The 56299-nt window shown below is 54.0% G+C and carries 54 protein-coding genes, 6 tRNA genes and 1 pseudogene (2 of these 61 running past the window's edge); 23 read left to right on the top strand and 38 right to left on the bottom strand.

The annotated features are described in order from the left end of the window. The 9 genes and pseudogenes from KUC_RS11675 to KUC_RS11710 all read right to left on the bottom strand — a co-directional run. Window positions 1-362, bottom strand: the beginning of a protein-coding gene (locus KUC_RS11675) for a LysR family transcriptional regulator (protein ID WP_040480755.1). 577 nt of this gene lie to the left of the window's left edge; 362 of the gene's 939 nt are visible here — the first part of the coding sequence; the start codon lies at window positions 360-362; the stop codon falls past the left edge of the window. Window positions 363-513: 151 nt separating this feature from the next. Next, the gene (locus KUC_RS11680; protein WP_007113404.1) at window positions 514-2127 is read right to left on the bottom strand and encodes an ABC-F family ATP-binding cassette domain-containing protein; all 1614 of its coding nucleotides are present in this window, start codon (window positions 2125-2127) and stop codon (window positions 514-516) included. A 174-nt stretch (window positions 2128-2301) separates the two neighbouring features. Then, window positions 2302-2520: pseudogene (locus tag KUC_RS19400) on the bottom strand (GNAT family N-acetyltransferase); the annotation flags it as partial. Window positions 2521-2749: 229 nt separating this feature from the next. Then, the gene (gene mmuM, locus KUC_RS11685) at window positions 2750-3733 is read right to left on the bottom strand and encodes a homocysteine S-methyltransferase (RefSeq protein WP_244264792.1); all 984 of its coding nucleotides are present in this window, start codon (window positions 3731-3733) and stop codon (window positions 2750-2752) included. Beyond that, on the bottom strand, window positions 3730-5208 hold the full coding sequence (locus KUC_RS11690) for an amino acid permease (RefSeq protein ID WP_007113406.1): 1479 nt from the start codon (window positions 5206-5208) through the stop codon (window positions 3730-3732). Before KUC_RS11690 ends, mmuM begins: the two co-directional genes overlap by 4 nt. Window positions 5209-5468: 260 nt before the next feature. Then, on the bottom strand, window positions 5469-7145 hold the full coding sequence (locus KUC_RS11695; protein WP_040480758.1) for a methyl-accepting chemotaxis protein: 1677 nt from the start codon (window positions 7143-7145) through the stop codon (window positions 5469-5471). 235 nt (window positions 7146-7380) lie between these two features. Beyond that, window positions 7381-7812 (bottom strand): GNAT family N-acetyltransferase, encoded by a 432-nt coding sequence (locus tag KUC_RS11700; RefSeq protein WP_007113408.1) that lies wholly within the window; start codon window positions 7810-7812, stop codon window positions 7381-7383. A 58-nt stretch (window positions 7813-7870) separates the two neighbouring features. Beyond that, window positions 7871-8230: a VOC family protein gene (locus tag KUC_RS11705; RefSeq protein ID WP_007113409.1), complete on the bottom strand. Its 360-nt coding sequence runs from the start codon at window positions 8228-8230 to the stop codon at window positions 7871-7873. Next, window positions 8217-9323 (bottom strand): DUF3541 domain-containing protein, encoded by a 1107-nt coding sequence (locus KUC_RS11710; RefSeq protein WP_007113410.1) that lies wholly within the window; start codon window positions 9321-9323, stop codon window positions 8217-8219. The genes KUC_RS11705 and KUC_RS11710 overlap by 14 nt, the downstream gene beginning before the upstream one ends. Before the next feature lie 140 nt (window positions 9324-9463). Between KUC_RS11710 and KUC_RS11715 the strand changes: the two genes are divergently transcribed. Next, a complete protein-coding gene (locus KUC_RS11715) occupies window positions 9464-10294 on the top strand; it encodes a helix-turn-helix transcriptional regulator (protein WP_040480760.1) in 831 nt (276 codons plus the stop codon). 44 nt (window positions 10295-10338) lie between these two features. After that, window positions 10339-10953: a LysE family translocator gene (locus tag KUC_RS11720; protein ID WP_007113412.1), complete on the top strand. Its 615-nt coding sequence runs from the start codon at window positions 10339-10341 to the stop codon at window positions 10951-10953. 13 nt (window positions 10954-10966) lie between these two features. Here the strand turns inward: KUC_RS11720 and KUC_RS11725 are convergent, their stop codons facing one another. The 6 genes from KUC_RS11725 to trpB all read right to left on the bottom strand — a co-directional run bounded on the left by KUC_RS11725 (window position 10967) and on the right by trpB (window position 15515). Continuing rightward, window positions 10967-11326 carry a VOC family protein gene (locus tag KUC_RS11725; protein ID WP_007113413.1) on the bottom strand — a complete coding sequence of 120 codons (360 nt, stop codon included), beginning with the start codon at window positions 11324-11326 and terminating at the stop codon, window positions 10967-10969. A gap of 44 nt (window positions 11327-11370) precedes the next feature. Continuing rightward, a complete protein-coding gene (locus KUC_RS11730) occupies window positions 11371-11691 on the bottom strand; it encodes a hypothetical protein (protein ID WP_007113414.1) in 321 nt (106 codons plus the stop codon). A gap of 90 nt (window positions 11692-11781) precedes the next feature. Beyond that, the gene (locus KUC_RS11735) at window positions 11782-12588 is read right to left on the bottom strand and encodes a carbon-nitrogen hydrolase family protein (RefSeq protein WP_007113415.1); all 807 of its coding nucleotides are present in this window, start codon (window positions 12586-12588) and stop codon (window positions 11782-11784) included. Window positions 12589-12647: 59 nt separating this feature from the next. Then, entirely contained in the window at window positions 12648-13268 is a 621-nt protein-coding gene (locus KUC_RS11740; protein ID WP_007113416.1) for a LysE family translocator, read from the bottom strand. A gap of 157 nt (window positions 13269-13425) precedes the next feature. Then, entirely contained in the window at window positions 13426-14265 is an 840-nt protein-coding gene (gene trpA / locus KUC_RS11745) for a tryptophan synthase subunit alpha (RefSeq protein ID WP_007113417.1), read from the bottom strand. A 20-nt stretch (window positions 14266-14285) separates the two neighbouring features. Next, a complete protein-coding gene (gene trpB / locus KUC_RS11750; RefSeq protein ID WP_007113418.1) occupies window positions 14286-15515 on the bottom strand; it encodes a tryptophan synthase subunit beta in 1230 nt (409 codons plus the stop codon). Between the two features lie 116 nt (window positions 15516-15631). Between trpB and KUC_RS11755 the strand changes: the two genes are divergently transcribed. Beyond that, on the top strand, window positions 15632-16537 hold the full coding sequence (locus KUC_RS11755; protein ID WP_040480762.1) for a LysR family transcriptional regulator: 906 nt from the start codon (window positions 15632-15634) through the stop codon (window positions 16535-16537). Window positions 16538-16548: 11 nt separating this feature from the next. Here KUC_RS11755 and brnA read toward each other — a convergent pair whose 3' ends face one another. The 3 genes from brnA to KUC_RS11770 all read right to left on the bottom strand — a co-directional run bounded on the left by brnA (window position 16549) and on the right by KUC_RS11770 (window position 18375). Then, window positions 16549-16809 (bottom strand): type II toxin-antitoxin system BrnA family antitoxin, encoded by a 261-nt coding sequence (gene brnA / locus KUC_RS11760; protein WP_007113420.1) that lies wholly within the window; start codon window positions 16807-16809, stop codon window positions 16549-16551. 387 nt (window positions 16810-17196) lie between these two features. Next, entirely contained in the window at window positions 17197-17328 is a 132-nt protein-coding gene (locus KUC_RS20060) for a BrnT family toxin (RefSeq protein ID WP_007113422.1), read from the bottom strand. A gap of 105 nt (window positions 17329-17433) precedes the next feature. Further along, window positions 17434-18375 carry a LysR family transcriptional regulator gene (locus KUC_RS11770; protein WP_007113423.1) on the bottom strand — a complete coding sequence of 314 codons (942 nt, stop codon included), beginning with the start codon at window positions 18373-18375 and terminating at the stop codon, window positions 17434-17436. 69 nt (window positions 18376-18444) lie between these two features. Between KUC_RS11770 and KUC_RS11775 the strand changes: the two genes are divergently transcribed. After that, a complete protein-coding gene (locus KUC_RS11775) occupies window positions 18445-19428 on the top strand; it encodes an aldo/keto reductase (RefSeq protein WP_007113424.1) in 984 nt (327 codons plus the stop codon). A gap of 15 nt (window positions 19429-19443) precedes the next feature. On the opposite strand, the gene KUC_RS11780 is transcribed toward KUC_RS11775, so the two are convergent. Both KUC_RS11780 and KUC_RS11785 read right to left on the bottom strand, forming a co-directional pair. Continuing rightward, window positions 19444-20073 (bottom strand): SDR family oxidoreductase, encoded by a 630-nt coding sequence (locus tag KUC_RS11780; protein ID WP_007113425.1) that lies wholly within the window; start codon window positions 20071-20073, stop codon window positions 19444-19446. A gap of 95 nt (window positions 20074-20168) precedes the next feature. Continuing rightward, entirely contained in the window at window positions 20169-20858 is a 690-nt protein-coding gene (locus KUC_RS11785) for a VIT1/CCC1 transporter family protein (RefSeq protein ID WP_040480764.1), read from the bottom strand. Between the two features lie 263 nt (window positions 20859-21121). Here KUC_RS11785 and KUC_RS11790 point away from each other — a divergent pair, with 263 nt between their 5' ends. Beyond that, window positions 21122-22057: a glycerophosphodiester phosphodiesterase gene (locus tag KUC_RS11790; protein WP_040481039.1), complete on the top strand. Its 936-nt coding sequence runs from the start codon at window positions 21122-21124 to the stop codon at window positions 22055-22057. Window positions 22058-22133: 76 nt separating this feature from the next. Here the strand turns inward: KUC_RS11790 and KUC_RS11795 are convergent, their stop codons facing one another. Beyond that, on the bottom strand, window positions 22134-23027 hold the full coding sequence (locus KUC_RS11795) for a dihydrodipicolinate synthase family protein (protein ID WP_007113428.1): 894 nt from the start codon (window positions 23025-23027) through the stop codon (window positions 22134-22136). Window positions 23028-23377: 350 nt separating this feature from the next. Between KUC_RS11795 and KUC_RS11800 the strand changes: the two genes are divergently transcribed. The 4 genes from KUC_RS11800 to KUC_RS11815 are packed head-to-tail and all read left to right on the top strand — an operon-like array spanning window position 23378 to window position 28752. Beyond that, entirely contained in the window at window positions 23378-23851 is a 474-nt protein-coding gene (locus tag KUC_RS11800; protein WP_208854494.1) for a hypothetical protein, read from the top strand. After that, window positions 23820-25031 carry a hypothetical protein gene (locus KUC_RS11805; protein WP_007113430.1) on the top strand — a complete coding sequence of 404 codons (1212 nt, stop codon included), beginning with the start codon at window positions 23820-23822 and terminating at the stop codon, window positions 25029-25031. Before KUC_RS11800 ends, KUC_RS11805 begins: the two co-directional genes overlap by 32 nt. 34 nt (window positions 25032-25065) lie before the next feature. After that, on the top strand, window positions 25066-27900 hold the full coding sequence (locus KUC_RS11810) for a bifunctional diguanylate cyclase/phosphodiesterase (protein WP_007113431.1): 2835 nt from the start codon (window positions 25066-25068) through the stop codon (window positions 27898-27900). 24 nt (window positions 27901-27924) lie between these two features. Beyond that, window positions 27925-28752 carry a PEP-CTERM/exosortase system-associated acyltransferase gene (locus KUC_RS11815; protein ID WP_007113432.1) on the top strand — a complete coding sequence of 276 codons (828 nt, stop codon included), beginning with the start codon at window positions 27925-27927 and terminating at the stop codon, window positions 28750-28752. Between the two features lie 29 nt (window positions 28753-28781). Here the strand turns inward: KUC_RS11815 and KUC_RS11820 are convergent, their stop codons facing one another. The 4 genes from KUC_RS11820 to KUC_RS11835 all read right to left on the bottom strand — a co-directional run bounded on the left by KUC_RS11820 (window position 28782) and on the right by KUC_RS11835 (window position 31982). Further along, on the bottom strand, window positions 28782-29411 hold the full coding sequence (locus tag KUC_RS11820) for a hypothetical protein (protein WP_007113433.1): 630 nt from the start codon (window positions 29409-29411) through the stop codon (window positions 28782-28784). Window positions 29412-29549: 138 nt separating this feature from the next. Continuing rightward, a complete protein-coding gene (locus KUC_RS11825; protein ID WP_040480769.1) occupies window positions 29550-30515 on the bottom strand; it encodes a zinc-binding metallopeptidase family protein in 966 nt (321 codons plus the stop codon). A gap of 157 nt (window positions 30516-30672) precedes the next feature. Further along, window positions 30673-31404 (bottom strand): oxygen-insensitive NADPH nitroreductase, encoded by a 732-nt coding sequence (nfsA, locus tag KUC_RS11830; protein ID WP_007113435.1) that lies wholly within the window; start codon window positions 31402-31404, stop codon window positions 30673-30675. Between the two features lie 86 nt (window positions 31405-31490). Then, window positions 31491-31982: a metallophosphoesterase family protein gene (locus tag KUC_RS11835; protein ID WP_040480770.1), complete on the bottom strand. Its 492-nt coding sequence runs from the start codon at window positions 31980-31982 to the stop codon at window positions 31491-31493. Between the two features lie 234 nt (window positions 31983-32216). Here KUC_RS11835 and KUC_RS11840 point away from each other — a divergent pair, with 234 nt between their 5' ends. After that, window positions 32217-32984: a class I SAM-dependent methyltransferase gene (locus KUC_RS11840; protein ID WP_007113438.1), complete on the top strand. Its 768-nt coding sequence runs from the start codon at window positions 32217-32219 to the stop codon at window positions 32982-32984. A 92-nt stretch (window positions 32985-33076) separates the two neighbouring features. On the opposite strand, the gene KUC_RS11845 is transcribed toward KUC_RS11840, so the two are convergent. Together KUC_RS11845 and KUC_RS11850 are read right to left on the bottom strand one after the other, a co-directional pair. Beyond that, window positions 33077-34756, bottom strand: a complete 1680-nt coding sequence (locus KUC_RS11845; protein WP_007113439.1) for a methyl-accepting chemotaxis protein — start codon at window positions 34754-34756, stop codon at window positions 33077-33079. Between the two features lie 101 nt (window positions 34757-34857). Then, on the bottom strand, window positions 34858-35445 hold the full coding sequence (locus KUC_RS11850; RefSeq protein WP_007113440.1) for a polymer-forming cytoskeletal protein: 588 nt from the start codon (window positions 35443-35445) through the stop codon (window positions 34858-34860). A gap of 195 nt (window positions 35446-35640) precedes the next feature. Here KUC_RS11850 and KUC_RS11855 point away from each other — a divergent pair, with 195 nt between their 5' ends. After that, window positions 35641-36222 carry a bactofilin family protein gene (locus KUC_RS11855; protein WP_083825774.1) on the top strand — a complete coding sequence of 194 codons (582 nt, stop codon included), beginning with the start codon at window positions 35641-35643 and terminating at the stop codon, window positions 36220-36222. A gap of 16 nt (window positions 36223-36238) precedes the next feature. Here the strand turns inward: KUC_RS11855 and KUC_RS11860 are convergent, their stop codons facing one another. The 5 genes from KUC_RS11860 to hemA are packed head-to-tail and all read right to left on the bottom strand — an operon-like array spanning window position 36239 to window position 40779. Beyond that, a complete protein-coding gene (locus KUC_RS11860) occupies window positions 36239-36994 on the bottom strand; it encodes a HesA/MoeB/ThiF family protein (protein WP_007113442.1) in 756 nt (251 codons plus the stop codon). 4 nt (window positions 36995-36998) lie between these two features. Next, the gene (locus KUC_RS11865) at window positions 36999-37499 is read right to left on the bottom strand and encodes an Lrp/AsnC ligand binding domain-containing protein (protein ID WP_007113443.1); all 501 of its coding nucleotides are present in this window, start codon (window positions 37497-37499) and stop codon (window positions 36999-37001) included. A 33-nt stretch (window positions 37500-37532) separates the two neighbouring features. Further along, window positions 37533-38381, bottom strand: a complete 849-nt coding sequence (gene prmC, locus KUC_RS11870; RefSeq protein WP_007113444.1) for a peptide chain release factor N(5)-glutamine methyltransferase — start codon at window positions 38379-38381, stop codon at window positions 37533-37535. Continuing rightward, the gene (gene prfA / locus KUC_RS11875; protein ID WP_007113445.1) at window positions 38381-39469 is read right to left on the bottom strand and encodes a peptide chain release factor 1; all 1089 of its coding nucleotides are present in this window, start codon (window positions 39467-39469) and stop codon (window positions 38381-38383) included. The genes prmC and prfA overlap by 1 nt, the downstream gene beginning before the upstream one ends. Next, window positions 39466-40779 (bottom strand): glutamyl-tRNA reductase, encoded by a 1314-nt coding sequence (gene hemA, locus KUC_RS11880; RefSeq protein WP_007113446.1) that lies wholly within the window; start codon window positions 40777-40779, stop codon window positions 39466-39468. Before hemA ends, prfA begins: the two co-directional genes overlap by 4 nt. 344 nt (window positions 40780-41123) lie before the next feature. Here hemA and KUC_RS11885 point away from each other — a divergent pair, with 344 nt between their 5' ends. From KUC_RS11885 to KUC_RS11930, 10 genes are all read left to right on the top strand, one after another. Beyond that, a complete protein-coding gene (locus KUC_RS11885) occupies window positions 41124-42875 on the top strand; it encodes a tetratricopeptide repeat protein (RefSeq protein WP_050804851.1) in 1752 nt (583 codons plus the stop codon). A gap of 111 nt (window positions 42876-42986) precedes the next feature. Then, window positions 42987-43634 carry a lipoprotein insertase outer membrane protein LolB gene (lolB, locus tag KUC_RS11890; RefSeq protein WP_040480773.1) on the top strand — a complete coding sequence of 216 codons (648 nt, stop codon included), beginning with the start codon at window positions 42987-42989 and terminating at the stop codon, window positions 43632-43634. Window positions 43635-43648: 14 nt separating this feature from the next. Beyond that, the gene (ispE, locus tag KUC_RS11895; RefSeq protein ID WP_040480774.1) at window positions 43649-44503 is read left to right on the top strand and encodes a 4-(cytidine 5'-diphospho)-2-C-methyl-D-erythritol kinase; all 855 of its coding nucleotides are present in this window, start codon (window positions 43649-43651) and stop codon (window positions 44501-44503) included. 48 nt (window positions 44504-44551) lie between these two features. Then, a tRNA-Gln gene (locus tag KUC_RS11900) sits at window positions 44552-44626 on the top strand. Between the two features lie 57 nt (window positions 44627-44683). Continuing rightward, window positions 44684-45625, top strand: coding sequence for a ribose-phosphate pyrophosphokinase (locus KUC_RS11905; protein ID WP_175540359.1), 942 nt, complete (start codon window positions 44684-44686; stop codon window positions 45623-45625). Window positions 45626-45721: 96 nt separating this feature from the next. Beyond that, a complete protein-coding gene (locus KUC_RS11910; protein ID WP_007113451.1) occupies window positions 45722-46366 on the top strand; it encodes a 50S ribosomal protein L25/general stress protein Ctc in 645 nt (214 codons plus the stop codon). A 179-nt stretch (window positions 46367-46545) separates the two neighbouring features. Beyond that, entirely contained in the window at window positions 46546-47133 is a 588-nt protein-coding gene (gene pth, locus KUC_RS11915) for an aminoacyl-tRNA hydrolase (RefSeq protein WP_007113452.1), read from the top strand. Between the two features lie 103 nt (window positions 47134-47236). Continuing rightward, on the top strand, window positions 47237-48328 hold the full coding sequence (gene ychF / locus KUC_RS11920; protein WP_007113453.1) for a redox-regulated ATPase YchF: 1092 nt from the start codon (window positions 47237-47239) through the stop codon (window positions 48326-48328). Window positions 48329-48555: 227 nt separating this feature from the next. After that, window positions 48556-49935 carry a membrane-bound lytic murein transglycosylase MltF gene (gene mltF / locus KUC_RS11925; protein ID WP_007113454.1) on the top strand — a complete coding sequence of 460 codons (1380 nt, stop codon included), beginning with the start codon at window positions 48556-48558 and terminating at the stop codon, window positions 49933-49935. 72 nt (window positions 49936-50007) lie between these two features. Continuing rightward, window positions 50008-50084, top strand: a tRNA-Met gene (locus KUC_RS11930). 90 nt (window positions 50085-50174) lie between these two features. On the opposite strand, the gene KUC_RS11935 is transcribed toward KUC_RS11930, so the two are convergent. Further along, window positions 50175-51476, bottom strand: coding sequence for a M18 family aminopeptidase (locus KUC_RS11935; RefSeq protein ID WP_007113455.1), 1302 nt, complete (start codon window positions 51474-51476; stop codon window positions 50175-50177). A gap of 138 nt (window positions 51477-51614) precedes the next feature. Here KUC_RS11935 and KUC_RS11940 point away from each other — a divergent pair, with 138 nt between their 5' ends. Beyond that, the gene (locus KUC_RS11940) at window positions 51615-53732 is read left to right on the top strand and encodes a carboxy terminal-processing peptidase (protein ID WP_007113456.1); all 2118 of its coding nucleotides are present in this window, start codon (window positions 51615-51617) and stop codon (window positions 53730-53732) included. A 153-nt stretch (window positions 53733-53885) separates the two neighbouring features. Here the strand turns inward: KUC_RS11940 and KUC_RS11945 are convergent, their stop codons facing one another. From KUC_RS11945 to KUC_RS11965, 5 genes are all read right to left on the bottom strand, one after another. Continuing rightward, on the bottom strand, window positions 53886-54251 hold the full coding sequence (locus KUC_RS11945) for a metalloregulator ArsR/SmtB family transcription factor (RefSeq protein ID WP_007113457.1): 366 nt from the start codon (window positions 54249-54251) through the stop codon (window positions 53886-53888). 236 nt (window positions 54252-54487) lie between these two features. Further along, a tRNA-Asn gene (locus KUC_RS11950) sits at window positions 54488-54563 on the bottom strand. Between the two features lie 83 nt (window positions 54564-54646). Next, window positions 54647-54722 (bottom strand) — tRNA-Asn (locus KUC_RS11955). Window positions 54723-54814: 92 nt separating this feature from the next. Then, window positions 54815-54890: transfer RNA gene (locus KUC_RS11960), tRNA-Asn, on the bottom strand. Between the two features lie 92 nt (window positions 54891-54982). Next, window positions 54983-55058 (bottom strand) — tRNA-Asn (locus tag KUC_RS11965). Between the two features lie 200 nt (window positions 55059-55258). On the opposite strand from KUC_RS11965, the gene miaB reads away from it, so the two are divergent. Continuing rightward, on the top strand, window positions 55259-56299 hold the 5' portion of the coding sequence (gene miaB / locus KUC_RS11970) for a tRNA (N6-isopentenyl adenosine(37)-C2)-methylthiotransferase MiaB (protein WP_007113459.1). The gene runs 303 nt beyond the window's last position; only the first 1041 of its 1344 coding nucleotides appear in the window; it begins with the start codon at window positions 55259-55261; the stop codon falls past the right edge of the window.

Below are 56299 nucleotides of genomic sequence, written 5' to 3' on the forward strand. Positions count from 1 at the left end.
GCCTGTGTGAACTGCTCCTGTATGCGCGGCAGCCACTGGGGAAAGAATATTGTCGCCATAATGTGTGGTGAGCAAAAACGTATCCGCTGTTTCTGCTCATTAAGATCGTCAGCCACGGAGCGCCGAAAGTGATCTAAAGAACTAAGTGATTGCGAGGCTACCGTTTGCAGACTGTGGCCTGCCTCCGTCAGTACTAACGCCCCTTTACGCCGCTCAAATAGCGCTGTGCCTGCCCACTCCTCAAGCCCTTGAATACGGCGACTCAACCCAGACACCGATACATGTCGGTGCTCCGCAGTACGACTGAAACTTTTGGTCTCGCAAAGAACCAGAAAATCTCTCAAGATTATTAAATCAGTCATTGGCGGCCTTTCAGCAGGTAAGTGTTCATCATATAGCTGAGATAGCTGATGCAATGGGGGTAAAATAACCCAATATCGCCGGACTTGATAAGTTGAGTTTTCAACTACACCACCAGCGCTTATTGGAGATCAAAAAAGTCAGAGTTATTCATCAAACCGACTCCAAGTGCCAGCCTTGCTCGGTTGCCAGTAGGCGGTCTGTTAGCGCCAGGTTTTCCAGAAAGGCATCGTCATGGGATACCACCAGTAAAGCGCCTTGGTAACTGCGCAATAAGGTTTCCAGTGCCTGTGCCGACGGCAGGTCGAGGTGGTTGTTTGGCTCATCGAGCAGCAGCAATTGTGGGGGCGAATCGGCGTAGAGGATGCAAGCCAGTGCTCCTTTCAGGCGTTCACCGCCGCTAAGTAGTCCGCTGGGCGTGGTGATCTTCTGCGCGTTCAGGCCTAGTTGGGCCAGTAGCATGCGCAGCGCACCCTCCGTCGTTGAGCGGTTAGCCAGCTGCAGCTGTTCGAGCACGCTCTGTTCCGGGTCAAGATTCGCTAGTCGCTGGTCGAGATAGACCCTTTCTGGGGTCACCTTGCAGGTTCCGGATAGTGGCTCAATCTGGCCCGCAAGTACTCGTAGCAGCGTGGATTTACCACAGCCGTTGGGACCAACGATACCGATGCGCTGCAGCCCTCTCAGCATTAGTCTAATGCGACGAGTAGCTCCCATGACGAATGGAAGCTCTACCTTTTCTAGTTCAACCAAACAGCGCTTGGCTACCTGATTAATCGGTATCTCATGCAGGGTGATGTGCGCTTCGTCTTCAACTTGCATTGCGGCTTCCCGCACGCGCTGGTTAAGTTGATCACGGCTGGCCGCCTGCTTTTGGTGCAATGCGCCGGTGGAGTTTTCGCTGCGCTCTTTCTGGCCATCCAGTATTACCTTGGCCTGATTGGCTTCCTTGCCCTGCCGGTTACCGCGGGCCTGCCGTTTCTCCTGACGTTCACGCTGCTTACGCGTCGTCCGTTCCTGACGTTGGCGCTCCAGCTTACGCTGATTGAGTTGGTTAATCGCAGTTTGCTGTTCGTGGGCTTTCGCTTCGGCATAGAAGGTGTAGTTGCCACCGTAGCTATGCAGCCCCAAGGGGGAAAGCTCCACAATGCGCACCATGGTTTCCAATAATTGCCGGTCATGACTGACCACGATCAGCCCACGCGGCCAGCGCTGCAGCTGTTCGATAAGAGCTTGCCGGTTGGATCGGTCGAGATGGTTACTTGGCTCATCAAGAATCAGGAAATCGGCATCAGAGAGCATGGCGCCCATTAAGGCAACCCGCATCGCTTCCCCTCCGCTCAGGGTGCTAGCCGGGGTAGTGGCTTCAAGATAGCCCAAGCCATTGCGATCAAGCTCATTGCGAAATCGCTGGGGCATATCCCAGCGGTCATCGACTGCTTCAAAATCCTCTGGTGCCGTGCTGCCAGTTTCAATTCGCGCCAGCGCATCCAATGTTGCTCGCACATTCGCGAGATCAGCAACAGACGCCTCCTTCAGTTGGGCCACTTGCTGGGCAAGGTAATGCACGTTGTCGGGGCGCTGACAGTGGCCGCGGGTGGGTTGCAACAAGCCCGCGAGAATTTGGGCTAAGATTGTTTTGCCGACCCCATTGCGGCCCACCAGCCCCGTGGGGCGTGTGTCGAACTGTTCATAAAGATCGGTAAAGAGCGTCCTGCCATCCGGTAAAACGTAGGAGACACCCTTTAAGGTGAGATGGGTAGTGGTCATGATTGATTCCAGAGATGCCGAGTACTCCCCCTGAGTCAGGGGCTAATGGAGACTGGCCGTTATTACAACGGCGGGCATCAATGGCTCATTGGACAACTACCTCTGCTTAGCGTGGAAAGGACTTCAATAGTACAAATAACGATAGGGAGTCGGCAAGAACATGACAGTCCTGGTCTAGATATTTAAATTATCCCCACTAACAAACGAGTAGAACAAAACGTCAGATCGGTACGCCCAACCCTGGCTTGCCCAGAACTTCTGGGCGGCTTTGTTCTGGGGAAGAATTATCAGGTGCGTTTTTAGTATTCCTTCGTTTTTAAGCGCTTCTAGGCAAAGGTTTACCAGCTCTGTTGCTATGCCCCTCCGACGATGCGAGTCCGCCATCGATAAGTGCTGAACATAACCGCGCTAGCCATCGTGGCCCGCCATAATTGTTCCCACTAGCTTGCCTTCTACTTCTGCCACAAAGCTCGGGCCGGCGCTAGTGTTGAGTAAATCCCTAGTGCCGACCGTTACTGGGCAGGATCACTTTGATGTTTTGAATGGGGCGCCCCACCTTGGCAAGTAGGCAACGAATACGGCGATCACTTTCGCGTCTCATGGAGGTTCTTGCTGCCCTCGGCTAGCGCGAGCGCCGCCACTGGGCCAGCGCCTGAATATCCTCCGGTGAAGTACGGCAGCAGCCGCCAAAGCCTGACGCGCCAGCCGCCAACCAATGTTCAACCCCTTGTGCCAGCCCGGAAAGATCGGCAGCGGTATGGTCGCAGGTGGCGGAGTGCCAGGTTTTGGTCACCGGGTCGTAGACTTCCCCTGAGTTGGGATACACCACTATTGGTAGATCACACTCACGGCGGATTTCTTTAATCAGCGATTCGATATGGGCCAGCGCCGTGCAGTTCACACCAATCGCCGCTACGCCTGGGCAGTTGGCCAGGGCGGCGGCACATTTTGCGATAGGTGTTCCGTCGCTGATGTGTTGGCCATCCTTTGCTGAGAAAGTGATCCAGGCTTGAGCACCGGGGTGCTCGGCCAGCAAATCGGTGATTGCCAGCGCCTCTTCAAGGGAAGGTAACGTTTCGGCGGCCAATAGGTCAGCGCCTGCGGCTAGCAGCAGCTCAAAACGCTCGCGGTGAAACGCCACCAGCCCGGCGCGATCCAGGTCATAGCCGCCGCGGTATTCACTGCCGTCGGCTAGGTAGGCGCCATACGGGCCAACGGATGCGGCTATTAATGGCTTAGGCCGGTCGGTTTGACCGGGCTGCCACACCGCATCCCGCGCCTGCTGCGCCAGCGTGACCGAGAGCTGAATCAGCGCCCGCGCCTCTTCTGCCGTCAGCCCTGCCTGCATAAACCCTGGCACCGTGGCTTGATAGCTGGCGGTAATCGCACAGTCGGCCCCGGCTTCAAAGTAGGCCTGATGCACTTGGCGAATCTTCTCCGGTGCTTGGGCCAGCAGGCGCGCCGACCAGAGCGCATCATTAAGATCACAGCCTAACGCTTCAAGCTCCGTGGCCAAGGCACCGTCGATGACCATAAAGGGCACTTGCGCCAAGAGGGCTTTGATCGGATTCAACTCAGTCATAGGGGCAGTCATAGGGGCACTCATACGGTCTTTTCCTCGACGGCGTTGGGCGAATATTCAGGACGCTGGGAGGCCGCACGGTGGCGCACAAAGTGCACCAAGTAGCACAGGCCAATAAAAGGCACGCCGAAATAGAGCGCTACACGTTGTTGCGGGTCAAAGGCGATGCCAATACACGCCGCCAAGCAGGCCGCAAATGCAGTGAGCGGTACCCAGGGGTAGAACGGCGTGCGATAGACCAGATCCTTCAACTGCCCTCCTCCACGCAGATAATGGCGGCGGAAGTTGAACTGGCTGAGCGCAATGGCCATCCAGACCACCACCACGGCTAAACCGGAAATAGAGACTAATACCAAATAGACGGTTTCAGGTGCATAAACGCTGGAAAACAGCGCCCCCAGGCCACCCACCATGCTCAGCAATACGGCATTCATCGGGATGCCGCGTTTGTTGAGTCGGCTCAATGACTTCGGCAGAGTGCCCTGATCCGAGAGCGTCCACAGCATGCGCGAAGAGGCATAAAGCCCGGAATTAGCGGCTGATAGTAGCGCGGTGATGATCACAAAGTTCATGATATCGGCGGCACCCGGCACGCCAAGGCGTTGGAATACGGCCACAAAGGGGCTTTCGGTGAGTCCGGCCTGATCTTGAGGTAGCAGCGCCGCAATCACGACAATGGTGCCGACGAAAAACAGGATCAATCGCCACAGGGTGGCGCGAATAGCTTTGGGTACATTGCGGCCCGGATCGACGGTTTCCCCGGCGGCAATCCCAATCAGCTCGGTGCCAGAAAAGGCAAACATGACCGCCAGTAAGGTAGTGCCAATGGCGAGCAGGCTGGGCGGCATGGCGCCTTCTCCCCACAGCGCCGAAAGGCCTGGTGAGGCGACCTCTGCGCCAGTGGCATCATGCAGCGGCACCCAGCCGATGATCGCCACGGCACCCACCAGCACAAACACCACCACCGCGATCACCTTGATTAATGAAAGCCAGAATTCAGACTCGGCAAAGAAGCGCGTGGTAAACGCATTGACGCCAAAGACGATTGCCGCAAACAGCCCACTCCAGTACCAGCCGGGGATATCGGGAAACCAGCGCCCCATAAACACCGCCGCGGCGGTGAACTCTGAGCCTAATGCTACCGTCCAGGTAAGCCAGTACATCCAGGCCACCATGTAACCGGTGCCGGGGCCGATATAACGGCTGGCATGGGCGCTGAAAGCGCCCGACTCCGGCATATGCACGGCCAGCTCGCCCAGGCACATCATCACTAACCAAGCGACGATGCCGCCTACTAGGTAGGCCAAAACAGCGCCGATAGGCCCGGCCTGCTGCACGGTATAACCGGAACTCAAAAACAACCCGGTACCAATTACCCCACCCAATGACAGCATCACCAAATGGCGCGTATCCATACTGCGCTTGAAGTGCGCACGTTCTTGATATTGGACTTGGTCACTGCCTTGATAAAGGTCTTGATCCCTTGCTTGCTTACTCATGGTGCATCCCTATCGTTGGCCTAACGAGGCAGCAAGCGCCCAGCAGCCTGACTCAGAAAGGGTGCTATTTTAGGGTATCCTTAACTTTCTAAAAAGAATAAAAGAAAGATTTAATATTCTTATTTTGAATATACAAACCTACCTTGAGTGATAAGCACGGGCTTCGGCTTGATTTTTTTGGCCGCCCTTTCAGCCTTTATCTGGTTAACATGGCAATAAAAAAGCGCCCTATCCGGGCGCTTTGTGAGTGCTTCAGGCGTTTAGAACGATGCCCATTCCTCGGTGTCTTTCTTGCCACCAATAACATGAGTGGGTGGTCGTTTAGTGGCCTTTGGCAGGCTGTTGCTTGGCTGCAGCTTAGCGGGCAGTGAACGTTGGTTAATGCTCGTAGTGGCTCCCTTAAAGAACGAGACTTCCGTCAATAATGCCTCCGCTTGGCTTTGCAGTGAACGCCCCGCCGCACTGGACTCTTCAACCAGGCTCGCATTCTGCTGGGTGACACTGTCCATTTGCGAGACAGCCGTGTTGACTTGTTCGATACCTTGGGACTGCTCCCGGCTGGCGGTGGCAATCTCACCCATCAACACCGTGACACGCTGAACGCCGTGCACGATATCTTCCAGCGACTTGCCCGCTCGGTTAACCAGGCTTGAGCCGTTATCGACTTGGCCGATACTATCCTCAACGAGCTTTTTGATGTCTTTGGCGGCGTCAGCACTGCGCCCTGCCAGATTGCGTACTTCGTTAGCCACGACCGCAAAGCCGCGACCTTGTTCGCCCGCACGAGCAGCTTCCACCGACGCATTCAGCGCCAGTAAATTGGTCTGGAAGGCGATCTGATCGATCAACCCGACGATACCAGCAATCTTGCGGCTTGAGATGTTGATGTCTTCCATCGCTTTAACGGCTTGCCCGGCGATCTCTCCCCCGGCGTTGGCTTGCTGGCTAACGTTATGTACGAGTTTGTCTGCTTCGGCAGCATTGTCTGCGTTCTGACGCACTGTCGAGGTAATTTCATCCATCGATGCGGCTGTCTCTTCGATATTTGAGGCCTGCTCCTGAGTGCGGCGACTCAGATCGTCGGTCCCTAGCACTATTTCGTCAGCGGCCACATTCACGGACTCCGCGTTACTGCGAACGGACATCACCACCTGCGAGAACTTGGTTTCCATGCTCTTTAACGCCCTGAGCATCACACCAAACTCATCCTTACAAGAAATGTCGATGTCGTTATCAAGCCTTCCTTGAGCCATAGCGTTGGCGAGTTCTTGCGCCTTGCCCAGCGGCGTCATGATGCCTCGAATCAACCATATCGCGAGCAGAATGCCGAAAATGACCGCTACCGCCATAACGCTAACAACGAAGTTACGCGTCCAAACATAGTCGCTTGAGGACTGTTGGTTATTTGCGGCGGCTTGCGTGCTGTTAAGGTCGATGAGTTCCTGGATCGCTGTTAGCACTTTGGGGTATTCAGAACGGAGCGTGGTGGTAGCAATTACTCTCGCAGCGTCAAAATCATTGCCAATCATTGCTGCGTTAATCTCGTCAATACCGGCGCGCAGACTGGCCAACGATTCTATGAAGTCACCGGCTAGTTTGCGCTCATTGTCACCGTTCACACGATCAGGAAAGTAATCATCCCAAGCGGCGTCGATAATGGTATCGTTTTCAGCGACCTCCTGCTGCGTGGTTATGGCAGATGCCGGATTCCGATCGCGCTGTTCGGCCGTCACTTTCACCCGGTTACCAAGCACCGCCTGGTTGACCTTCAGAAGATTCCCCAATGTGAGCACGTTGCCCTCGTAAGTTTTGGTGAGAGCATCATTGGTCTTGCTTAGACTGTAGAGACCGAGCGTACCGACGCCGATCAACATCAAGATACAGGCGCCCAAACTCACGGCAAGCCGCAGTTTAACGCTTCGATTCAGAAGTAGCATGGGAAGATCTCGTGGAGCCCGCAGCGCTTTGCATTGGGAAGGTGGAAGCAATTTCGGTAACCGCAAGCGCTCAGACAGAGCGCATCTTGCTACCAACCATAAAGTGTTATCGGCTCACACCCAAAAACATTGAGTTTTTAGCTCATAAATCGCCAATATCTTTTGTGATCACATACCACCCGACCCGGTGCTAGGCTTAGGGGCTTCAATCGAAACCAATAGCGTATACGCGTGCCTAAACGTTCTGATCATCTCCGTTAATAAATGAGTACAGCAAAATATCTGATCTGCACGCCCAGCCCTGATTGGCCCAGAATTGTTTGGCGGTTTCATTCTGCGCAAGAATCATCAGGTGCGATTTCAGAAGACCTTCACTCTTCAGCGCTTCCAGGCAAAGGTTTACCAGCTCTGTTGCTATGCCCATTCGACGATGGGAGTCCGCCACCGACAAATGCTGCACATAACCGCGTTTGCCGTCGTGGCCCGCCATAATTGTTCCCACTAGTTTGCCTTCTACTTCTGCCACAAAGCTCAAACCTGGGTTGCGCAGCAGGTATTTCTCGATGCCTTCACGGGAATCGGCATCGCGCAGTCGCACGCCTTCACTTTCGCTCCACAGGGTAATGGCGGATTCATAGTCGTTGATGGTCATGGTGCGGTAGTACATTAGGCGGCTCTCATTGGGTGGTAGCTTATATCGCTAATAACAGCGATCTCGACTGGTCTTAGGCCCGCCTTTCTGTCCACACAGCAAACTCGTTGCCGCTGGGCTCGATGAAGTAAAAACGAAAGCCGCCTGGGAACTCAAAAATTGGCTTTATAATCTGGCCGCAGTGGTCCACCACCTTGTTGTAAGTAGCTTCCAGGTGTTCGCTGTAGAACACCAGCAGGGCGGAACCGTTGTCGGTACGGCTGCAAGCGTCCGCCTGGTAGAAGCCGCCATCCAAGCCCTGGTTGGAAAACGCACTGTACTCCGGGCCGTAGTCGGTGAACTCCCAGCCAAACACCGCTGAGAAAAAGGTTTTGGTGGCGTTCAAGTCCTTGGCGGCGAGCTCGACGTAGTTGAGCTTTTCATGTTGGTTCATGCCCTGCTCCTTTGTTTTGTGGATGGCGGCTGCCTGTGAATTCGGCTGAGCGCCCACCAAGCGCGTCCGAGAGGTCGGGGCCGGGATGTAGGCGGCCCGGCCAGCGCAACACCATGATTGCCAGAACGTTGCGGTGTTCACCACCCGCCAGCCCCGTTTCCCCAGTGTGCGAGGGTATGATGCCGCTGGCCGGGGCCACCGCCGCCACTAGCGCCTCACGCACCCGGCCCACCAGCGGATGATCCTCGCGGTCGGCAAGCAGGAAGGCCAATGCCACCTCGGCTTGGATGTCGGCCGTGGCTCGGGCCAGAATGTTATCCGTCTCCCGCGCCAGCACTTCCAGCACCCAGGCATGGGCCTCCGGGTCTACCTTCCGCTGGTAATAGCGGCTGTCAGCGATGACGAAGTGGGTCAGACCATAGAGCCAGTTACGGTACTCGGCGTCGTCGAGATCGGCGACTCGATCAGGCGGGTAGTGACGCCTGAAGGCCGCCTCCACTTCCCGGCGCAGGTCCATCACGCCGAGTTGGTGCAGGAAGTACGCCTGATTGGCCACCTGAGCGGCATAAATCCCGATCACCGCGGGGTCGGTCAGGAAGGCCGCCCAGTCGACCTCCGCCAGGTAGCCCAGCGCCCGCTCGTGGTCCTCAATGGCCGGCAGCAGGCCGTGGTACTCGGCCTGGGCCAGCCGGAACAGCAGCCCCCGGGCGAAGGCGATCTCCCCCCACTCACCCAGCATGGCCCGCCGGGCGCGTTGCTTGGCCGTGCGCTGGGAGTAGTCGGCAATGATCGCCCTGCTACGGGCGGCCGCGTACCCAGGCTCAGCCAGCCCTACGATGTCATCCTCGAGTCGCGTCAGTAGACGCACGCCGTAGGCATGATTAAGAGCCCGCCAGTGCTGCTCGCCCGTCAGGCGGTAGAGCCGCTGGGCAAAGTGGCGCTGCTTGTCTTCGGACAGCGTCGGCAGCGCCCGCTCGTAGACTTCCTGGATGGCCAGGCCGGCATCGCGCTGGGCTTCACGCTCATCATACGGCTCGATGACGGCGCAGCCGACCAGCAACAGCGCAATCATCAGTGAAAAGAGCTTTCCCATGACGACCCCTTGGTGGCGTTCACTAGCGATAGGCCATCATTACACAGTCGAAGAGCAATTATGTACAAGCATTAGGAGGCGGGGCTGGCATAAGCTAGGGCTGTATTTCGAGTTAGTGTGACTAATCAGGAGGGGGCGGCATGGGCAACGCGAGCCGGTTTCAATTTATCAAAAGTCAGCATGTGCCAACACTGACTGTGCTTCATGCAGCCATTGAGGATTTCAGCTACGACCGCCATGCCCACGAGGAGTATGCCTTCGGCGTAACGCTGGCGGGGCGCCAGGATTTTTTCAGCGGGGGGCGGTTTCACCGCAGCCCTCCTGGCAACGTTATTTTGTTTAATCCCGAACAAGTTCACGATGGCGAACCCGGCGGCGAGCACGCGCTGGATTACCTGATGGTGTATGTACATCCTGAGCAGGTTAACGCGCAGTTTGCGGAAGTCCTGGGTCACGAAAAATCGGCTAGCTTTCGTTCACATAGCACGCTGATTCAGGATGCCCAATTGCGCAACGCCATTTTGGAACTGGCGCGCTTGGTCACCTCTCACACCGGTAGCTGTATTGACCAGGAGAACGCGCTTTATCAGGTGATCGAGCGCACTGTGCAACTGGGTGGGATTTCTCAGCCCAACCAAGTACCCACTCGGCCAGATGCGCTGCTGGGCTTGGCGAAAGAGTATATCCACGCCCACCTAGATAGCGATGTTTCCCTTGATGACATCAGCCAAGCGGCACACTTATCCAAGTACCATTTCTTGCGGCTGTTTCGCCAGCATTACGGCATCACGCCGCATCAGTATGTGATTAATTGCCGGATCAATGCGGCCCGTTCCGCGCTAGACCTAGGCGCTTCCCTCACGGAGGTCGCTTTGCGCTATGGGTTTGCCGACCTTAGCCACTTCAATCGCCGCTTTAAGCGCATTTATGGCATGACACCCCACCAGTACCAGCGTGATATCGCGCGCTAGCCCCCCCTTCTAACTCAAGAACAGTCAAGAAAAGAGGTTTCACCATGTTAGCAATCGTCGCCTATGCCCTAGGCGCCATGTATTCGCCTGGGCCTGTGAATCTGCTTGGCTTGAACGTTGGCATTAATGGCCAGGCCAAAAAGTCGTTTGGCTTTTGCCTGGGAGTGGGTACTTCGATGCTGGCCTACTTATTAGTGTTGGGCTGGGTGGGTGCTGCATGGATCAATGATGACGCACTGATCGTGGTGAGTGCCTTGGGCTGTGGCTATATTGTTTATCTCGCGAGCAAAATTGCCCGATCAAGTATTGATATAAGCAAGCCAGATAATGCCCCACGACTGGTAAATTATCGTGATGGGCTGGTCATGCAGTTGCTGAATCCCAAGGCCATTATCGCTACCCTGCCCATGACCACACTGCAATTTCCTGCGGCGGGTATTGAGGGGGTTAGCTTAGTGGTTTGGGCGCTAGGACTGGCGATGCTAGCCGCTGGCGCACCCGGCAGTTATATCCTGATCGGCAGCTTAGTAGGCCAGCGTATTGAAAACGCCAACATTGTTAAGCGCTTCAATTGGGCAATGGCGGGGATGCTGGTCGCGGTGGCACTTTCGATTGGCTATGAGCATGTGTGGGTGCCGCTCACTTCTATGGTTACCTAACCTGACTGTTTGATTAGGAACGCAGCTCCGACCAAACCGCAAACTCGTTACCACTGGGTTCCCGAAAGTGAAAACGGCAGCCGCCAGGAAACTCGAAAATGGGCCGAATGACCACGCCGCCGCTCTTTTCAACCTTGTTGAGCGTTGCGCCAATGTCAGCGCTATAGAAAACCAGCAGTGCTCCGCCGTTTGAGGTTTGGTTACAGGCATTCGCTTGGTAGAAGCCGCCATCGAGCCCTTGGTTTGAAAACGCAGTGTATTCCGGGCCGTAATCGACAAACTCCCAGCCAAACGCCGCAGAGAAAAAAACCTTTGTTGCGGCTAAATCTTTTGCGGCGAACTCGACGTAGTTGAGCTTTTCATGCTGGTTCATAGCCTGCTCCTTTGTTGTTTTTCTTCAGACGACAGATGCGTTATCTATTGGCCGAAGCCGATACCTAAGCGCAGTGCTTGCAGACCATCGAATTCGACACTTACTTCATCAGAGAAAAGGGGGTGACCCTGCACTACCAGATCCAACGTCGCTTGAGAGCCGCGATAAGTGACGGTCACTTCGATGTTGGCGATCGTGTTAATAGGCGCCAGCACACCATACTCAATGTTATCCACGCTGACCGCGGAGAGGCCGCGCTCATCCAACTGCTGCTGAACTTCTCGTTCAACGACAACGCCGTAATAGAAGTAGATCCCTGTATAGCCAAGCGCTACCAGTACGATTAGTGAAAAGAGCTTTCCCATTGTTTCTCTCTGTTTTATAAAATATTGGATGGTTACTGCCTGCAGTAAATATGCTTGAATCGCGCGCCTAAGCGTATGCTATGGGAAAGATCAGCAGGCAGTACGAGCCGTGATAATGCCTGGGGCGACGGAAGCACACAAGCGAGACTCCACATCCTCTACCCTGCCACTTAGCGTTCTTTGATGGATGCTGCATAGCACTAGGCTAGACTCTGTACCATTAGCAGCAATGGTTAGCTCACCATCTGCACTCCAGCCGCCACTTTTGCCGCAGGTTTGCCAACCGCCTGTGCTGGAGATGTGATTAGCAAGCAGCACTGGGAACTGATGGTGCTTCGCCATTGAAGCGAGTAGATTCGCATCGGCCTCATACCCCGTTTCAGAGATTAGCGCGCTGGCAATATAAACGTCCGCTAGCTGGTCGGCAGCCATTTCTGCATGGGCAGGATTGGCAAAATCTGCGCAGATCGCCAAGGCGATTCGAGTGCCGTTAACCGTGAATAGATAACTTTCGCTGCCTGTCGAACAGTAAACATCTTCTCCTTCATGCAGGTACTGCTTTGCATAAAATTCTCGCTCGCCATTGGGGAAGCAGATAATAGCCCCTATCTGCGGTTTTCTGCCTTCACTAACGAGCGGGCAGCCTGCTATCACGACTATATTATTCGCAGCAGCGGCATCGGAAAGCGTGCTAAATAACTCTGAATCTTTCGACATCGCTAGCTTTTCTAACAGCTCAAGCTCGTAGCCGGTCAGTGAAAGCTCAGGAAAAACCACTACATCGGCGGCTAGTGCAGCGGCGTGTTCAATGTAGGCAATGTGCGTTGCAAGGTTCTCCGACACGGCGCCTTTTACAACAGGCAACTGAGCGAGCGCGATGGTGGTGTCTATTTGCATTCCTGCCTCATATAAGCAAATGTGCCCTGAGTATTTATGCGATTACTCTTACAACGCATTCACTCTTTTTTAGCGAGCATTAGACCTACCCCTGCGCTGGCTAACAGACCAGCGCAAACACGGTTGAATAAACGCCGCATGGCAGGCCGAGAAAACCAGTGACTTAAAAAGCTGCCTGCGTAGGCATACCCAGCAATTGCTACCCACTCCAACAGCAAAAACAGCACACCTAATACTAAAAATTGCTGCCCTACATTACCGCTTGGTTCCACAAACTGGGGTAAGAACGCGGTGAAAATCAGGATGGCTTTGGGATTACCTGCGGCAAGTAGGAACTCTTGTCGCGCCAGCTCAAAAAGGTTCTGGGGCTTAGCGCCAGCGTCATCATATTCAGCGGTATCGGCACCCCAGAGTTGATACGCCAGCCATAGCAAATAGAGGCCACCGGCGATTTTAATGACCAGGAAGATTTTTTCAGAGGTGTAAAGCAGCGTCGCCAACCCCGTAGCTGCCAACGTAATCATGCCAACAAAAGCCACCAAACGCCCAATACCCGCTAAACAGGCTGCCCGCACGCCATAGCGCTTGGCATTGGTTAATGAAAGAAGATTATTAGGGCCCGGCGCCATATTAAGCGCGAAGCAGGCAGGTATAAAAATCAGCAGCGTGGTTAGGTTCATAAAAGCGCATTCCTTTCAGCTCGTATAAGCATTCATAGTTATTTCACTCACAATTTACCTAGATTAGTCGTTAATTAAGATTTTTCTCAACCTTAGAAAAAGAGCAGGCACTGTGGGCCTGCTCTCTTAGCGTATCTTTCTTTTTATGATGCTTGTATCAACAAACTTGCGGCTCACTCACCTCCCTACACGCCCTTACGCTTTCAGCCAGCTCGCTTACCAAACTGTGTACACGTTCAACGGCTTCGTTAGGCGTGTTGGCATGTTCGATACAGTCGACTAGCGCAGAGCCGACGACAACTGCATCGCTGTAGCGACCAATGGTGGCGGCTTGTTCGGCGGTGCGTATGCCAAAGCCGACGGCAATGGGTAGATCAGTGTTTTGACGCAATTGGGCAACCGAACTTTCCAGCCTTTCCGGCGTGGGAGCGCTACCCCCGGTGACACCCGCCACGGAGACGTAGTAGATAAACCCGGAGGCATTTGCCAGCACTTTCGGCAGGCGTTTGGCATCGGTCGTCGGTGTCGCTAAGCGGATAAAATCGATGCCGTGTTGTGCTGCTGGTTGGCAGAGTTCTTCGTCGTGTTCGGGAGGGAGATCGACCACAATCAGGCCATCTACCCCTGCGCTAGAGGCATCCGCTAGAAAGCGATCAACGCCATAGCAGAAAATCGGATTGTAGTAGCCCATCAACACAATCGGCGTAGTGCTGTTTTCTTCACGGAAACGGCGCACCATTTCCAGCGTTTTGGCTTGGGTTTGGCCGTTGTTCAATGCTCGCAGTGCCGCTTTTTGAATCGCAGGGCCATCGGCCATGGGGTCGCTGAACGGCATGCCCAGCTCGATGATATCCACTCCTGCGTTTGGTAGCCCATGCAGCAGGCGCCGGGAAGTCTCCGCTTCCGGGTCGCCAGCGGTCAGGTAGCTGACTAACGCCGGGCGATTTTGCTGCTTGAGCTCGGCAAAGCAGCTTTCAAGACGAGAGGTATTATTCATGACAGTCTCCTGGATCGCGCTCATAGCTGTTTCACTCCGAACTTATCGCCTAGGTGATGGGCCACGCTCATCATATCTTTGTCGCCACGACCGCTAAGGTTCACCACCATCAGATGCTCGCGTGGCAGGCTGGGCGCGCGCTTAGCGACTTCCGCCAAAGCGTGGGCGGTTTCCAGGGCGGGGATAATGCCTTCCTGGCGGCAGCAGACCTGGAAAGCTTCCAGCGCTTCCTCGTCGGTGGCGGATACATACTCGACCCGCTTCTGCTCGTGTAACCATGCGTGCTCTGGCCCAATGCCGGGGTAATCGAGCCCTGCGGAAATCGAGTGTGCGTCGGTAATCTGGCCGTCCTCGTTTTGCAGCAGGTAGGTGCGGTTGCCGTGCAATACACCCGGCGTACCGCCATTCAGGCTGGCCGCGTGATGACCGCTTTTCACTCCTTTTCCGCCTGCTTCAACGCCAATCATCTTCACGTCCGGGTCATCAAGGAACGGGTGAAACAGCCCAATGGCATTGGAGCCGCCACCTACGCAAGCCACTAGCGAATCCGGCAGACGGCCATGTTTTTCGAGCATCTGGTTGCGTGTTTCATGGCCGATCACCGCTTGAAAGTCGCGCACCATGGCAGGGTATGGGTGTGGCCCGGCCACGGTGCCAATAATGTAAAAGGTGTCATCAACGTTAGTCACCCAGTCACGCAGCGCTTCGTTCATGGCGTCTTTGAGCGTGCCTGTGCCGGAGGTGACGGGAATGATCTCCGCGCCCAGCAGCTTCATGCGGAACACATTGGTCTGCTGGCGTTCGATGTCCGTAGTGCCCATGTAGATCACGCAGGGCAAGCCAAAACGTGCTGCCACCGTGGCAGTGGCCACGCCGTGCATGCCCGCGCCGGTTTCGGCGATAATGCGTTTTTTGCCCATTTGCTTGGCCAGCAATACCTGACCGATGCAGTTATTAATTTTGTGGGCGCCGGTGTGGTTCAGCTCTTCACGTTTGAGGTAAATACTCGCCCCACCGAAGTGCTCGGTCAGGCGCTCGGCAAAGTAGAGCGGGCTTGGCCGCCCCACGTAGTCGCCTTGGAAGTAGGCTAGCTGGCGTTGAAATTCTGGATCGTTTTTGGCGGTGGCGTATTCGTCTTGCAGCTCCAAAATCAGTGGCATCAGCGTTTCGGCAACGAAACGACCGCCGAAGCGACCAAACAGGCCATTGGCGTCGGGCAGGCTATTGGATAAGTCTACAGGTTGATTCATCACGACCTCGGCATGAGTGTTTAGTATGCGACGACGTTAAGGCATACGAGCGGGAATAAAAATCGATAAGATGGCAGCAATATGTGACCTTGGATCAACTGTTAGCAGGATATTCTATGCAACACAGCATGCCCCCGCTTAGCGCATTGCGCGCCTTTGAAGCCACCGCCCGGTTGGGAAGTGTGACCGCCGCTGCCGATGAGTTGAGCGTTACCCACGGGGCCGTGAGCCGCCAGTTAAAAAGCCTGGATGAGCATTTTGGCGTGGCGCTTTTCGCCAAAGCGGGTCGAGGCATTGCGCTAACCCCACACGGTGAGCAGCTACAAAGCGGTGTGGGTGAAGCATTCACTCGCTTGAAGGATAGTTGCGCAGCGCTCAAGCGTGATGTAGAGGAAGCCCCCTTCACTCTCGCCTGCCCTGGCAGTCTTTTGGCCCGCTGGCTAATTCCCCGGTTAGATCGCTTGCACCGCGAGTTACCCCAGCTAAAGCTGAAAGTGGTAGTAAGCGAAAGCGAGCAGCCCGGCAAGCAAACGGATGCCAGCGCCACACTGGCGTTTTCCGAACCGCCCTGGCATGAAGATGTGGAAGTGATTGAGCTAATGACGGAAGAGATCTGCGCGGTGGCAAGCCCACAATTGGCAGCGCAGCTTGATCCGGCAGATCCAGACACGCTCTTCTCTACCAAACTCTTATATACCGCCTCCCGCCCCCAGGCGTGGCCGCAGTGGGCCCGTGCGCAAGGGCTTGAGCAGGCACAACTTGAAGCGGCGCTAAACCAAGGCCAGGGATTCGAGCACCTTTACTACTTGATGGAAGCGGCGGTGGCGGGGCTGGGTGTCGCGATTGCGCCAACGCTGTTGGTGGAAGACGACCTGAAGAGCGGACGGCTGGTAGCGCCATGGGGCAGTATCGAAACCCCCGCCCGGCTCTGCCTGTGGCTGCCCGGTCAGGCGGGCTTACTTACTCACCCCCGACGAAGCGAACCCCTGGCGGAATGGCTTAAGGGGGAGCTTGGGAGATAAATGCGAAGGCGTTAGTGAGGCTGCGTGTTATCCGGAAGCCTGTGACTCGCTTCGGCTTTCAACCGCTCGACCAGCCAAACTTTGATAATAGATTGACGCGTAACACCGATACGGGCAGCCTCACGATCCAGAGACTCAACCACCCAAGCGGGGAAGTCGACATTGATACGCTTCGGATCTTGATTAACACGGTGTGCAGTGGATAAATCAAGATCGTCAACAATATCTTCGCTGCCTTGGTCAAATTTTTGATCAAAGTCGTTAGCTTTCATAGAGTTCTACCTCTCTTTTACGCGAGCGCCTTAGGGCCTGTTGACGTTTCATCGCGAACCGCGTTGCCCCACAAAGCGCGTCAGACAAGGCGCAAAACGCTGGGAAGGGTGGTTCCCTTTTCAAGTTTTGCAACGCCGTATGGCGTGCTTTGCGGGGCAACCCGAAGGGCTGGGCCCGTTTTTATCCGCGGCGGTGTTAGTCGTCGTTCATTTGGAACCACCAAACCTCTCTCCTCCTGCCTTGCCGCGAATAAAAACGGGCTCCAGCGCGGCCGCGAGTGAAACATCAACAGGCCCTAGCGAAATGAGTCGAATTTTTTCATTTCGGTAGGTGATGACGGCAGACCAGTGTTTATCACCAATCAGCCCTATCATCAGAAAACGCGGCTAACCATCAGATTTAGCTTGGATTTCCAGCAAATCAGGATCATTCCAAAGCGCCTGAGCACCTAGAAAGTCAATTCCATGCTTTACCCGATTGGCTACGCTTTTGACATCATCATACTCAAAGTCGCTCATGAGTATAAATTATTCCTTTTCTACTCAACCCGCAAGGCGACCCAACACTCCCATGCTGCTCAACAAGCGTGCCGAGACTGCTTTATACGGCATTTTTCCCTCTACTCACCCATTCAAGCGCTCACGGTTACTGGCCACCAGCTCAGCCAGAAAGTCCGCCACGGCTCGAATACGACTTGATTGGGTGAGATCCGTCTGGATAACAAGATAGATGGGCTGATCCACGCCAATATCCTCAGCAACGCAGATCAGACTCGCTTCCCTGGCCAGAAAATGTGGCAATAACGCGATCCCCAGCCCCGCTTTGGCCGCTGCTAGCTGAGTCGCCATAGACGTGGTGGTCAACGCTGGTTCGCGCCCTTGCAGAACTCGCTCAACCCACTGGGCAGCGGGCAAGTGCGCTTGCGATTCGCCCCAGGTGATAAAGGCATCCGTATCGAAATCGCCCGCATCATGGTTAGACTCACGCTGCGCTACATAGCAGGGGCTCGCGTAAAGTCCGAACCCCAGGGAGCCCAAGCGTCGAAGAGTGACATTGCCCCGCTCGGGCCTGACCATTCTAAGCGCCAAATCGGCGTCGCGGCGGTGCAGGTTAACGGTGTTGATATCGGTCACCAGTTCAAGCGTGATGCCGGGGTAGTGCGCATAAAATTGCGGCAATGCGGGCAGAATCAGCGCCGTGGCCAGGTTTTCAGCAGTGGCCAGCCGCACTCTCCCGCTTAGCTGCGAGGCGCGGGAAACCCCACTGGTAAACGCCACTGCCGCAGCTTCCAGCGCTTCGGCTTTCTCAATCAACCCCGCCCCTTCCTCGGTAAGCTGGTAGCCCGATTGTTGGCGTACAAACAACGGTAGTTTGAGGGCTTTTTCCAGACGTTCGATACGCCGGGAAAGAGTCGCTATGCCCAAGTTCAGCTCGGCGGCGGCACCGCTCAGCGTGCCGTGGCGGGCCACCGCTAGAAATGTTCGCGTGTCATCCCAGACCCACCCACGGGGCATCTGTTTTTCAAAATCAGAAAATGGCTTACCAAACTCGTTCATTTTTTTCATTATTGGATAGTGCCACGCTGTTACTGCGCAACTCAACAACAGCTTAAGAACTACTCCAGGAGAAACATCATGCAAAAACGTACGCTGGGCAGCGATTTCACTATTTCCGCTATCGGTTTAGGTTGCATGGGGATGAGCGAATTTTATGGCCCCCGAAACGATAGCGAGTCGCTACAAGTATTAACACGGGCAGTAGAGGTGGGGATCGACTTTTTCGACACAGCGGATATGTACGGGCCGCACCACAACGAGGAGTTGATCGGTCGCTTTCTCGCTAGCCATAAGCCCAAGGTACGTATCGCCACCAAGTTTGGCATTGTGCGCAACCCTGGAGAGTACCAACGTAGCCTGGACAGCAGCGCTCGCTATGCCCAACAAGCTTGCGAGGCATCGCTAAAGCGGCTGGGCGTCGAGCAAATCGATCTCTACTATGTCCACCGCATTAACCCGGAAACCCCCATTGAAGAGACCATGGAGGGCTTAAAGCAGCTGGTGAAAGAGGGAAAAATTGCCCATATTGGCCTCTGCGAGGTCAGCGCTAACACCTTGCGCCGAGCACACGCCGTGCACCCGGTAACCGCCGTGCAAACCGAATATTCACTCTGGACGCGAGACGTAGAGCAAGCGGTGCTGCCCACCTGCCAGGAACTCGGCATCGGCTTTGTGCCCTACTCGCCGCTGGGCCGAGGCTTTTTAACGGGAAAACTTCAGGAGAATGCCGACTTCGGCGAAGATGATTTTCGTCCTAACCTGCCGCGCTTCTCTGAACAGGCCATGCATGCTAACCGCCGAATCGCCGACGTGATTGGTGAAATGGCCGCTCATAAAGGCTGCACCCCAGCGCAGTTGTCGCTTGCTTGGCTGCTCTCTAAAGGGGACAACATCGTGCCGATTCCGGGCACCAAGCGGTTGCGCTACCTTGAAGAGAATGCAGCAGCGGCGTCCATTAGCCTAACCGCCGATGAACAGCAACAGCTTGAAGCAGACACCGAGCACCTCCCGGTGACCGGCGAACGTTACACACCGGAAGGCATGAAGGGGGTTAATGCATGAGTGGCTACGGCCTACCTACTGAATAATCTCGCCAATCGAGCGCTTGCCATCCAGCAGTAGGTATTCCTGATTAGTCACGTTCGAGCTTTGCACCGTGTGCAGTAATGCGTGAGCAACATTGGCCCGTGAAATTTGGTTATCGCCGGCTTCCTCAAACGAGCTAGCAAACCTTTGACTGGCGGCTTCGTCAGTCAAACGACCGGGTTTGAGAATGACATACGGGATACCGCTATTGCGCAGATGGGCATCGGCGGCAAATTTCGCGGCCATATAGGGACGCATTTTCTCGGGTGCTGCCAGCGGTTGCTCTGCCCGCATGGCGCTGATCATAATATAGCGAGAGAGACCTTTCTGCTTGGCGATGTCGGCAGTCCGAATGGCGCCAAACAGGTCAATCATCAGGGTTTTATCCGGCCCGGTATGAGGCCCAGAGCCCGCCGTGAAGACTACCTGATCACAGCCTTCAAAAGCGTGTTCAAACTCGCCTTCTAGATCGGCAATGACGGTGTCTATGCCGCGTTCTTTAAACCACGCTGCCTGTTCTTCACTGCGGATCATTGCCTTAATAGGGGTGTCCGCTTTTTGGGCCAGTTCACAAAACTGTTTGCCAATCTGTCCGTTTGCGCCAATCACTAACGTTGTCATAACGCCTCCTTGTGAATTGCTTACCCTTTTATGAGTGCAGGCACTTAGCTGGAATTCAACCCTCCAGTATGTTGTTCCTACAGCGGTTCAGGTATTTAAGCCATCACGCCAAACACGTGCCCTATAGCGGATGTTAAAACCATGGCGAGCGCGCCCCAGAACATCACTCTTGCCGCAGCTTTTAGGGTGGGCGCTCCTCCCACACGGGCTGCTATAGCGCCGAGCAAGGCTAAAAAGAGCAGTGAGAACAACGCGACCAGAGGAATAAGCAGTGCGGGAGGCGCCCGCAAAGCAACCAGTAGGGGTAGCAGCGCGCCGATGGTAAACGTAGCCGCCGACGAGAGTGCCGCCTGGAGTGGACGCGCTTGGCCGGTGTCGGTAATGCCGATCTCATCTCGTGCATGTGCGCCTAAGGCGTCGTTGGTCATCAATTGTACCGCGACTTGGCGGGCCAACGCTGGTTCAACCCCACGAGCTTCGTAGATGGCTGCGAGCTCTTCTTGCTCTAGTTCGTAGTGTTCCATCAATGCTTTACGTTCGATATCTAGATCGGCGTTTTCGGTGTCGGCTTGCGAGCTTACCGAGACGTACTCCCCTGCGGCCATCGACATCGCACCGGCGACCAGGCCCGCAATACCCGCCAGCATAATATCGCTCTGTGTGGTACTCGCTGCCGCAACGCCCAATATCAAGCTGCTGGTGGACACAATGCCGTCATTGGCACCTAGTACCGCGGCACGCAGCCATCCGTTACGGTGAGATCGGTGGTGTTCTGAATGGATCATGGGCCTAATGCCATCGTTGGTTTATCTAAACGTTGACGTTTAAATACGCTTAGCTTCTTCAGAGCCTAGCAGATTCTGGGCGCCAGCTGTCTGTTTGCGAGTCAATTATGGCGTTTTCCTCCATCCAGAACGAGCGCTTTGGCATGAAGGTTTCCAGCCTGGCTGGTTTGATCCTGGCGATGTTTAGCGCCCCTTCTCTGCTTGTCTTTCATCACTCACTCCGTGTAGGGTTATTAAACAGGCATTCAACAAAAGGTATTTCTATGCAACGCCGTTTACTGATTACTTCAATATCTCTGGGTCTTTTCGCTGGTGCTGCCACGTCCACTGCGCTGGCAGAAACTTCACCGCTGGAGCAGCAGCTAAAGGATCTTGAATCATTCCAAGTGATTGCCCACCGCGGGGCCAGCGGCCACGCGCCGGAAAGCACCATGGCAGCCTATGAACTGGCCCATGAGTGGGGGGTCGATTACTTAGAGCTGGATGCCCAACTCACCGCCGATGGTGAGGTGGTGGTGTTCCATGATGACGCTATTGAGCGCACCAGCAATGGTGAAGGCCAGATTAATGACCACACCCTGGAAGAGCTAAAAGCGCTGGATGCCGGCACTTGGTTCAATGAAGCCAACGCCGATAAAGCAGACGCTGACTTTGCAGGGGCACAAATTCTCACGCTGGATGAGCTATTCGAACGCTTCGGTAACGATGCTCGCTACTACATTGAAACCAAGTCGCCGCAGCTAAACCCAGGTTTGGAAGAAGCCCTGGTAGACAAACTGGAAGAGTACGACATGGTCGAGAGTGGCCGCGTATTAGTGCAGTCTTTCGAGCAGGGCAGCCTGTTAAAAGTGCAGCAACTTAACGACGACATTCCGCTGATCCAACTGGTTTGGTACTACCCCAGTGAAGAGGATGAATCGCGCTTAGTGGAGTGGACCGGCGTAACACCGGGCCCAGCAGAGATCACTGATGAAGACTTCCTAGCGGTTGCGGAATACGCGGTGGGAATTGGCACCAACTATATCTACGAAGGCCGTGAAGTCATCGATACCGACTTTATCCGTCAGGCGCAAGACAACGGCCTGCCGGTACACGTCTATACCGTTAATGAAACCGATGAGATGGAGCGTTTGATGGAAATGGGCGCAAACGGCCTGTTCACCAATTACCCTGATCGTTTGCTAGAGTTCGTTGAGTAAGCAGACTTATAAACAAAAAACGCCCAGCCTTGGCTGGGCGTTTTTTGTCCGAAGCTTTAAGCTAAAGTCAGGTGCTTTAATCCAAGCCAAGCCCTTCAATTACCGCCGCCAATCTTTTACGTTCATCACCCTGCAGTGTTTTAAGCGGCTGGGGCAAACAAGGCTGGCTTACTCTGCCGGTGACTTCTGCAATGGTAGCGGCCACTCGCAGGCTACCCCCGTATTCCCGATAGAGTGCCCATAGCGGTTCAAGTGCGTTTGAAAGCGCCTTGGCCTGTTGAGCATCCCCCGTCTGAGCTGCCCGGGTTAGCGCCAGCGCTGCTTTAGGGTATAGCCCGCCGATAACCGAGTACCAGGCATCACACCCTGCATCTAGGCCGACAGCTGCTGCCGGGTCGCCACTGATGCCGATGGTGACATCAGCGGGAATCAGCTTGCGCAGCCGTGCCACCCGCTCCTTTGCGAACTCAATATCGTTCTTCAACGGCGGGATTTTGATAGAGCGAACCTGGGGCAGTTGGGCGATACGCCCATGCAGCTCATCGCTGAATTCAAAATGGGTAGTGCCAGGGTTATCGTATACACACAGCGGGACACTCAGCGATTGGCAGACCGTAGCGTATAGGTTGAAAACCTCATCATCAGTGAGTCTTTGGTAGGACACCGGTGCTAGCAACACCCCGCTTGCGCCTGCTTGCTGGGCGCTTTCTGCATTAGCCAACACATCGCGGGTACGTAGCGCGCCAATGCCTACGACAACAGGCACGCTGCTTGCATTTTCAACGCTAAGCAGGGCAACACGGGCGCGCTCATCACGGCTTAAATAGGCGTAGCTACCGGTCGAGCCCAACACGCCAATGGAGTCCACCCCGGCCTCTGCTAAAAACTCAACTAAACTGGCAAACTCACGCTCATTAATTCTATGCTCGTTCATGGGGGTTAGCGGAAAAGCACTTAGGCCGGTGAACATGGTGGATAATCCTATTAAGGTGGATCGCAATCGCAGTGTTGCACAGATGTTTAGCTATAATGTACATCATGCGGGAATGGAACAGCCCCAACTTATCCTCGTTTTTTGTTGACATAACTTCCTGTTATTTTTCTTGAATTGATGTAGTGTTTGCGTATGGGCCGTATCGATATGGCATAGTTTTTTTGGATGCGTGTCTTACTGCTATACCATTTGAGCTGAATATAACAACAATTTCGTTAATGCTGCGAGGGAGAACACGTCATCAATTCATACACATCGAAAGTGCAGAGCAGAACTGCATTGTGCGTGAACCTGGCGTTCATCAATCAACCAGTAAGCCACCACCAATGCCATTACCCGTCATAAGCGGCTTTCCATTGCGATTGGTCTTACTGGCATTGACCACCCTTATTCTGCTGGTGGGACTCACTTTCGCAGCAACGAATGCCATCGCTCGGGAAGCACCGCTTTTTATAGTGGCTCATCCTGATGTCGCTACTCGCTGGCTAAACCGGGATACCACCCGCGCGATTTTCGCGATGCGCCAACGCACATGGCCGGATGGTCAAGCAGCCAGGGTCTTCGTATTAAGCAATAGCAACCCCGTGCACGCTCGCTTTGCCAAAGAGCAATTGGCGGTTTACCCGCACCAACTTCAGTTGGCCTGGGATCGCATGGTCTTCTCAGGTACCGGGCAAGCCCCCGACCGAGTAAGCGACCAGGCCGAGATGCGCGAGCGCGTTGCCACTACATCCGGTGCCATTGGCTATCTTGAAAGGGAGTATCTGGATGATAGTGTCCAAGTCGTTTCGATGGAGTGAATGCCGAGCCATCGCCGCTTCGGTAGCCGCCGTTGCAATGGGTATATCTGCTAATGCCCAAAGCGATGAACACCCTCTGGATACTTTGCAGGTACATGGCTTTCTTAGCCAGGCGCTGGTCACTACTGACGATAATAACTTCTTTGGTCATAGCAGCCGAGACAAAGGCAGCCTCGAATTCACCGAAATCGGCCTTAACGTATCCTTACGCCCCCATCAGGATGTGCTTGTTGCTGCTCAGTTGCTAAGTCGTCGGGCTGGAGGTGACAGTAGCGATGCAAAGCCGGAGCTCGATTATGGGCTCATTGATTATCAGATGGCTTCCAACCAGCAGCGTACCTTTGGTGTTCAGTTGGGACGGTTCAAAAACCCTTTTGGGTTTTATAATCAAACTCGCGATGTGGCATTTACACGCCCCAGCATACTGCTGCCGCAATCTATTTACTTTGATCGCACTCGATCAATTGCTCTTGCTGCAGACGGAGTCAGTATATATTTAGACGAACGCGTACCTACTGGCTCGCTACGCATTCGAAGTGGGTTAGGGCTTCCGCAAACAGGCTCAGATCTAGCAAGACAGCTTTTTGCTGGTAATGGTAGACCAAGTATCTCTTCAGGCGACTATTCGGTAATAGCTCAGCTTTTATACGAGCATGAAAATAGCAATTTTGTTGCTGCCATCAGTGCAGCTGATGTCAACTTAGATACCAATTTTCCTGAAGGGGCAGGCACTTTTGACTTTCAACCTTGGATTGCATCAATACAATATAATCAAGAGCTGTGGAGCCTTACTGGCGAATTTGCACTTAGGAAGCAATCTCTTCAAGGGAATAATATTCCCAGAAATTTTGAGATCACAGGGCAAAGCTGGTATCTGCAGTATCAGCGTATGATTAATCAAAAGTGGAGTTGGCTTGTTAGATATGACAGCTTAATTAATAATAATGAAGACCGTTCAGGTAACTCTTTTGAAGCAAATGGTCTGGGGCCTGCTCACTCTCAATTTGCAGATGATCTAACATTTGGTCTGCAGTGGACACCGCACCCTCAAGTAATGCTAGCAGGTGAATATCACCATGTAGACGGCACTGGTTGGCTACCCACTCAGGATAATCCAGATTCATCAGCAACCAGCCGAAGATGGAACATGTGGTTATTCCAGCTATCGCTACGCTTCTGACGCCTCCCCCGATCCTGGCTAGGACGTTACCGCGATGAAAACACCTACCTTTTTTCGAATGCCTCAGCGTCTTAGCCTAACTTGGCGGGTTATCGCATTAAGCAGCCTCCTGCTTTTAGCACTGGTAACACTTTTTACCTGGCTAGGGCACGATAACTTAACTCGTCAGTTTCAGGAAAGTCGGACTCAGCACCACGAACGCCAGCAGCGAGAAATCCGTTTAGCGTTACTCCGTTCATCGGAAAATTTACGCCAGTTAGCCGGTTTAACTGCCGCCTCAGCGAGCCTGGGCCTGCCCTTACAAGCGGGTAGCACAGCCGATGTCAAGCAAGCGCTGGACTCCCAGTGGCCCGCTCTACAGCTCGAAGCGGGAATTGATGAGATTCTAATCATCAATACTCGCGGTCAAGTATTGGGCAATTGGGGCGCCGGAATCTCGCAAGCACAGCTTCCCATACTGAACTGGGTAAGCCAGGTTATGAACACCGAACGACCACTTGCAGCGCTTCGCTGTTCAGCTAGCTGCCAGCAGTTTGCCGCCGTGCCGGTATTGGTGGGGGGAGAAAGCGTTGGTATGGTCGTGCTATCCCGCTCATTAGCCGATGTCACTCGGCAAGCCAAAGAAGTCTCTGGCAGCGAAGTCGCGATACTTGTTACCGGGCTCGCTGAAGACAGTCAGGTAACGGCAGCAAGACAGCTGCAAGCGTGGAATGGCCAATTGCTGGCACTCACCGGCGAAGAACAGAGCTTAGTACCTTTGCAGCAAGCGGCAGATACTGCACCTATCCGCCGCTTGCTGGAAGAACCATTAAGTCTTGAGCATGGTGGCAGACACTTAGAGCTCAGCGCAGTGCGCATGGAAGAGGAGAACGAACGTAGCAATATTGGGTACTTCCTGCTGGTATCAGATATTACCGAGCAAATTAAGGCTATTAATCAGGATACCCGTACGCTGTTGTTCGTAGGCGTACTCGGTTGGATCGCCGCTGAACTACTGCTATTAATCATATTGCTTGGCCCAATGGCTCGATTACGCAGAATAGCCGGATTGCTTCCAGCCTTGGCCAACGGAAAATTTAGTGACATACACTCCGCTATTCCCAGCCGACGCCGCCGCATTCCCGACGAGATAGATGTACTAGAGAGCACAACACTTGAACTTTCGCGCCAACTTGAAACATTAGAGGGTGAAGTGCAAGAACGCGGCAATCAACTAGCTGAGCGTATTGAAGAGCTAGCCAAAGAGCGTGATTTCGTTAATGGCCTATTGGATACGGCCCAGGTATTCATCATTGCTCAAGATGGCACTGGGCGCATTAGTTTAGTCAATGAATATGCTCAGCTGATGTTGGGGCTTAATGAGGCTTCGCTACTTGGGCGTCATTTTGTTGATGTCTTCGAGGCGGGTGCCCCAACCACGGTGAATACGTTTTCCCACCCCCAACAAGAGGAAAAAACGCTACGTACGCCCGACCACCGCCTTCATACTATTGCTTGGTATCATGCACCTTTACAAACCAGTAGTCAGGGAAAGGTATCACGCATATCGGTAGGGCTCGATATTACCGAACGCAAGGCTGCCGAAGCGCGACTAACCTGGTTGGCTGAACGCGATCCGCTGACGGGACTCTACAACAGACGCTACTTTCAGCATGCGCTGCAAATTGCCCTTGAACATCCCGCCAAGACAAAAGGAGCGGTACTGCTGCTTGACTTAAACCAGTTTAAAGAAGTTAACGAGCTGAGTGGGCACCATGTGGGCGACAAATTACTGTGCGAAGTGGCTGACACCCTCCTTCATAACCTAGGCCACCGTGGCGTCATTGCCCGTCTGGGCGGTGACGAATTTTCTCTGCTATTAGAAGATACCAACGTCGAAAAATCGGTAAGTGTCGCGCAATATATCGTCCAGCTATTAGATGGCATCGGCTTCGTTGTCGGAGAGCGGCGACATAGGGTAACGGCCAGTATTGGTATTGCTTTGTACCCCACCCATGGCAATACGCCTGCTGACTTGATGGCTAGCGCTGATGTGGCGATGTACAAAGCTAAGGAGAGCGGTCTCCAGCACTGGCATCTACTTTCCAAATCAGAAAATGCCAAAGACGAGCTACAAGAACGAGTTTACTGGGTTGAACGCATCCATAATGCGCTTGAAGAGGATAGCTTTGAGCTAATGGTGCAGCCCATCATGCGCCTGGAAGACCAAGACGTAAAACACCATGAGGTGTTGCTCCGAATGCGCGATACTGATGGTAGCCTTATTGCTCCCGCACACTTTATTCCTATTGCCGAGCAGAGCGGACAAATTGTATTGATCGACCGCTGGGTATTGCGGCACAGTTTAAAAGCACTTAGCCAATTGCAGGATCAAGGTATTACGCTGGCGGTGAACCTTTCCGGACAGTCCCTTCACGATGGAGGATTAAAACAGTATTTGGCAGACGAGCTGACCGCCAGCGGCGCTGATCCTCACCACCTAATCTTAGAAGTGACAGAAACAGCGGCGGTGACTGACTTTTCTACCGCACGGGGTGTATTACAAGCAGTACGCGACCTGGGTTGCCGCACCGCACTGGATGACTTTGGAGTGGGCTTCAGTAGTTTCCACTACCTAGGACAGTTGCCCGTCGACTATATTAAGATTGATGGTTCCTTTATTCGCAGCTTGCTGATTAGCCCTGACAGTCGCGTCATTGTTCGCGCGATTGCCGATATTGCTAAAGGTTTTGGCAAGCAAACGATTGCCGAATTCGTTGATCAAGAAGCACTATTGCCCATTCTAAAATCCTACGGAATAACTTATGGTCAGGGTTTTTATTTAGGAAAACCTTCAAAACTTCAAAAACTAGTTACATCTAAATGTTAAAAACCATTAAAAAGGCAATCATCCATGTTAATAAAAAATAGTGATATATTAGAACAAACGATAGTATTACCTAAATTGAGTATAAACCCACATCAATTCTTTAATAATTTTAAATTTATTATCGCCCATTCACCAGAAGAAAAGCAACGTGCTTTTTTATTACGCCATCTCGTTTTCAATGAAGAATTGAACTACGGCATTGGGGACAAAAAAAATCCCATATTAGAAAAAGACTCTCATGATCAGCACTCGATACTCTGTCTTCTCCAACATCGGGAGAGCGGAATCGATGCCGGATGTTTAAGAGTGGTCATCATAGATGATTCTATTAAAGGCTTTCTACAAATCCTGCCATTTGAAGAATACTGCGGCAATAGTTTAACCAGCCTTGATTTTCACCCAGAAAAAATGACTAAAAATACGATTTGCGAAGTCTCTAGACTCGCGGTGCACCCATTATTTAGAAATAAAACAAAATTATTGATTAACAACAAAGATATAAATATCAATGAAAAAAATTCAAATTATGATTCTAAAAACCAATCCATCATTAGTTTGAGTTTATTTCTTGCAGCAACCGCGCTTGTTGGTTTAGCGCATCGGAGGCACGTTTTTGCCATGTTAGAACCAAGGTTCAATAGGTTACTTAAAGCATCTGGCCTTCATTTTCAACAAATTGGTGAAATAATAAACTATTGTGGAAACCGTGCAGCTTATTATATCGATCAAAAAATTGCTGTTGAAAATTTGCCCAAGCACTTAATACCACTCTATATACATATAGAAAAAGAGCTTGCTATTCAAACAAGCTCCGAAATAAGCCATGAAAAAAAAGACCCACCTCAACTTTAAATTTTTAATCGCTACAGGTCTCTAAGACTTCAAAGCGATGTCGTTTTCTTAAAATCATTAACCGTTACGCTGGTAAATTTCTCTAAGAAAAACACTAACGTTTCGGGATATTGGAAACGTTCCTCAAAGCGCTCCTGGCTCTCTTGCGAACGCCGCGTCACGCTTGCTTTGTATCCCTCATTCGATTTAGATACCTTTACGCTATTCTCACGAGTTCCGTCACGTTTGATGGCCATTATTGGGGAGTTATCACTTAATAAAACGTCTAGTTGTCGGGCTGCTGTGCGCTCTTCATCAGATGCCCAGAGAGGTTGATCCCGATCTCCATATCGGTAGAGCATAATGACCAACATGACCGAAAAGATACTACTGGTCAGCATCCAGGTTAATAAAACGCTCGAAAGCGGCGTTGTCAGCATAATAAATAACTGAACCACAATGCCCACCGCCAGCACACCGGCCAAAGGCCTCCACATACGCGGATTCATAAACCTGCGCTTCAATATATATCCCCAAAGCCCAACCACTGCTAATGCCCCTAACAGTAACTGCACGGGAGCAAGGAGTGTTCCCCCTCCCGCAAATATGGCAATCACTCCAATAATCACCATTAAACTGTAGAAAGCAGCTAAGAGGTAGTAAGCACGATCAAGGTTCATATGCAGTCTCCATGCGGGTTAACCGATGACCTTCGGCGCCATCGGCTTTATTGTTATCGGCATGCGGATAAAGCCTTGAATTGCAGTATAGATTATCACGGCAATTCTTCACTGTTCCTTGGTGACCAGTGCTACAGGTTACAGCCCCTGAGCGCCCCGGCGCAGCCAGTCGTGGACAAACGCAAGCTTACGGCGGGCAGTCTCCGAGAGCACAAAGGGGTAAAGGTCAGGCAACCCCATAGAGCGGTTGACGTGATTGACCCCAACGGTGAGCGCCGCAGCCACATAAATCAAACGCTCAGCATCTTGCTCCGCATAAGGGTCCCACTGGTGGCTAGGTAGCTCCGGCGAAGAAAGATTGGTTGCTGCAAAGCTATCGGCAATATCGGTTAAATGCAGCAGGTGGGCGGCAGTTTCCGCCCAATCTTCATGCGGGTGCGCTGAAGCGTAGGTGGTCAGAAAACTCTCTTTCCAGTTTGGTGGCGGACCATCTATATAGTGGCGCTGGAGCGCAGCCTGATAATCCTGACGCTCGTCACCAAACATCTCGCGAAACGCATCAAGGAAATCTGCCCGCAGACTAAGCCGCCACCAGAGCATATGCGATATTTCGTGGCGCATATGGCCAATCATCGTGCGGTAAGGCTCTTCTAAAGCTTCACGACGCGTTGCAACCAGCACGGGGTCTACCTCGGCCACGCTGATGGTAACCACGCCCTGAATGTGCCCCATCGGCACTGGCGTGGGGCCTTCGGCGAGCAAATGGAAAACTGGCGGCGCGCCTGGGTCTTCTGGACGGAACCAGTGCCAACGGCCCAGGTTATCCAACACCCAGCGTTTAGCTGCTTCCGTTTGTGCCCAATTAGGAATAGCGTTGGGAATGCTGGGATCTGGCGCCAGCGCTGTCATGGCGCAAGCACGGCAAAAAGCCCCCTGTTTAGGGGCGATCCAGTTGCAGCCAATAATGTCTCGATTGATGCAGAAAGGCGGCATTGGCACAAAGGCACGGGCCTGAGGGTCATAGGCGACGGGGACCCCGTCTGCAGTTCCAAGGTTGTCGAACCAAAGAGAGCCCGAACCGACGGGATTTGAAAATACGCGCATACGGTGAAGCTCCTGAAAGCGAGAAAAAGAGAACCTATAACCGACTGAACGTTCTCTTTTCCAAAAATCCTATTAAAAAGTGTCCAGCGCCCCTTACTTCATTTCAAAGCCAAGTCATTTCAAAGCTAAGTCATCTCAAAGCCAAGTCATTTCAAAACTATTTCATTTCAAAACCACGCTTGATCAAAAAGTCACGCATATGTGGGCGCAGTTTATTATCGAACAACGGCTCAAGATTTCGGGACCAGTCGGTATCTTTATTACTGCTGCTGCGAGCCTGATAATAAGCCTGCATAGTGGTGTCGAAGGCCTCTACCTGCTCACCGTCTTCAGTGTAGTAGTCTTCTTTAAGAACCGCTTCCACGGGTAAGCGTGGCTTCACTTCAGGCTCGTGGTCTGGATAGCCGAGGCACATACCAAACACCGGGTAAACGTGCTTGGGTAGGCGTAGCAGGTCGCTGATTTCTTGTGGATTATTGCGGATACCGCCGATATAGCAGATCCCCAACCCTTCAGACTCAGCCGCTACCGCCACATTTTGCGCCATCAGCGCCGTATCCACTGTCGCCACCAACAGTTGCTCGGTCATTCCTCGCACAACGTTCGCGCCGGTACGCTCTGAAGCCTCCGTCGGGCGCTTCATATCAGCGCAGAAAACTAAAAAGTCCGCACAGGTAGCAACATAACGTTGCCCACCGGCCAGCTCTGCTATCTGTTCACGGTTGGCCTGATTTTTTACATGAATAACGGTATATGCCTGAACATGGCTGGATGTAGCCGCTCCCTGTCCGGCTTGGATAAGCTCCAGCAGCAACTCCCTCGCAATCGGCCGGTCGCTAAATTTACGGATCGAACGGTGGGATTTCAGTAACTCAATAACGTCGTTCATGGAACCTCGCTTATCTGAAACAACAAACGAATAGGGTAACAGATTTGTACAATATGACAGGAGTGGCTGATTGCTTTCAAAACCGGCTACAGCAAATGCATGATCGCGCCGCGCACGCCGCGTTGATCTATCCATAATTTGCCTAGCGTAATAGGCAGTTTGAATCGGCGCTTTCCCGCCGCGCCTGGATTGAAGAGTAGCTTTCCTTGCTGGTGTTCATTGCGGGGCTTATGGGAGTGCCCATGCAGAACGGCATCGCAAGGAGTCTTTGGATCGAAATCTTCTAAGCGGTGAACAAGGTGCAGGTGTTTTTCGTTCACAACAATGTCCTGATGTATCGGCAAACTCGTGGCCCATGCCGCCCTATCGATATTGCCCTTTACGCAGTGCACTGGCGCCACTGTCTCCAAACGCTGCAAAATCGTTTTATCCGCTTCTTTGTTGCCCACATCCCCTAAGTGCAGAATAAGCTCACACTCCTCCAGGAGACAAAGTGCCTCATCACGTAGCAACCCGTGGGTATCGGCAATCACCCCGACGGGTGAATTGACGCTATAGCACGGCTTAGATTGGCTCATTAATGAGACCCCTGCCAGCGGATAAATATGTCTTTCTAGCTTTTTTTTGCTAGAACGCTATCAAAAGTTGCTTACCAAAGCCGATATCTAAGTTATCAAATAGCTAGCGATGGCGAGTTATTTATTAGATTTTCATTGTCTATCTAATAAGTTAGGCATCAGCAAGCTATACTGTTAAGGCTATACGTTGATAACTGACACTTGATGGAATAATAACGACGCCAGGAAGCCGATATGACCAATACCCCTCAAAATGCACCCGGGCAAGAGTGGAATGCCAGCGACTACGCCCAGAATGCTAATTTTGTACCTAAGCTAGGCAGCGAAGTGGTCAAGCTGTTAGCGCCTCAGCCCGGCGAACGCATTTTGGATCTTGGCTGCGGCGACGGCTCGTTGACCGAGCGCCTTGTGCAGCTTGGCGCTGACGTGCTCGGTGTAGACGCTTCAGAAGAGATGGTGAACGCCGCACGCCAACGCGGGATTACCGCCCGTGTCGTTGACGGGCATCAACTGCCTTTCGACCATGAATTTGATGCTGTATTTAGCAATGCGGCACTACACTGGATGCTTGACCCCCAGGCCGTACTGGCAGGTGTTAAGCGGTCATTGAAGCCGGGAGGCCGGTTTGTAGCCGAGTTCGGGGGTCATGGCAATGTCGCTGCTATTTGCACGGCTCTGGTTGCTGCCCTGCAGTTCCGGGGCATTAGCGCCCGCGGCCGCCACCCCTGGTACTTCCCGACCACTCACGAATACGGCCATCTGCTGGAAACAGTCGGTTTCAAGGTGGAAAGCATTGAGCTGATCCCACGCCCTACGCCACTGCCTACCGGCATGATGGGGTGGCTGGAAACCTTCGCCAGCCCTTTCTTGCATGGGCTCGACGAGGATGTGCGCGAAGCAGTGCTTGAGAACACTTTAACGCTGCTGGGACACAGCCTACGCGATGAACAAGGCAACTGGACTGCAGATTATGTACGGCTGCGCGTTTCAGCACGTGCGTAAGCGGAACCGCCGTGTTAGCGGCCACGTTATAGCGGCAAACAGCCGCCGACAATAAGTACACTTATCATCGGCGGTTTTTAGTGATTTAAGACCTAGAACTCATCCCATTCATCGCTGGTTTCTGGTTGGCTTTGCTTCACCTGTTGGCGCGGCACTGGCTCAATGCGTGGGTCAACTGCTTGCCCTGGGGTCTTTCCCTTATGCGTCATCGCAACAGCGCTGACAGCACTCTCATCAATGCGAAAGGTAGCCATCAAATCGGCCAGCTCGCGGGCCTGCTCTTCTAAAGAACTAGCGGCCGTGCTGGTTTGTTGCACAAGCGCAGCGTTTTGCTGGGTCACCGAGTCCATTTCGGTAAGGGCAGCATTAATCTGCTCAATACCACTGTTCTGCTCACGCGTCGCGGTTGAAATCTCGCTCATTAGAGTAGTGACTTGGCGAATCGCATCCACCGTTTGGTGAATCGTCAGCCCACTGCGCTCCGCTTGTTCAGCGCCACCGTTAATTTTCGTGGTGGTCTGCTCAATCAGGCTCCGAATCTCTTTGGCGGAGTCAGCACTTCGCGTCGCTAATGTACGCACCTCGTTGGCCACAACGGCAAAGCCGCGGCCTTGCTCGCCTGCGCGGGCGGCTTCGACTGACGCATTGAGCGCTAAGATATTGGTTTGGAAGGCAATTGAGTCAATCACGCCAATAATATCGTTTACCTGGCTTGCACTGGCCGCAATCTCACGCATAAGTTGCACCGTGCGCTCTACCTCTTTGCCACCTGACTCCGCCGACTGAGACGCCGCGACCGAAAGCTGATCCGCCTCTTGGGCCGTTTCTGCATTTTTACTTACCGTCGTCGACATCTCCTCCATGCTGGAGGCGGTTTGCTGGAGCGCGGAGGCCTGCTGCTCGGTTCGTGAAGAGAGATCCTGGCTTCCCGCAGAGATATCACCAGCCCCGCTGAACACCCGCTCACTACTGCCTCTCAACGCTATAACCAGTTGTTTTAACTTCTCCTGCATGGTCGACAGACCACTGAACAACTGGCCAATTTCGTTGTGACCACGATCCTCAATTTGACCTGTCAGATCGCCATCGGCAATTCGCGCAAAGTGCTCACTGGCACGGCGAAGGGGCCTTACAACGCTACGCATCATTGCCCACCTAATCGCCACCACTGCCACGAGCGAAATGACTAAAAGTGAAATAGCGATGGCGCCAATGATAGTCGCCAAGCGATTGACCTGTTGAAGAACATTAGTGCCACGCTCCTCGGTATAAGCGATAAAACCGCTCATGGCTAGATCCAATTCGGCGCTTAATGCCCCCAGTTCCTCTTGCCTGCGCTGGATTTGAAAAGGAGCGGCCTCTAGCAGTGGCGAAATGCCCTCTATCACAAAAGCATTATAAGCGCTGACAATCGCATCACGGTGGGGAACCAGCGTGCCTTCAGGATTGATGGGCACGGCGCGAAACTCATTAAAACGAGCCTCGGCCACGGCAACCGCCTCTGCTGCGAAAGCAAGGTTTTCCTGCCCTTTCTCTGGGTTACCTTGAGTGCTAAAACTTGCCGAGCGGTCTAAAAATGTTTGTGCTCTAAGCGCATTTACTTGTGTTCGGTTGGCTAAATTCGTAAGCCGTACGTTGGTATCCGTTAGCTCTTCAAGCACCTGAGAACTGTTGTGATTAGCATAAAACCCGAGGCCACTGATCAAACCAATCATAAGCACCAGTAAGGCTAATGCAGCAGTCAGGCTCCATTTAATAGAGAGGTGCTTCATACTGTTAATTCCTTAATATTTATAATTTATTTAATAAGATATCGGCTAGGCTAGAACCAACTGAAGCACCACAGTGCAAATCTAGACGCTGGTATAACATATTAGTGTGATAAACAACTGCCCCCAGCCTTTACGACGCTGTGGCGGCTGGCCTTCTGAGCAACGTCCACCTGGAGCCAAGCCCCCGCCATGCACTCTAAGCGAGGAGCCTCGACCACCCCCTGTAAGCGCGCCCGTGATAGCAGCGTGGCCTTAGTGGTGGCTTTAAGCGTACCGACCATGTGCCCGTCAATATCGACACAACTCCCCTCAATATAAGATGCCACATGGCCAGTGGCAGTCACTGAGACAGGATGATTGGGCGCAATGAGCACACCCTCTAAACGACCTTTAATGAGCACAGGCTCATCGGCGATCACTTTGCCTAAAATATGGGTGGCCGACCCAATCCGGCTGCCACCAGGCATACACCCTATGGCGGGAGGCGCCACAGTGGAGGCATCTGTTTCAGGTGGCGACATCGCTTCATAGGGTGGTTCTGGGTTGGGCACGGTATCCACTGCAGGTGCTTTGTGCGTTATACCGGCCGCGATTAAAGAGCGCTGTTTTAGCTTACGGCGCTTGCCATCCCATACGATCAGCGTCATTACTCCAACGCCCAGCACAATAAACCATACTTGAATGCCCATACCGCTTCCTGCCGCTTTAGATGTGGTTACCCCAGCTAACGTTATACTCGTTCTGCTATATTGCGGCGGCGTGAATAAGCCCATTCACTTGGCTTAACTCCAGGCTTTAAGACGCTCATAAGCCGATTAAAGTATTTAATGGTCACTACTACGCACCCCAAAGGCGCTCTAGCGTCATTCACTAGGAGTCACCCTATGTTTAACAAAGCCAAGAATGCCCCACCTGAAAATAAAGCCGCAACGCTAATACCACCCGATACACGCTCATCAGCCACACCAGGAACACCGACCAGCAGTGCGCGACCAAGCCTCTCCGTGATCGGGGGGCATACGCAAGTGGAGGGAGACATTAATAGCGATGAAGATTTGACGGTAGAGGGACGCGTAAGCGGCATTATCACCTGCAAACAGCACACCGTTACCCTAGGCGCCAGTGGCTATATCAACGGCGATGTTTTTGCCCATACGCTGCAAATATCCGGTGAAGTAATAGGCAACTTAGTGGCACTTCACCGCGCGACGATTCACAAGGGCGCCCAGGTCTCAGGCACCATTGTAGCCCCCTGCCTGGTGCTGGAAGATGGCAGCATTTTCCACGGCAGTATTGATATGAATCCTGACAACGAAGTGCTTAAAAGCGCCTTTAACGATGCTACTGGCAGCGCGACAAAAACCTCGCCAAAAACCTCCTCGCCAAAAACAACCGTCGATAAACGTGCATTCGCGAGTGCGAGCGACGCAGAGCACGACACGACTGAAGCAAAAGCTAACGATTAAGGCGTTTTCAGCAGCATCAGCGGCGCTGAGCACATACTGGACAAGCGGGGTCGCGGGGTACTTGAAAGTGCCGCCATTGGCCGCTTAAGCCATCAAAGGTGGAGAGCCCCTGATGGGCAGAACCTGCGCCACTAAGTAGCTTAAATGCTTCTACCGCCTGAAAGCAGCCGATTAAGCCCACCAGTGGTGCCATTACCCCGCTTTCTGCGCAGCTAAGCGCTTCGTCACCGCTGTCATCGGGTGGATAGAGGCAGGCGTAGCAGGGGCAAGCCGCGTCGCGGGGATCAAACACTGCTAGTTGACCTGAAAAGCGAATGGCCGCTCCAGAAACCAGCGGCACCCCGGACTTTTGTGAGGCGGCATTCACCGCATAGCGGCTTGAGAAACGATCGGTACAGTCCAGCACCACATCCGCCGAAGCGACTAAGCGTTCAAGCGGTTCGCCCTCTACATGCTGGTCTAACGCAACGATGTGGCAGTGCGGATTGAGAGCTTGCATGCTGGCCTGGGCAGAGTGCGCTTTATTTAAACCGATACTGGACTGCTGGTGGGCAATTTGACGTTGAAGATTGGAAAGCTCGACGTGATCGGCATCGGCGATCGTGATGCGCCCTACTCCAGCGGCAGCTAAATAGAGCGCTGCCGGAGAGCCCAAACCGCCAGCACCAATAATCACTGCATGGGCAGACTGCAGGCGCTCTTGGCCCTCGATATCCACCTCGGGCAGCATGATCTGACGGCTATAGCGCAGCAGCGCCTGGTCATCCATCATCGGCTTACTTATCCTCAAATTCCTCGAAGGCGGGAATGTGTAAATTGAAGCTCTCTTTCACTTCTTCCATCACCACGTAGCTTTTCGATTCTTTAACGCCAGGCAGCGTTAGCACCACATCGCCTAGCAGCTGGCGGTAAGCAGCCATTTCGGGAATGCGGCACTTCAAGATGTAGTCGAACTGCCCCGAGACTAGGTGGCACTCCTGAATCTGCGGCAGCTTCTCGACAGCACGGCGAAACTCATCAAAGACCGCTGGAGACTGCGTTTCTAAGCTGATCTCGACAAACACTAACAAATTGGCTTTCAAAGCCCGCGGATCAAGGATGGCTTGGTAACCACGAATAATACCCGCTTTCTCCAAACGCTTAACGCGCTCAAGACAAGGGGTTGTGGACAAGCCCACTTCCGAGGCTAAATCGACGTAAGAAATACGTGCATTTTCCTGCAAGCAGCGCAGGATTTTAAGGTCGATACGGTCCAGCGTTCTATTTTTTGGTTTCATGGCAGGATCCAATACTGATGAATCAGGCAGTTATTAAAGGTGTCCTAGGGTAACCCGTTCATGCCCCCCCAGGTCACGAACACTTTCAACGTTTTGATAGCCTGCGCAATTAAGTGCCTCGCGCACCATTTCGGCCTGTTTATAGCCGTGTTCAAGCAGCAACCAACCTGACGCCGCTAGATAGTGCTGCGCGGAGTTTACCAAATGCAGCAAATCGGCCATGCCGCAGGCGTCAGCGACAAGTGCTGAGCGTGGCTCAAAACGCACATCGCCTTCGGCTAGATGAGGATCATCAGCGGCAATATAAGGCGGGTTACTAACGATAATATCGAAACGTTTATCTGCCTCTTCAAACGATTCCAATACGCCGAACCAATCGCTCTGTAAAAACCTAGCATTAGCGATGCCTAACGAGCGCGCGTTATGGCTTGCCAACGCGACCGCCTCAAAGCGCAAATCCACGCCAAGTATTTGCCAGTGGCGCTGCTCGCTGGCAAATGCCAGGGCAATAGCGCCAGTGCCCGTACCAAGATCGAGCAGTCGGCCTGAGGGCAGCGTCGCTCGGCTAAGCGCAAGCTCAACGAGGGTTTCAGTATCAGGCCGGGGGATTAACGTATCTGGAGAGGTGGCTAAGCGCAGCCCCCAAAATTCGCGTTCGCCGGTAAGGTAGGCAATCGGTGTGCCCTGGGCACGTGCAGCGATTAGCGCATCGAAACGGGCCTGCTCCCATAAGGAGCACATTTTATCGCCCCAGGTGTAGAGCCAGGTGCGGTCGTGCCCGAGCACGTGGCATAACAGCACTTCAGCGTCGATACGCGGCGAGCTGGAACCCGCCGCCTGCAAGCGTTGGGCAGCCTGTTTGAGCAGCGCATCAAGAGTCATTAGACGTCCTGAAGGGCTGAGAGCTGTTCCGCTTGATACTCGTGAATCAACGGGCTAATCACATCATCCAACTGCTCGCCGCTAACCACTTCATTGAGCTTATAAAGCGTCAAATTAATGCGGTGATCGGTAATCCGCCCCTGGGGGAAATTATAGGTGCGGATGCGCTCACTGCGATCTCCCGAGCCGACTAGCGAACGACGTGCATCCGCTTGCGTCTGGCGTTGACTGTCAACGGCGTTACGCTTCAACTTCGCGGCCAGCAGCGACATCGCTTTGGCACGGTTTTTATGCTGGCTGCGCTCCTCCTGACACTCCACCACCACGCCGGTGGGCAGGTGAGTAATGCGGATCGCAGAGTCAGTGGTGTTAACGTGCTGACCACCGGCACCACTGGAGCGGTAGGTGTCCACGCGCAAATCCGCAGGATTGATATCGATATCACCCACGTCATCGACTTCAGGCATTACCGCTACGGTGCAAGCAGAAGTGTGAATGCGGCCCTGAGATTCGGTCGCGGGGACGCGCTGCACTCGGTGGGCACCGGATTCAAATTTTAGCTGGGCGTATACACCATCGCCTTTGACGCGGGAAATGATCTCTTTGTAGCCGCCCTGCTCGCCATGGCTGGCGCTCACCACTTCGACCCGCCAACCGCGTTTTTCGGCATAGCGTGAGTACATGCGAAACAGATCACCCGCAAAAATAGCCGCCTCGTCGCCGCCGGTACCGGCGCGCACTTCCAGAAACACCCCACGGCCATCGTCAGGGTCTTTCGGCACCAGCAAGCGTTTCAGCTCGATATCCAGCTCGGCTAACCGTTCACGCCCTTCGCTAAGCTCCATCTCCGCCAACTCGCGCATATCAGCGTCGCTATCGCGGCTAAGCTGCTCGGCTTCGTGCATATTGGTTTCAATATCACGATAGCGCTGCCAGGCCGCCACCAGCTCTTCTAACTCGGCATATTCACGTGAGTAGTCGCGAAAGCGCTGCTGGTTATTGATCACGTCGGGATCCGACAGCAGCATCGACAGCTCTTCAAAGCGTTCGGTAAAGCTGTCTAAGCGTTGGCGCAGGGTCTCTTTCATGCGGGCGTATCATCCTTCTGGCGGTTAACCGTGGGCGCAGGCGTGGTCTCGAATGCAGGTTTTATAGGCAATAGCAGACGCGGGGCGGCATTCAGCAAGTCGTGGTGCTCTTCTGAGGCCGCATCGCGTATAGCCTGGGTCGGCTGGTGGAGCAAACGGTTGGTCAATTGATGGGCCAAACGCTCAATGACCTTAGCGGGGTCTTCACCCCGCGCCAGCCGCTCTAGCGCTTGGTCGCGGGAGAGATCGCGCAACGCTTCACCATGTTGGCGATAGTCGCGAATCAACTCGCCGCCGTTACGAATACGTCGCTCGTGCTGCCAACTACCCACCCCGTGCTCTATCAACGACTCGGCTTGATCAGCGGCAACCTGGCGGTGACGACGATTTTCCTGGATTACCTCCTCCAAGTCGTCCACGGTGTAGAGAAACACATCCGCTAATTCGCCCACTTCGGGCTCAATATCCCGAGGCACCGCGATATCGACCATAAATACTGGCCGATGGCGGCGTTTTTTGAGCGCACGCTCGACCATACCTTTGCCAAGTATGGGCAGTGGGGCCGCGGTGGAAGAGATCACAATATCGGCGTGTTCAAGGGCGTCGGGAATCTCTTGAAGGGTAATCGCCGTTCCCCCTAAGGGGCCTGCCACCAGTTCGGCACGCTCACGGGTGCGGTTGGCGACGGTAAGCTGGCGAACGCCCGCTTCGTGTAAATGGCGGGCAACTAATTCGATGGTTTCACCGGCGCCGATTAGCAACGCTCGTGAACGGCTAAAATCATCAAAAATGCGGCTGGCCATGCTGACGGCGGCATAGGCCACTGAAACGGGGTTTTTACCGATCCCTGTCTCGGTACGCACTTGCTTGGCCACCGCGAAGGTGTGCTGGAACAGGCGTTCAAGCTCCCCCCCCAAGCCCTTGGATTGGCGCGCCTGCTGATAGGCATCCTTCAACTGGCCCAGAATCTGCGGCTCGCCCAGCACCATAGAATCCAGGCCAACCGCTACGCGCATTAAATGGCGCGCCGCATCGTTGTCTAAATAGTGATAGGCACAGCGCGTCAGCTCATCGACGCGTAAGTTATGAAAGCGTCCGAGCCAATTGAGTACCGCCTGTTCGCCAGCCGCATCCGTGACGCAATAAAGCTCCGTGCGGTTGCAGGTAGAGAGCACCGCCGCTTCACTGATTTGTGGCAGGTTACGCAATTCAGCCAACGCAGTTTCAAGCTGCGTTGGCGTAAAAGCCACCTGCTCACGCACGGCCACGCTGGCGGTACGATGATTTATTCCCAGGGCAAGAAGCGTCATGCGTTATGCGTCTTCGCTAGTGTGTCGGACTTTTTGTCAGCCGCCGTTATGATAAGCGGCTGCACCGTCAATTAGGGCTTGCTAAAACAAGTCTTTGGTATGGTTCGAGCGCTGCCTACAATAACCTTTCATTCGTAGGCGTAAAGTTCGCTGACCACTTTTTCAAGGAGGAACATTCTATCACAGCAGGCTATCATCTGGCCCACACCACTTTGCCGCAGGCAGGCAAGCCGCTATGCTGGGCACTCGGCCACTTAATCGAGAGACGCATGCGACCTCGCTTTTCATTATCGGGCCCTGTATTAATGGGCTCTACCTGTTCAGGCTTCTCATTAGTGAGCTCTATGTTACGGCATTCGATACTACTACCCGTGGCCGCCTCTGCTGCTCTGCTGCTGAGCGGCTGCCAATCCACGCCTAGCCCACAAGATGGCCCCCTCGGCACCTGGGCCGATGATCCGATGCGCAATGCGCCGCCGATCACCCGTGGGCTGGATGCCGCTGGGCTAAGCACGCTGCTCAGCGCCGAGCTTGCAGGCCAGCGTGGTGACTATCGCTACGCAAGCCAGCGCTACCTGGAAGCGGCTAAGCGCTATCGCGATCCAGCACTTGCTGAGCGAGCAACCTTCGCGGCCCGCTTTGGCAATGAAGCCTCCTTAATAGAGGCTTCCGCGCTTAGCTGGCGAGAGCTTGCCCCCCTGGCAGAAGCGCCTAATCGTCTACTGGCGGCTTTTTCACTACAGCGCGGTGATTGGCTCGACAGCCTAGAGCAGCGTCTTGATATTGTTGAAGCAGGCGGCCACGGTGATATAACTGCCTTTGCAGAGGTAGCGGTGGCTGAAGAGGCACCATTGACGTTAATCGCCCAGCAGTTGCGTGAGCATTTAGCCCGCCCCAACGCTGACCAATTGCCGCACCACAGCGATGTATTGCTGGGCACGGCCTTGATCGAGGCCACGATTGGCGACACCGCACTTGCTCAGCGGCGGCTTGATCAAGTCGAAGTGCTCGACCCCGAATCCGCTGCGTTATGGCTGGTGAAAGCGCGCTTGGCTCTGGAGATTGAGGATTACTCGACCGCTCAGCAAGCTGCCCAGCAGGGCCTGGAGCTCGCTCCTGACGATGTCCGCTTCATACTGCTACTAGCCCAGGCGGAAATTCGCCTTAACAATATTAGTGCTGCCGAAGTGCAGACCAACGCCCTGCTAGAAAGCCATGGTGGCAATCAGGATCTGCGCTTATCGCTAGCCCAACTCTATCTTGAAGAAGGTCACCCCGAACCCGCGCAACGCTTGCTGCAGCCGCTAATTGGCCAATCCCAGGTGCCTGATTTAGCCTATTACCTACTCGGCGCTATCACTCAAGCACAAGGCGATACTGATAATGCTTTGCTCTATTACCGCCAAGTCAGCGAGGGCAGAGAATTTTTGCCCGCTCGCGCAGCTGCGGCGCAGATGCTAATTGAGGAAGATCGCTTGCTTGATGCTCGCGCCTTCCTACGCATTGAGCGAATGCGCTTTGACAATTACTTCACCAAACTCGTAATGCTCGAAGTCCAGTTGCTGGACGAAATGAGTCAGCCCGCGGACGCTAACGAGCTATTAGATCGCGAAATTAGCCGTACGCCTGATGACGCATCACTGCTTTATATGCGCGCCATGCGGCGCTGGGAAGCGGGCAACATTGCGGGCATGGAGCAGGATTTACGCCAGATACTGCGCACCGACCCTAATAATGCCGAAGCCCTCAATGCGCTGGGCTACACATTGGCCGACCTTAACCTGCCAGGACGCTTACAAGAAGCCTTTGAGCTGATTGAGCGCGCTTACGAGGCCGACCCGGACAATCCCGCCGTACTTGACAGTATGGGCTGGGTTTACTTCCGAATGGGACAGCCTGAAGAAGCGCTACCCTGGCTTGAAAGCGCCTACGCACAACTGCCTGACCAAGAGGTCGCCGCACATTTAGCCGAAGTATTAAATGCGTTGGGGCGAGATGAAGAAGCACGCCGACTGATCAAGCAAATCATGCAGCGAACGAGCCAGCATCCGCTGATCGACGAGCTGCTTGAGCGTTATCCTGAGCTAAGCCCTTAAATAAGCCCCGAACTAACGCCGCCAGAGGCACCCTAAACCCTGCGAACCACCGAATCAGGCGCACCAATCATGTTACCCTTGCGCCATAATCATCTGACATGGAGCCTGTTTATGTTGACACTGACGTCCCCTTCGCCCCGCTGGCCATTAGCAGGCCACGCTTCGCGCCTCTGGCTTGCCGGGCTCGCGCTACTCCTGCTCGCCGGGTGTGCCTCTCAGGCGCCTATGGATGAGAGTGGCCGCCAGGCAGGCCAGTGGGAACGCCAGCTGGCTGATGTAGAGACATTCGATACCTGGACACTGGTCGGCAAAGCCGGTTTACGCACTCCCCAAGAGAACGTCAGCGCCAACCTGGATTGGAATCAAACCCCTTACTATTTCCGCATGCTGATTAGCGGACCGTTTGGCGGCGGTCGCAACGTGCTTGAGGGCCGCGAAGGGCGTTTCTCGCTTTCCAATAGTGATGGGCGCTTTGAAGCAGAGACCCCAGAAGCCTTAATGGAAGAGCAGCTAGGCTGGGCGCTCCCCGTCACCGCCATGCCCGACTGGGTACGTGGCCTACCAGGTGATCACGACAGCTATCAGTTAGAAACCGACGAACTGGGCTTCCCGAGCCATCTTGCACAAGACGGCTGGGAAATCGACTACCGTGACTGGAAACAAGTCGGCAATTTATGGCTGCCACGTCGCCTAATTATGAACTACGGCGATGTGCGTATTACTCTGGTGGTCAACCAATGGCAAGCCAGCGAAGAGTAAAGGCAATCGTGGAAATGAACACGCCGTTAACTCTCCCCGCACCGGCCAAGCTAAACCGCATGCTGCATATCGTGGGTCGTCGTGATGACGGCTACCACTCGCTGCAAACGCTTTTTCAGTTTATCGACCTATGCGATCACCTTACGCTAACGCCCCGCGATAACGGGGCGATTCAATTAACCAGTGAGGTTAGCGGCGTTAGTCACGATGACAACTTGGTCGTACGTGCTGCACGGTTATTGCAAAACCATAGCGGCACACCACTAGGGGCTACGCTGGCGATTGAAAAGCAGCTGCCTATGGGAGGTGGTTTGGGTGGTGGCAGTTCCAACGCAGCCACGGCACTAGTGGGACTTAACCACCTCTGGCAGCTCAATCTACCGCTTGAAGAATTAGCCCGCCTGGGGCTAGAACTTGGGGCCGATGTGCCGGTCTTTATACACGGCCACAGCGCCTGGGCCGAGGGAGTTGGCGAACAGCTCACTAAGGTGATGCTTGATACTCCCTGGTTTGTGGTTATTCACCCCGGCATAAGTGTGTCTACACCGGGCGTCTTCCAAGACCCGCAATTGACACGTGACAGCCGCCCCATTACTATGGCGCGCGCACTGCAGGGGGGAGCGCCGAAGTGGCGCAATGACTGTGAAGCAATAGTAAAGGAACGCTATCCGCCAATCGCGGAAGCCCTTGACTGGCTCGCACAGCACGCACCTAGTCGGCTGACCGGCACGGGCGCTTGTTTGTTTGCTGCTTTTGAGACGCAGCAAGCAGCACAGGCAATCGCGCAATTAGCGGGTCAACGTTGGCCGACATGGGTAGCACGCGGGCTCAACACCTCTCCCCTCCATGATGCTCTGGGCTATTTATAGTCCCGCTCTGGGCAGTAAAAGCGCCCGGTCAGCGCGTTAGGTTATTGCTGGGGTATCGCCAAGTGGTAAGGCACCGCTTTTTGGTAGCGGCATTCCCAGGTTCGAATCCTGGTACCCCAGCCAACCCAACAATGGCCTGCGTTTTTCCCCTGATCCCCAACACTGCAAAGGTGGCTGCGCGTGTCAAAATTGATGGTTTTTGCCGGGAATGCTAATCCCGCACTCGCTCAAAAAATTGCCGAGAGCTTAGACAGCCGTATGGGTAATGCTACGGTGGGTCAATTCAGCGACGGCGAAATCGCAGTCGAGATCAATGAGAACGTGCGCGGTAAGGATGTTTTCATCCTGCAATCCACCTGTGCACCGACGAATGACAATTTGATGGAGTTGATTCTGATGGTCGACGCACTGCGTCGCGCCTCGGCAACTCGCATCACAGCGGTACTGCCCTACTTTGGCTATGCCCGCCAAGATCGCCGCGTGCGCTCCGCACGGGTACCTATTTCCGCCAAGGTAGTAGCGGACATGATGGTTAAAGCTGGCGTTGACCGCGTGATGACCATGGATCTACACGCTGATCAGATCCAGGGCTTCTTCGATGTTCCGGTCGATAACGTCTACGGCTCACCGATTCTGCTGGATGATATCGAGCGTCAGAATTATAGCGACCTAGTCGTCGTTTCTCCTGATGTAGGTGGTGTTGTTCGCGCCCGCGCTATCGCCAAACAGCTAAATGCCGATCTTGCCATTATCGATAAGCGTCGCCCCCAGGCTAACCAAGCCCAGGTGATGCACATCATTGGCGAAATTGAAGGTCGTACCTGTGTCGTTGTCGACGACATGATTGATACCGCAGGCACGTTGTGCAAAGCCGGTGAAGCGCTAAAAGAGCACGGCGCCAAGCGCGTAGTGGCCTATGCGACCCACCCGATTTTGTCCGGCCCAGCGGTCGACAATATTACCAACTCCGTACTGGATGAAGTGGTGGTGACCGACACCATCCCGCTATCCGACGTTGCACGTCGAAGCGGAAAAATTCGCCAGTTGAGCGTTGCGGGCCTGATCGCGGAAGCGATTCGCCGGGTCAGCAACGAAGAATCTGTCAGCGCAATGTTCCACTAATTCGCTGACGATACAGCCCCCTTTTGGGGCCACGGAAACGTCGTCGTCTGGTCGCGGTCTGCGGCGTCTTCCTTACTTAAACTAAGAGGCAATTCCATGTCTGATTTTATCCTGAAAGCCAGCGTTCGTAACGACCTGGGGAAAGGTGCGAGCCGCCGCCTGCGTCGTGCGAACCAGCAAGTGCCGGCCGTTGTATACGGTGGCGAGAAAGGCGCGCAGTCTATCTCTGTCGAAAAAACCGCTTTCTACAAAGCGATTGAAGACGAGTCTTTCTTCTCCTCGGTCATCAAACTGATGATCGAAGGCAAAGAAGAGCAAGTCGTTGTTCGTGACCTGCAGCGTCACCCCTTCAAGCCGTTGCTGACCCACGCCGACTTCCTGCGCGTTGATGCGACTCACGAAATCACCATGAACGTGCCGCTGCATGTGACGGGCGAAGAGACGTGTGTTGGTATCAAAGACCAAGGCGGTGAACTGCACGTACTGGCCAACGAAGTTGCCATCAGCTGCTTGCCGAAAGACCTGCCTGACTATCTGGAAGTCGATATCAGCGCACTAGAACTCGGTACTACGCTGCACTTGTCTGACCTTACCCTACCGGCTGGCGTCACCTCGGTTGACCTTTCCCACGGTGAAGAGCACGACAATGCAGTACTCAGCGTTACTAAAGTAAAAGTGCGTGCTGAAGAAGAAGATGAAGACGGTGCAAGCGAAGGCGAAGAAGACACCAGCGCCGAGTAAGTGCCCCCAGCATCCTATTGGGGCCATGCCTGCATGGCCCTTATGATGCTGACATGATGTTAGAATCAAGCGCCCCGGCGCTTGATTTTTTTTAGGGCCGTCGCTGGCCCGGCGTCAACCATGTCTTCTGGACAGGTCTTCTGGATAGGTCTTCTGGATATTTTGCATGAGGTGGGAAGATGAGCCAGGTAACAGCCATCATTGGATTAGGTAACCCCGGAGCGGAGTATGACGCCACGCGCCATAATGCCGGATTCTGGCTGGTAGATGCTATTGCGCAGAGCGCCCATGCAGATTTGCGCCCGGAAAAGAAATTTTTCGGCCACTACGCCAAGGTGCGTCTAGGCAACCATGAGCTGCACCTACTCAACCCCGCCACCTTTATGAATCGTAGTGGTGCCGCGGTGGCAGCCTTGAGCCAATTCTTCAAACTTGCCCCTGAAAACCTGCTGGTCGCCCACGACGAACTCGACCTCCCCCCCGGCCAGGCACGCTACAAAACCGGCGGCGGGCATGGTGGCCACAACGGCTTGCGCGATATTATCAGTGCACTAGGCGGTCAGAAGCAGTTTCACCGGGTACGGATTGGCATTGGCCACCCCGGCGAGGCACGTCAGGTTACTAATTATGTACTGGGGCGGCCCGGCAAGGCCGAACACGAAGCAATCGTTCGCGCCCTGGATGAGTGCGTCGCTACGCTGCCACTAGCGCTAGCGGGAGACTGGGCCAAAGCCATGAACCAGTTACACAGCCTTAAGTCAGAATAGACTCAGTCGAAAGCTGGCTAGTTACGCCGGTGGCTGACGGCTAGCGCATCTCGTAGAATGGCGATAATTTTACGCCCTACCACCTTATTCTCAGGAACATTTTATGGGTTTCAATTGCGGCATCGTCGGCCTGCCTAACGTCGGCAAGTCCACACTATTTAATGCACTGACCAAGTCAGGCATTGATGCAGAAAACTTCCCCTTCTGCACCATTGAGCCGAACGTGGGTATCGTTCCGATGCCGGATCCGCGCCTTGATAAGCTCGCTGAGATCGTCAAGCCGCAAAAAGTACTGCCGACCACTATGGAGTTCGTCGACATTGCTGGCTTGGTCGCCGGGGCATCCAAAGGTGAGGGCTTGGGCAATAAATTCCTGGCCAATATCCGTGAAACCCAGGCGATTGCCCACGTGGTGCGCTGCTTCGATAACGACAACGTTATCCACGTAGCCAACCAGGTCGACCCCCGCGCTGATATCGAAACGATCAATTTAGAGTTGGCCCTGGCCGACCTGGACACCGTCGAGAAAGCTAGCCAGCGCTTGGTTCGCTCGGTGAAGGGCGGCGATAAAGATGCCATTGCCACCAAGGCAATTCTTGATCGTATCCAGCCCCATGTTGCTGAAGGCTTGCCGCTACGTAGCTTTGGATTAAGCGAAGAAGAGCAGCGCCAGGTGAAGAGCTTCGGCTTTTTGACGCTGAAGCCGACTATGTACATTGCCAACGTCAATGAAGACGGTTTCGAGAACAATCCCTACCTGGATATTGTCAATGAAATCGCCGCTGAGGAAGGCGCGCTAGTGGTACCCGTATGCAATCAGTTGGAAGCTGAAATCGCTGAGCTGGATGACGAAGAGCGCTCGATGTTTTTAAGCGAGATGGGCATGGACGAGCCCGGCCTTGATCGCGTGATTCGTGCGGGTTACTCACTGCTGGGCCTGCAGACCTACTTCACTGCCGGTGTTAAAGAAGTTCGCGCCTGGACAGTGAAAGAGGGCGCAACAGCCCCAGAAGCCGCTGGCGTGATTCACACCGACTTTCAAAAAGGCTTCATCCGTGCCGAAGTTGTCGCCTATGACGATTTTGTCTCATTAGGCGGCGAACAGGGTGCTAAAGATGCCGGTAAGTGGCGCCTGGAAGGCAAAGAGTACATTGTCAAAGATGGCGACGTAGTGCACTTCCGGTTCAATGTGTAACTAAGTATTACCTGCTGGCTGCCCTCTTCATAGGGGCAGCCACAAGTATTTGAAGCCCCAGGTCTTGAAGCCCCAGGTCTTGAAGCCCAAGGTCTTGAAGCCCCTGCTATTGGAAGTCACTGTTCTTGGCATTCGTCACTCTTGCTGACGCCCTTGCCAACCCATAGGCGTGCCTAGCGTTTAAGCGCTACCTTCCTGGCAGCGCAAAAGCCTGCTACGTTTAATACATGCCATTTTTTCGCCCCCGCCTATTAATCGCCACCTTTCCGCTGCTCATGCTACTGGGCTGCGAAGGAAGCGAGCCATCGATCACACAACTCGAACCGCCCGAGCCAGGCGGGATACTTAGTGTAGCCACCCGCAACAGCGCCACCACTTACCACCTTGATCGTGATGGGACACCCGCCGGGCCGGAGCACGACCTGATTGAGTCGTTCGCCGCCGCCAACGACTGGCAGGTTGAGTGGAAGCTGTTCGAGTCCACCTCTGAAGTGCTTCAAGCCCTGAAAGACGGTGAGATTCAGCTGGCCGCCGCTGGACTTACCCACCTCCCCTCACGCGACGAGCACTTTACCCAGGGGCCCACCCACACCAATATCGTTGAGCAACTGGTCTGCCACCGCGATTTGCGCCCCTTGCCACGCCAGGTAGAGGAAATGGCGGGGGTCGATATCCGCGTCACGGCGGATTCCAGCTACGCTGAAAAGCTGCAAAGTTTGGTCAATCAGTACACCGGCATCGTCTTCGAGGAGGATCCTCGCACTACTGAGATATTGCTGACCGAAGTGGCCGAAAAGCGCATCGACTGCACCTTGGCCGACTCCAATATCGTTCGGGTAGTGCGGCGTCACTTCCCGCACCTGGAGGTTGCCATGAACCTCACCAGCGGTGATCGATTGGGCTGGTATTTACCCCCAGACCACCAGGCACTCGCCGAGTTGGCCAATCAATGGATGGAGAGCAGCGACGGCCAAGAAAACATCGCGGGAGTCATTCAGCACTACTACGCCTACATCGGTGAATTCGATTTCGTCGACCTACGCGCCCTCAATCAACGCATCGACGAGCGCCTGCCTAACTTCCTCGACCTCTTCCTAGAGGCCGAGGATGACACCGGGATGCCCGCCGACCTGCTTGCGGCCCTGGCTTACCAGGAGTCGAACTGGGATCCCCAGGCCGTTTCCCCTACCGGCGTGCGCGGCATCATGATGCTAACCCAAAATACCGCTGAATCCCTCGGTGTCGATAATCGTTTAAACCCGGCCGCGGCTATCGACGGCGGCGCCCGCTATCTCGCTGACCGTCATCAGCGCCTACCCGACACCCTCCCCGAACCGGATCGCACCTACCTAGCCCTGGCAAGTTACAACATTGGCCGTGGTCACGTGCTAGACGCTCGACAGTTGGCCCGCGAATTGGGCAAGAACCCAGACTCCTGGGAAGACATGAAAGAGGTACTGCCGCTAAAGGCTGACAAGCGCTATTACCCCCAGACCCGCTATGGCTATGCGCGGGGCTATGAACCCGTGCACTATGTCCAGCGAATCCGTAACTACCAGGACGTGATCAGTGCCGCAATGGTGTGGCTCCCGCTAGAGGATGACTGACGGGCCGTACCTCCTTGCACAAAAATGCTTGACGAACGGCACCTTGATGAGTAATATCCGCCCCCGTTGAAAGGCTACGTAGCTCAGCTGGTTAGAGCACATCACTCATAATGATGGGGTCCCCTGTTCAAATCAGGGCGTAGCCACCAAACGACGAACTTAAGAATATAGAAAAAGCCCGCTGACTCTGTCAGCGGGCTTTTTCGTTGCTAGATCATTTAGTGCGAACTCATCTAACGCTATCTCAAGGTTGCGCGGTTTAAAAACAGCGTTAGCGCGCGGGTCAGGTAATCAACATCTTTCGTGCCTGCCGTTTCCCGAATCGAATGCATCGCCCATTGAGGCACCCCCACATCAATGGTGGGCACACCCAATTCAGTGGCGGTAATCGGGCCAATCGTACTTCCGCAACCCATATCCGCCCGGGTAACAAACGACTGCACGGGCACGTCCGCCTCGCGACATACATCGCGAAACAGCGCGCCGGTGACACTATTGGTGGCATAACGCTGGCTGGAATTCACCTTGATGACCGGGCCGCCATTAATCGCCGGACCGTGGCACTCATCGTGCTTATCACGAAAGTTAGGGTGTAGCGCGTGGGCGTTATCGCAAGAGATCATCAAAGACGATTGAATCAACTGAATCAACGACTCTTCACTTCCCCCGAGCTGGGCATTAATGCGCTTTAACACATCCGCCAGGAAAGGGCCTTGGGCACCACAGGCACTGGCACTACCGACTTCCTCATGGTCATTGGCTACCAGCAAAGCGCCTTGGCTGCCATCGCAAGCCAAGAGCGCTTCTAAACCGATGAAGCAGGAAAGCAGGTTATCCAGCCGGGCACTCGCCACTAGCTCTTGCTTAACACCGACCAGCGATGGCGGCTGAACATCGTAAAACCCCAATTCAAAATCAACCACTTCCACAGCACGCATGCCATGCTGCTCTTCTAGCCATTGCGCCACCAACTCGCCTAGCGTAGCAGTGTCGCTTTGCATCAACACGGGCGCCATTTGCGTCTGAGGATTAATCGGACGACCACTATTCACGTCACGATCAAGATGAATCGCCAAGCTCGGCACCATCGCAATCGCGCGGTCGACATTGAGCAATATGCTTTCTAAACGGCCATCAGCATGGCGCACATGCACCCGCCCCGCCAACCCCAGATCCCGGTCAAACCACGGCGCCAACAAAACACCTCCGTATACCTGCACTCCTAACTGCAACCAACCGGCGGAGCACAGAGTGGCGTTGGGCTTTAGATGCAGCCCCGGGCTATCAGTATGCGCACCGATCATACGTAGCGCAGTTAATTCAGACTCCGGCAGCTGAAAAGCAATAATTGCCGAGTCATTACGGGTAACGTAGTAGCGCTTGCCCGGTGTAAGCTGCCAATTGGCCTTCTCTTCCAGCCGCTGAAAACCGGCTTGCTCCAATCGCGAAGCCATATTGCCTGCCGCGTGCCACGGGGTCGGTGATTGGCGCAGAAAATCGCATAGGCGCGTTAAACGATCTGCGTTGAAAGTCTCGGACATGGAAATCCTCATAACTGTAATGATTGAGTCTCATAGCGCAGGCGACCTGCTACAATACCCCCTCGACCTACGCAACTCATGGGTCACATGCGGGTCTAGGGAAGAATGAGTGTACACAAATCCGGGAGAGCTTGACTGATGAGCTTGTTTGCAACGCTTTCGCGTTCGGTCGCCCTGGCTGTCATGCTGGTTATTGCCAGCCCAGCCGCCTTCGCGCAACTTGAGCCAACTAACGAACAACGCCAGGCGGCAGTGGAAATTGCGGACTCGCTCCGCTACGGCCACTATGCTGATATTACTTTTGACGAAACGTGGTCGCAGGACGCTTTCCAACGCTATTTGGACATTCTTGACGGCCAGCGTGCCTACCTGCTGCGCAGTGACATCGAGCCCTATCGCCACTTAGAGACAAGCATGGCAGACGCCCTTTTCAATGGCGATCTGGAAGATGCATTTGAACTCTACAACACCTTTAGTGAGCGGCAGCGCGCACGCCTTGAGTCGCTGCTCGCGCAGCTCGACATAGGGCTTAGTTTTGATTTTGAGAGCAACGAGCGTCTGGAAATTGATCGCGAAGAGGCGCCCTGGGCATCCCGGCAAAGCGAGCTCGACGAGTTATGGCGTAAACGGCTCAAAAATGATGCCTTGACGCTCGCCCTAACCGACCAGGATAACGAACAGATTGAAACAAATTTGCGCCAGCGCTATGAAGGCCAACTGACGCGATTGGAGCAAACCGAACCTGAAGATGTGTTTGGCGTACTTATGGCGGCCGTCACTAGCAGCATCGACCCGCACACTGGCTACCTCTCCCCCCGCCAGGGCGAATCCTTCGATATTCAAATGAGCCTCTCCCTTGAAGGCATTGGCGCCTTGCTCCAGTCAGACGGCGAGTACGTTAAAGTCGCAAGCCTAGTACCCGGAGGCCCTGCCGAACGCGCAGGCGTATTGGAACCCGCTGACCGGATCATCGCCGTGGGCCAGGAAGAGGGCGAGATGGTCAATGTGGTCGGCATGCGTCTGGACAATGTGGTGGATCTGATTCGCGGCCCCAAAGGCTCTGTCGTTCGTCTGGATGTGGTGCCCGCCCAAGCAGTCGATATGACCCGTTCGCAAACTGTTCAGATCACACGTGACACCGTCAGCCTTGAAGATCAAGCTGCCAGCAGTGAAATCATTGACGTTGAGCGCGATGGCGAGCCTCACCGCCTAGGGGTGATTAACATCCCTACTTTCTACGTCGATTTTGACGCCTGGCAAGCCGGTGAAGAGGAGTATCGCAGCACTACGCGAGATGTCGCCAAAGAAGTCGAACGCCTTAAAGAAGAGGGCGTGGAAGGTATCGTTCTTGACCTGCGTAACAACGGCGGCGGCGCCCTACAGGAAGCCAATTCACTCATCGGCCTGTTTATTGACCGCGGCCCCACCGTACAAGTGCGCGATGCCCAGGGGCGTATTCAGCTCTATGGTGACAGCGAAGCAGGTACGCTCTATGACGGCCCGCTAGGGGTGCTGGTGAACCGCCTATCCGCCTCCGCCTCTGAGATCTTTGCCGGTGCAATTCAGGATTATGGTCGCGGTTTAGTGTTAGGCACGCCGACGTTCGGCAAAGGCACCGTGCAGACGCTCAACGAGCTGAGCCACGGACAGATTAAGCTAACCCGCGCCAAGTTCTATCGCATTTCCGGCGATAGCACCCAGAACCGCGGTGTAGAGCCGGATATCGACTTTCCCAGCCTAATTGACCCCGAACGTATCGGTGAAAGCAGCCTGGATAATGCGCTGGCCTGGGACACCGTTCAGAACGTCCAGTATCGCCGCTATGGCGAACCTGAAACCATGCTAGACAAGCTGATCGCCCAGCACAATGCTCGCGCCCAGGACAACGCTAACTTCCGCTATTTAGAGCGTCAATCCACGCTGGCCCGCCAGTTACGCGAGCAGCACACCAGCGTAAGTTTAAATCGCGAGCAACGTAAGCGCGAAATGGAAGCCCAGGAAGCCGAGCAGCTCTCGCTGGAAAACCAACGCCGCCGCACGCTGGGCCTTGATGAGTTGGATGAGTGGATGGACGCTCGAGCAGATGTCACAGAGGGGGCAACGGAAGAGACCGGAGATACCGAGGCCTCGCAAAACAACGAAAGCGAAGAGGATGAAGCACTGGCCGTTGATCGTGCCTATGTGCTCGAATCGGCTGAGATCCTACTCGACTACGCTCACCTGCAAGAGACCCAGCGGTTAGCAGCAAAACGCTAATGGCGCCTGTTAAACACTAGACTCACCGCTAAACAATACGTTGAGTTCAAAATAACGCCGCCCCCTTCACACAAGGGGGCGGCGTTTTAGATTCTGGCATCAAGCTAGCCCTTCAAAAAACAGTCCTTCAAAACAGTCCTTCAAAACAGCCCTTCAACACAGCGCTGCAAGACGAGTCGGCCGATCACCCATTTTAGTTAAGCGCTGAGTGAGTGCTGCTAACTGAACGGCACTGCCCTGACTGCCTGCGCGAATAATTTCAAGCGTCCAGCCAGGTAGCTGCGGGGCAAGCCGGTAATAGACCCACTGCCCTTCGCGCTGATCACTGAGCAGCCCGCACTGACGTAACTGAGCCAAGTGGCGCGATACTTTAGGCTGCGACTCCTGCAGCGCATGGGTCATTTCGCACACGCAAAGCTCTTGCTCTTCAGCCACCAGGAGCACCAGCATCAAACGCGTTTCATCGCTTAAACACTTAAATACCTGCAGCGCCTGGGGCGCATTGACGTTGCCCACCATGAACTTCCTAAACCAATGGATGATCAGCATAGTTTACGTCACTAGAGTGGTTAACGATAAGCGCCAATCACACTTGCAACGATTCGACACACGCATCTTTCAGACACGACAAAATAGCCTAGGCTCTAGCTGGCAACTACATAGCATTTGGGTATGCAAAAATTATGGGTAGCAATAGAGGAAGATTGTCAGCATTTAGCTAACCGGCAATATAGAGTGCGGGGGATAAAACGAAATGGCTCCTCGAGCAGGACTCGAACCTGCGACCCAATGATTAACAGTCATTTGCTCTACCAACTGAGCTATCGAGGAACAATGTGCTACCTGGGCAACATACCGATCAAAACGGCGTTCCGTGAAGAGGCAGCAAAATACATACTAGCAGTGATATAACTTGGCTCCTCGAGCAGGACTCGAACCTGCGACCCAATGATTAACAGTCATTTGCTCTACCAACTGAGCTATCGAGGAACATTATAAGCTATTTCTTCGTAAGCGCTGTCTTTTCAAACGCCAGTGTGTTTAAAGCTAGGCCAAAATGCTAATACATATCAGCAAGTGATTGGCTCCTCGAGCAGGACTCGAACCTGCGACCCAATGATTAACAGTCATTTGCTCTACCAACTGAGCTATCGAGGAACATTATAAGCTATTTCTTCGTAAGCGCTGTCTTTTCAAACGCCAGTGTGTTTAAAGCTAGGCCAAAATGCTAATACATATCAGCAAGTGATTGGCTCCTCGAGCAGGACTCGAACCTGCGACCCAATGATTAACAGTCATTTGCTCTACCAACTGAGCTATCGAGGAACTGCTCAAACACGGTGCGTAGTATACCCATAGAATCTTTAGGGTCAAGTATCGATTATGGATGAACGCTAGCCGCTGGTTTCCTGTATCCGTATAATGCGCCTACTCAATGATAGCGGTTCGGCAACCGTAACCGTCGGCCGCACGAAAACACTCCATTCATCCTCGTCCCCCCGACGACTCATAGATGACAGGTACCGATGGCGAAGAAGCTCTTCATCAAAACGCACGGCTGCCAAATGAACGAGTACGACTCCTCACGCATGGCGGATCTGCTCGGCGAATCTCACCAGCTCGAACTCACTGATAATGAGCGTGAAGCCGATGTCATTCTGTTAAACACCTGCTCGATTCGCGAAAAAGCACAGGAGAAAGTTTTTCATCAGCTGGGTCGCTGGAAAAAACTTAAAGACGCCAATCCCAACTTAGTGATTGGCGTTGGTGGCTGCGTGGCAAGCCAGGAAGGCGAAGCGATCCGCAAGCGGGCACCCCATGTTGACATGGTGTTCGGGCCGCAAACCCTACACCGCGTACCGTCGATGCTGGATGCCCGTGGCAATAACCAGATTGCCGCGGTGGATGTCACTTTTCCTGAAATCGAAAAGTTTGACCACCTGCCCAAACCCACCTCCGACGGCGCGACGGCGTTTGTGTCGATCATGGAGGGGTGCTCAAAGTATTGCACCTTCTGCGTGGTGCCCTACACCCGAGGTGAAGAGGTCTCGCGGCCCTTTGAGGCGGTGATGGACGAAGTTATCCACCTTTCCGACCAGGGCGTGCGTGAGATCAACCTGCTGGGCCAGAACGTCAACGCCTACCGCGGAGAGAACCAGCTTGGCGATGAAATCGACCTGGCCGAACTGATTGCCTGTGTAGCGGCGGTCGATGGTATTGATCGTGTCCGCTTTACCACCTCACACCCGGTAGAGTTTACCGATAGCCTCGTAGACGCATTCGCCGATATTCCTGAGCTGGTCAGCCACCTGCACCTCCCGGTACAGTCGGGTTCAGACCGCATTCTTAACGCCATGAAGCGTGGGCATACGGCGGCCGAATACATCGAGAAGATGGAGCGTATCCGTGCCAATCGCCCAGATATCAGCTTCTCCTCTGACTTCATCATCGGCTTCCCTGGCGAAACAGAAGAAGATTTTGAAGCGACGATGAACTTGATCCATCAAATCGGTTTCGATCACTCGTTTAGCTTCGTTTACTCCGCGCGCCCGGGCACCCCCGCCTCT

The sequence above is a fragment of the Vreelandella boliviensis LC1 genome (genome assembly GCF_000236035.1).
Lineage (GTDB): Bacteria > Pseudomonadota > Gammaproteobacteria > Pseudomonadales > Halomonadaceae > Vreelandella > Vreelandella boliviensis.

What these genes read in the sequence shown, in the direction of transcription:
- KUC_RS11680 (WP_007113404.1), bottom strand. Translation starts at nt 2,127, where the DNA reads ATGACCACTACCCATCTCACCTTAAAGGGTGTCTCCTACGTTTTACCG.
- mmuM (WP_244264792.1), bottom strand. Translation starts at nt 3,733, where the DNA reads ATGAGTGCCCCTATGACTGCCCCTATGACTGAGTTGAATCCGATCAAA.
- KUC_RS11690 (WP_007113406.1), bottom strand. Translation starts at nt 5,208, where the DNA reads ATGAGTAAGCAAGCAAGGGATCAAGACCTTTATCAAGGCAGTGACCAA.
- KUC_RS11695 (WP_040480758.1), bottom strand. Translation starts at nt 7,145, where the DNA reads ATGCTACTTCTGAATCGAAGCGTTAAACTGCGGCTTGCCGTGAGTTTG.
- KUC_RS11700 (WP_007113408.1), bottom strand. Translation starts at nt 7,812, where the DNA reads ATGTACTACCGCACCATGACCATCAACGACTATGAATCCGCCATTACC.
- KUC_RS11705 (WP_007113409.1), bottom strand. Translation starts at nt 8,230, where the DNA reads ATGAACCAACATGAAAAGCTCAACTACGTCGAGCTCGCCGCCAAGGAC.
- KUC_RS11710 (WP_007113410.1), bottom strand. Translation starts at nt 9,323, where the DNA reads ATGGGAAAGCTCTTTTCACTGATGATTGCGCTGTTGCTGGTCGGCTGC.
- KUC_RS11715 (WP_040480760.1), top strand. Translation starts at nt 9,464, where the DNA reads ATGGGCAACGCGAGCCGGTTTCAATTTATCAAAAGTCAGCATGTGCCA.
- KUC_RS11720 (WP_007113412.1), top strand. Translation starts at nt 10,339, where the DNA reads ATGTTAGCAATCGTCGCCTATGCCCTAGGCGCCATGTATTCGCCTGGG.
- KUC_RS11725 (WP_007113413.1), bottom strand. Translation starts at nt 11,326, where the DNA reads ATGAACCAGCATGAAAAGCTCAACTACGTCGAGTTCGCCGCAAAAGAT.
- KUC_RS11730 (WP_007113414.1), bottom strand. Translation starts at nt 11,691, where the DNA reads ATGGGAAAGCTCTTTTCACTAATCGTACTGGTAGCGCTTGGCTATACA.
- KUC_RS11735 (WP_007113415.1), bottom strand. Translation starts at nt 12,588, where the DNA reads ATGCAAATAGACACCACCATCGCGCTCGCTCAGTTGCCTGTTGTAAAA.
- KUC_RS11740 (WP_007113416.1), bottom strand. Translation starts at nt 13,268, where the DNA reads ATGAACCTAACCACGCTGCTGATTTTTATACCTGCCTGCTTCGCGCTT.
- trpA (WP_007113417.1), bottom strand. Translation starts at nt 14,265, where the DNA reads ATGAATAATACCTCTCGTCTTGAAAGCTGCTTTGCCGAGCTCAAGCAG.
- trpB (WP_007113418.1), bottom strand. Translation starts at nt 15,515, where the DNA reads ATGAATCAACCTGTAGACTTATCCAATAGCCTGCCCGACGCCAATGGC.
- KUC_RS11755 (WP_040480762.1), top strand. Translation starts at nt 15,632, where the DNA reads ATGCAACACAGCATGCCCCCGCTTAGCGCATTGCGCGCCTTTGAAGCC.
- brnA (WP_007113420.1), bottom strand. Translation starts at nt 16,809, where the DNA reads ATGAAAGCTAACGACTTTGATCAAAAATTTGACCAAGGCAGCGAAGAT.
- KUC_RS20060 (WP_007113422.1), bottom strand. Translation starts at nt 17,328, where the DNA reads ATGAGCGACTTTGAGTATGATGATGTCAAAAGCGTAGCCAATCGGGTA.
- KUC_RS11770 (WP_007113423.1), bottom strand. Translation starts at nt 18,375, where the DNA reads ATGAAAAAAATGAACGAGTTTGGTAAGCCATTTTCTGATTTTGAAAAA.
- KUC_RS11775 (WP_007113424.1), top strand. Translation starts at nt 18,445, where the DNA reads ATGCAAAAACGTACGCTGGGCAGCGATTTCACTATTTCCGCTATCGGT.
- KUC_RS11780 (WP_007113425.1), bottom strand. Translation starts at nt 20,073, where the DNA reads ATGACAACGTTAGTGATTGGCGCAAACGGACAGATTGGCAAACAGTTT.
- KUC_RS11785 (WP_040480764.1), bottom strand. Translation starts at nt 20,858, where the DNA reads ATGATCCATTCAGAACACCACCGATCTCACCGTAACGGATGGCTGCGT.
- KUC_RS11790 (WP_040481039.1), top strand. Translation starts at nt 21,122, where the DNA reads ATGCAACGCCGTTTACTGATTACTTCAATATCTCTGGGTCTTTTCGCT.
- KUC_RS11795 (WP_007113428.1), bottom strand. Translation starts at nt 23,027, where the DNA reads ATGTTCACCGGCCTAAGTGCTTTTCCGCTAACCCCCATGAACGAGCAT.
- KUC_RS11800 (WP_208854494.1), top strand. Translation starts at nt 23,378, where the DNA reads ATGCCATTACCCGTCATAAGCGGCTTTCCATTGCGATTGGTCTTACTG.
- KUC_RS11805 (WP_007113430.1), top strand. Translation starts at nt 23,820, where the DNA reads ATGATAGTGTCCAAGTCGTTTCGATGGAGTGAATGCCGAGCCATCGCC.
- KUC_RS11810 (WP_007113431.1), top strand. Translation starts at nt 25,066, where the DNA reads ATGAAAACACCTACCTTTTTTCGAATGCCTCAGCGTCTTAGCCTAACT.
- KUC_RS11815 (WP_007113432.1), top strand. Translation starts at nt 27,925, where the DNA reads ATGTTAATAAAAAATAGTGATATATTAGAACAAACGATAGTATTACCT.
- KUC_RS11820 (WP_007113433.1), bottom strand. Translation starts at nt 29,411, where the DNA reads ATGAACCTTGATCGTGCTTACTACCTCTTAGCTGCTTTCTACAGTTTA.
- KUC_RS11825 (WP_040480769.1), bottom strand. Translation starts at nt 30,515, where the DNA reads ATGCGCGTATTTTCAAATCCCGTCGGTTCGGGCTCTCTTTGGTTCGAC.
- nfsA (WP_007113435.1), bottom strand. Translation starts at nt 31,404, where the DNA reads ATGAACGACGTTATTGAGTTACTGAAATCCCACCGTTCGATCCGTAAA.
- KUC_RS11835 (WP_040480770.1), bottom strand. Translation starts at nt 31,982, where the DNA reads ATGAGCCAATCTAAGCCGTGCTATAGCGTCAATTCACCCGTCGGGGTG.
- KUC_RS11840 (WP_007113438.1), top strand. Translation starts at nt 32,217, where the DNA reads ATGACCAATACCCCTCAAAATGCACCCGGGCAAGAGTGGAATGCCAGC.
- KUC_RS11845 (WP_007113439.1), bottom strand. Translation starts at nt 34,756, where the DNA reads ATGAAGCACCTCTCTATTAAATGGAGCCTGACTGCTGCATTAGCCTTA.
- KUC_RS11850 (WP_007113440.1), bottom strand. Translation starts at nt 35,445, where the DNA reads ATGGGCATTCAAGTATGGTTTATTGTGCTGGGCGTTGGAGTAATGACG.
- KUC_RS11855 (WP_083825774.1), top strand. Translation starts at nt 35,641, where the DNA reads ATGTTTAACAAAGCCAAGAATGCCCCACCTGAAAATAAAGCCGCAACG.
- KUC_RS11860 (WP_007113442.1), bottom strand. Translation starts at nt 36,994, where the DNA reads ATGATGGATGACCAGGCGCTGCTGCGCTATAGCCGTCAGATCATGCTG.
- KUC_RS11865 (WP_007113443.1), bottom strand. Translation starts at nt 37,499, where the DNA reads ATGAAACCAAAAAATAGAACGCTGGACCGTATCGACCTTAAAATCCTG.
- prmC (WP_007113444.1), bottom strand. Translation starts at nt 38,381, where the DNA reads ATGACTCTTGATGCGCTGCTCAAACAGGCTGCCCAACGCTTGCAGGCG.
- prfA (WP_007113445.1), bottom strand. Translation starts at nt 39,469, where the DNA reads ATGAAAGAGACCCTGCGCCAACGCTTAGACAGCTTTACCGAACGCTTT.
- hemA (WP_007113446.1), bottom strand. Translation starts at nt 40,779, where the DNA reads ATGACGCTTCTTGCCCTGGGAATAAATCATCGTACCGCCAGCGTGGCC.
- KUC_RS11885 (WP_050804851.1), top strand. Translation starts at nt 41,124, where the DNA reads ATGTTACGGCATTCGATACTACTACCCGTGGCCGCCTCTGCTGCTCTG.
- lolB (WP_040480773.1), top strand. Translation starts at nt 42,987, where the DNA reads ATGTTGACACTGACGTCCCCTTCGCCCCGCTGGCCATTAGCAGGCCAC.
- ispE (WP_040480774.1), top strand. Translation starts at nt 43,649, where the DNA reads ATGAACACGCCGTTAACTCTCCCCGCACCGGCCAAGCTAAACCGCATG.
- KUC_RS11910 (WP_007113451.1), top strand. Translation starts at nt 45,722, where the DNA reads ATGTCTGATTTTATCCTGAAAGCCAGCGTTCGTAACGACCTGGGGAAA.
- pth (WP_007113452.1), top strand. Translation starts at nt 46,546, where the DNA reads ATGAGCCAGGTAACAGCCATCATTGGATTAGGTAACCCCGGAGCGGAG.
- ychF (WP_007113453.1), top strand. Translation starts at nt 47,237, where the DNA reads ATGGGTTTCAATTGCGGCATCGTCGGCCTGCCTAACGTCGGCAAGTCC.
- mltF (WP_007113454.1), top strand. Translation starts at nt 48,556, where the DNA reads ATGCCATTTTTTCGCCCCCGCCTATTAATCGCCACCTTTCCGCTGCTC.
- KUC_RS11935 (WP_007113455.1), bottom strand. Translation starts at nt 51,476, where the DNA reads ATGTCCGAGACTTTCAACGCAGATCGTTTAACGCGCCTATGCGATTTT.
- KUC_RS11940 (WP_007113456.1), top strand. Translation starts at nt 51,615, where the DNA reads ATGAGCTTGTTTGCAACGCTTTCGCGTTCGGTCGCCCTGGCTGTCATG.
- KUC_RS11945 (WP_007113457.1), bottom strand. Translation starts at nt 54,251, where the DNA reads ATGGTGGGCAACGTCAATGCGCCCCAGGCGCTGCAGGTATTTAAGTGT.